We start from the raw sequence: 57,671 nt of genomic DNA on the forward strand, positions 1-57,671 counted from the left end.
ATGACGAAAGCAGGTATGCCTGAAAGTGTGCGTATTGCCTGAAAACACAACCCGCTACGGGGGAGACTTACCCGAAATCTGATTTATTCAACAAAGCCGCGTTATCGCGTAATTGCGCTCGATCTTGACGGTACCCTGCTCACGCCGGGGAAAACTATCCTGCCAGAATCCCTGGCGGCCCTGGCGCAAGCTCGCCAGGCGGGGTACCAGGTGCTGATCGTTACCGGTCGCCATCACGTCGCTATTCATCCTTTTTATCAGGCACTGGCGCTGGATACACCTGCAATTTGCTGTAATGGCACTTATTTGTATGATTATCACGCTAAAAAAGTGTTAGCCGCCGACCCGCTGGCGGCGGATCAGGCACTGCAACTGATTGACCTGCTGGACGATCACCATATCCACGGCCTGATGTACATTGATGACGCGATGGTTTATGAAACCAGTACCGGCCACGTAGAACGCACCCGGAAATGGGCCGAACAATTACCGCAAGCCCAGCGCCCGGTATTCCGCCAGGTGGACTCCCTGCGCCAGACGGCACGGGACGCCCAGGCCATCTGGAAATTCGCCCTTACCGACCCCAGCAATGACAAGCTCAACCACTTCACCAAGAACGTTGAAAGCCAGCTCGGGCTGGCCTGTGAATGGTCATGGCATGATCAGGTTGATATTGCCCGCCAGGGCAACAGCAAAGGCAACCGCCTGGCCCAGTGGGCCGCCGCAGAAGGGATAGGGATGGATGAGATTGTCGCCTTCGGTGATAACTACAACGACATCAGCATGCTGCAACATGTCGGCCTCGGGGTGGCAATGGGCAATGCGGACGACGCGGTCAAAGCCCATGCGCAAGTGGTGATCGACGATAATACCCAGCCCGGCATTGCCACCCTGCTGCGCCAGCGCCTGCTGTAATCAGGGCGCTATCGACACGCTTTTAATTTGGGCGTAAAGCGCCAGGCCCGGGGTGATATTCAGTTCATCCCGGGCCCAGGGCGTGATTCGTCCCCACAGGGCCACCCCGCCAATATCCAGGTTCACATCCACCTGGCCACCCTCCTCATAGCACGCCACCACCCGGGCCGGGAGCACATTACGGATACTGGTCTGGCGGGGCACCGTCAGCGCCAGTGAAACATCCGTAGACTGGATACGTATCCGCACGGTACTGCCCAGGGGCTTATCCAGGCGCGGCACCCACAACTGCAGCCCCCCCACCGCCAGCGCGGTCATGGCATAGCTGTCATGCTGGGCGGCCAGGGTGGTCTTCAGTACAGTACTTTGCTGCTCTTTGGGCAGCCACGGATGCATCACCCGGCTGCCCCAGACGGTTTCCAGCGGGCCAAACGCTTTCACCGCGCCGTTATCCAGCACCAGAACGTTATCCGCCAGGTGGAGGATCTCCTCCAGAGAATGGCTGACATACAGCATCGGGATATGGATCTCCCGGGCCAGGGTTTGCAGGTAAGGCAGTAGTTCACGCTTACGCGGCACATCAAGAGAGGCCAGCGGCTCATCCAGCAACAGCAACTCCGGGGCGGTCAGTAACGCCCGGCCAATGGCCACTCGCTGCTTCTCCCCCCCGGACAAACTCCAGGGGAAACGGCCAAGCAACGGCGCAATGCCCAGCAGCGCCACCAGCTTATCGAACTGTGCCGCCATCTGCGGCGCCATGCCGTAGCACAGGTTGCCCCGCACCCGGTAATGGGGAAACAGCCGGGCATCCTGGAAGACATAACCAATACGCCGCTGTTCCGGGGGGAGTATCACCCCGGCGGCGGTGTCGTTCAGCACCCGGCCATTCAGCCGGATGGTGCCCTGCTCGGGCCGGGTCAGCCCGCTGATGGCATTGATCAGCGAGGTTTTACCGGCACCGGATACCCCAAAAACCGCCGTGATCCCGGTGGCCGGCAGGGTTTCATTAACCCGCAGGCAGTGGTTGCCCAGGGTTTGGGTAAAATTCAGTTCCAGCATCAGGACACTCCGGTTATCCGTTTGCGGCTCAGCCGGGCCAGCCATTCAGAGACCAGCAGCGAGACCAGAGCGAGAATAATCGAGATAACACACAGCCGGGCGGCCGCGCTCTCCCCGCCGGGGATCTGAATCAAGGTATACATGGCGGAAGGAATGGTGCGGGTTTCTCCGGGAATATTCGAGACAAACGTAATGGTGGCGCCGAACTCCCCGAGGGAGCGGGCAAACCCCAGCACGGTACCGACAATAATCCCCGGCAGGGTCAGCGGTAAGGTGATGGTAAAAAAGACCCGCCAGCGCCCGGCCCCCAGGGTACGGGCCGCCTGTTCAAGACGGATGTCTACCCCCTCCAGCCCGAGCCGGATAGCCCGCACCATCAGGGGAAAAGACATCACCGCCGCCGCCAGCACCGCCCCGCGCCAGGAGAACGCAAAAGTTATCCCAAACCAGTCATACAGCCAGCTGCCGATAACCCCTCGCCGCCCCATCACCACCAGCAACAGATAGCCCACCACCACCGGCGGTAGCACCAGCGGCAGGTGAATAATGCTGTCCAGTAAAGATTTACCCGGGAACCGGCAGCGCACCAGTACCCAGGCAATCAGGATGCCGAAGGGCAAACTGGTGACCACCGCCAGAGAGGAGACTTTCAGGCTCAGCAGTACCGCCTGCCACTCCGGGTCCGTGAGTATCATTGCTGGGTGGTAAAGCCGTATTGTTTAAAAATCGCCGCCGCCTGTGGCCCTTTCAGATACTGATAAAACCCTTCCACCGTGGCATTGGCGTGATCTTTGGTGATAGCCATGGGGTATTCCACTTTCGGATGAGAATCTTCCGGGAAGGTCCCCACCACTTTGACACCTTTACTGGCTACCGCATCAGAACCGTACACCACGCCGAGGGGCGCTTCATTACGTTCCACCAGCGCCAGGGCACCACGAACATCTTCTGCCGGTGCCAGTGACGGCGCGACGCTGTTCCAGGCGCCCAGTTTTTCAAACGCCTGTTTAGCGTAGATCCCGGCGGGAACATGCTCAGGATCACCCACCGCCAGGCGGCCACCGTTAAGCAGTGATTGCCAGCGGGTAGAGGTATTAATCACGATATCATGCTGCTGGCTCGCTTTCGGCGCCACCAGTACCAGGCTGTTACCCAGCAGGGTTACCCGGGTATCGGTTTTGATAGCGTCTTTGCTGACCGCATAATCCATCCATTTTTGGTCCGCAGAGATAAACAGATCCGCCGGGGCACCGGCCTCAATCTGGCGGGCCAGGGTTGAAGATGAGGCAAACGACGAAACCACATCGACCTGTTTTTCTTTCTTATACTGTGCCGCAATATCCTGCATGGCATTGGTCAGCGACGCCGCCGCAAATACCGTTACCTTCCCCTGATCAGCCACTGCCTGGCCGGCGAAAAACACCGCGAGAACCATGCCTGATGCCATCAAGCCACGTGAACGTGCCATCCTAACCTCCTGTAATATCGTTATGTGCCGATAAATATAGCGGTATCCCACCAGCATGAAAAGCGACAAATTATCCCGCGAAACAATTACTCACCCGCAGCAGGCGTCTGGCCACTGTCGGTGCTAAATAGATTGATGTCGGTCAAAAAAAACGCTGGCGGCGGTGATGCTTTGTCGGCGGCACCCGGCGATAGCAGCGGTGATATTTTAGCCAAAATATGCTGGTAAAGATGCGTAAATCGTGAAATTATCGCGAATGATAACTAATAGCATTTACACCAAATAACCACTTGATTTGTATGACTATGATAACCGCCATCGTGTATCCAACAGCCAGCTCGGGCCTGATGGCCCCTGTCCACGTTGCTCGTCGTACATCGCCACCGGCCACCGCGCCGCGTCAATATACTTACCACCAGGGAAACCACGACCATGAACCAGCCAGTTAATACCCCACTGCCTGCTAAATACGCCCGGGATCTTGCCGCCGAACAAGGGATCAGCGAAGCCGAATACACCGCTGCCCGGCAGGGCAAGGACGCGGTAAGGCTGATCGGAGAGATCCCGGCGATCATCGCCGCCCTCGAAGCCGTGGGAGAAACAAAATGCATTTGCCGCAATGCCTATGCGGTCCACGAGCAGGTTGGGGCATTTACCAATCAGCATATCGGCAGCCGTGCCGGGCTGGTGCTCAACCCCCGGGCCCTGGATCTGCGCCTGTTTGTTACCCAGTGGGCCAGCATATTCGCCCTCCACGAACATACCCCGCGGGGTGAGCGGCGCAGTATTCAGTTTTTTGATAACCAGGGGGATGCGGTGCTGAAGGTTTATGCCACCGGGCAAACCAACCTCACCGCATGGGAGGAGGTAGTTACCCGCTTTACCGCCGCCACGCCACCGCCGTTATCCGTTACCCCGGCCCGGCCGGTGGAGTACGCCGCCTGCGCGGATAGTGCCGCCCTGGAAAGCGCCTGGCGCGCCATGACCGATGTACACCAGTTCTTCACCCTGCTGAAAAAACACAACCTGTCGCGCCAGCAAGCCTTTCGTCTGGTGCCGGACTATCTGGCCCGCCAGGTCAGCAATGATACCCTCCCCCGGCTACTGGACACGGTTTGGCAGGACGCCAATGAAATCATGATTTTCGTGGGCAATCGCGGCTGCGTACAAATCTTCAGTGGCCCGCTGGAAAAGCAGGTATCCGGGGAGGGCTGGCTGAATATCTTTAACCCGCAATTCACCCTGCACCTGCGGGAAACGGCGATTGCCGAAAGCTGGATCACCCGTAAACCCACCATTGACGGCCATGTCACCAGCCTGGAATTGTTTGCCGCCGACGGTACGCAAATTGCGCAGCTGTACGGCCAGCGCAGTGAGGGCATGCCGGAACAGGCCCAGTGGCGCCAGCAGATCGATGCGGTCCCCTCTGCGGGTAAAACCGCATGAAAAGGTGGTGGCTGTTGCTGGCAGCACTGCCCCTGTTCACCGCAGCCGCCAGTGACCGGGTGGTCTCACTGGGCGGGGATGTCACAGAGATTGTCTATGGCCTTGACGCCCAGAATACGCTGGTGGGGCGCGACACAACCAGTACCTGGCCTGAGGCGGCCAACAGCCTGCCGAATGTCGGCTACCTGCGCCAGCTAAACGCCGAGGGGATCCTTGCGCTGCGCCCGACGCTGGTGCTGGCCAGCGCCCAGGCCCAGCCCTCCCAGGTGCTCACTATTGTGGCCGACAATAACGTCAGGCTGGTGACCGTGCCCGGTGGCTATAGCCTGGCAGCTATTGGCCAGAAAATTGACGTGATTGCCGCCGCCCTGGGGAAAGCGGACCGGGGTGCGGCGCTGCACCGCCAGCTGGAGCGCGAGATAGCCGCGCTCCATGCCCCTGCGCTTAATAAACGGGTGATGTTCCTGCTCAGCCACGGCGGTATGGGGACCCTGGTCTCCGGCCAGCAGACCGCTGCGGATGCCGCCATTCGGGCCGCCGGCCTGCGTAATGCGATGCAGGGCTTTGACCACTACCGCCCCATGTCCCAGGAGGGGGTGATTGCCAGCCAGCCGGATCTGATTGTTATCTCTGCCGACGGGGTCAAGGCCCTTGGTGGTGAGGCGAATATCTGGCGGTTACCCGGCCTTGCCCAGACCCCCGCCGGGCGTAATAAACAGGTGATGATTGTTGATGACGTGGCCTTGTTGAGCTTTGGCCTGCGCACCCCTGGCGCTATCCAGGCACTGCGCCATTACGCGGAGCGCCTGCCCTGATGCCCTCCACCGTAACCCGTTACTTATGGGCCCTGCTGGCCGTATTGCTGGGGGCGACGGCCCTGGCCTCCACCCAGGGTGCCATACACCTGCCGCTAACCAGCCTGTGGCTGCCGGAAAATGACGCCCTGCGCCGTATCTGGCTGACTGTCCGCCTGCCCCGGGTGCTGCTGGCGTTGCTGGTGGGGGCTGCCCTGGCGCTGTCCGGCTGCGTGATGCAGGGGCTGTTCCGCAACCCGCTGGCGGACCCGGGGCTGCTGGGGATCAGTAGCGGTGCGGCCCTGGCGGTGGCCTGCTGGCTGGTGCTGCCGCTGTCGCTACCGGCCCTGGTGGCGCTGTACGCTCCGATGGTGGCGGCGTTTTTCGGCAGCCTGGTGGTGATGGTGGTGATATTTATCCTGAGCCGGGCCGGGAACAGCACCCTCACCCGGCTGTTATTGGTGGGGATCGCCATTAACGCGCTGTGTGGCGCCGCCATCGGGCTGTTGTCGTGGCTCAGCAGTGATACCCAGCTACGCCAGCTTTCGCTATGGGGAATGGGCAGCCTGGGCCAGGCCCAGTGGTCTACCCTGGCGGTAGGCGCCACCCTGATCCTGCCGGCAGCTGCGGCGATAGGACGGCTGGCCAGCCAGCTCAATGTGCTGCAACTGGGTGATGAAGAGGCCCACTACCTGGGGATCAATGTGCGTCGCCTTCAGCGCCTGCTTTTATTGTGCAGTGCGCTGCTGGTCGCCGTGGCCGTGGCCATTAGCGGCATTATCGGGTTTGTTGGCCTTGTGGTTCCCCACCTGATGCGCCTGTGGCTGGGGCCGGATCACCGGGGGGTTATCCCCGGCTCCCTGCTGGCGGGGGCGATACTGCTGTTGCTTGCCGATACAGTAGCCCGTACCGCCGTGGCCCCGGCAGAAATGCCGGTGGGATTGCTGACCAGCCTGCTGGGGGCCCCCTGGTTCCTGTGGCTGATTTTTCGCCAGGGGGATCGTTAATATGTCCGCCCTGAGCGCCACCCATTTACAGTTACAGCGAGGGGGCCGCCCGCTGATTGATGACGTCTCCCTCAACTTGCCGCCGGGGGAGTTACTGGCCCTGATTGGCCCCAATGGCGCAGGGAAATCCACCCTGTTACGGTTACTCAGCGGCTACCTGCCCCCGGACAGCGGCCGCTGTTTACTGGAGAACCGCCCGCTGGCCCAGTGGCCTGCGCAGGCGTTGGCCCGCCGCCGGGCGGTGATGCTGCAGCAAACCCGGCTGGCATTTGACTGGCCGGTGGCCGCGATTATTGCCATGGGCAGGGCCCCCTGGGGCAACCAGCAAAACCGCGATATTGTTGAGCATGTTAGCGCGCTGACCGGCTGCCAGGCGCTGCATCACCGCCGCTATATCACCCTCTCCGGGGGGGAACAACAGCGGGTACAATTGGCCCGTAGCCTGGCACAGCTCTGGCAGGATGACGGCCCCCGGGGCTGGTTGTTCCTCGATGAACCCACCTCCGCCCTTGATCTCTACCACCAGCAGCAGTTGTTACGGCTGCTGAAATCCCTGACCCTCCGGGGGCAGCTGCATGTTTGTGTGGTGTTGCATGATCTTAATCTGGCGTCGCGCTGGGCGGACCGTATTCTGCTGCTGCACAGCGGTAAACTGGTGGCCCAGGGAGCGCCACAGGCGGTGATTCGGGAAGACGTTATCCGGCGCTGGTACGGTGCGGAAGTGTCAATTACCCCCGGGCCCGATAACCGCCCGCAGGTATTTTTATGCGCCTGACGGCGCGGCTGGCTAACGACAGAGACAAAAATGCCCGGTATTCAGACCGGGCATTTCAGCGCATTAACGCTGCTGGCTGCTGGAATCACGGTGTCCGATTTTAGACAACACGTTAAACACTTCCCCCAGACCATAAATCAGCCCCAGGATAATCGCCATCACGATGGGCACCATGATGACAGCAGTAACCATACTTTTTAATAGTTCTAACATGGATGCCTCCGGCAACAATATACAAGGGCGTTATTTTAACGATTATAACAGGAAACGCACTCTCCTTTTGTGCGCCCCCTCCCGGCCCGCTGGACGCCCTGCACCGGTCAGGTAAAATAGCGTTTTTGCGTTACCGGGAACAACACCATGCAAGCCGAAATTCTTCTCACCCTGAAACTTCAGGATCGGCTGTTTGCCGATCCGCGCCGCATTGCGCTACTCAAACAGATAGACCATACCGGGTCCATCAGCCAGGGAGCGAAACTTGCCAGCATCAGCTATAAAAGCGCCTGGGACGCGATTAACGAGATGAACCAGCTGACCGAGCAGCCGATCGTTGATCGCGCCACCGGCGGTAAAGGCGGCGGCGGCGCCGTATTAACCCCTTACGGGCGACGCTTGATCCAGCTTTATGATCTGCTGGCCCAGATCCAGCAAAAAGCGTTTGACGTCTTACAAGACGACGCACTGCCGCTGGATAGCCTGCTGGCGGCGATTTCCCGGTTCTCATTACAGACCAGCGCCCGCAATCAGTTATTCGGTACCGTACTCGAACGGGATAACCAGCAGGTCCAGCAGCATGTTGAGATCCTGCTGGCGGACGGCGCCACCCACCTGAAAGCCGCCATTACCCAGCGCAGCGGTGAGCGACTGGGGCTGAATGCCGGTAAAGAGGTGCTGGTGCTTATCAAAGCCCCCTGGGTACAGGTCTGCCGGGATACGCACCAGGCCGTACTGGCGGATAATCAGCTCCCCGCGCTCATCACCAGCATTCAGGCCGGTGATGAGCAGTGTGAGGTCTTGCTCGCCCTGCCCGATGGCCAGACCCTGTGCGCTACGGTCCCGGCGAGCCGGGTAGAACAGGAGCAACTCGCCTGTGGCCAGCAGGTCACCGCCTATTTTAATGCCGACGAAGTGATTATCGCGACACTCTGCTAACGCCTGTGCCACCATTGACAAAGCGCCTGTGGTCACGTATCCCTGTCATTCTGTGATGCATAAAATGGGATACATAATGGCTACATTGCAAATTTCGCAAGGCACGTTGCGCATTAGCGACACCCGCGTGCTGACCATTGCCGACTTACAGATTCATCAAGGCGAAAGCTGGGCGTTTGTCGGCAGCAACGGCAGCGGGAAGTCCGCCCTGGCCTGCGCGCTGGCCGGTGAACTGCCGCTGCTGCGCGGGGAGCGCCAGTGCAGCTTCCAGCGTATTGCCCGCCTGTCCTTCGAACAGTTACAAAAGCTGGTGAATGATGAATGGCAGCGTAACAATACCGACCTGCTCAGCGCCGGGGAAGACGATACCGGCCGCACCGCCCGCGAAATTATTCAAGAGTACGCCGCCGATCCGGTGCGCTGCCAGCACCTGGCCGACCGTTTTGGTATTGCGCACCTGCTGGACCGCCGTTTTAAATACCTCTCTACCGGAGAAACCCGTAAAACCCTGCTGTGCCAGGCCCTGATGGCCCAGCCAGATTTGCTGGTGTTTGATGAACCTTTTGATGGCCTCGATGTGGGCTCCCGCCAGCAACTGGCCGCCCTGTTACAGGAACTGCATCAGCAGGGCTACACCCTGGCGCTGGTGCTGAACCGTTTTGATGATATCCCGGATTTTATTCAACACGCCGGTGTCCTGGCCGAGTGTACGCTGGTGGAGACCGGCAGCAAAACAGCCCTGCTGGACCAGGCGCTGATTGCCCAACTGGCCCACAGCGAAAAGCTGGCCGGGACAGCTATCCCGGCGGCCGACAACCCTCAGCAGGTCTACCGCCAGCAGCCAGATGAACCGCGCATTATCCTGCGCGACGGGGTGGTGTCTTACAACGACAGCCCGGTTCTGCATCACCTGAACTGGACGGTCAATCCCGGGGAGCACTGGCAAATTGTCGGCCCTAACGGCGCCGGGAAGTCCACCCTGCTAAGCCTGGTCACCGGCGATCATCCCCAGGGGTACAGTAATGATTTGACCCTGTTTGGCCGCCGCCGCGGCAGTGGCGAGACCATCTGGGACATTAAAAAACATATTGGCTACGTGAGCAGCAGCCTTCACCTCGACTACCGGGTGAGCAGCTCAGTGCTGAACGTGATAATCTCCGGTTTTTTTGACTCCATCGGGATTTACCAGGCCGTCTCGGAGCGCCAGCAACAGCTGGCCCGCCAGTGGCTGGCGCTGCTTGGCATAACGGACGCTAATCAGCCTTTTCAGCGCCTTTCCTGGGGGCAACAGCGGCTGGTGCTGATAGCCCGGGCGCTGGTAAAACACCCGACCTTGCTGATCCTCGATGAGCCATTACAGGGGCTGGACCCGCTCAACCGCCAGCTGGTGCGGCGCTTTGTGGATATCATGATTGGTGAGGGGGATACCCAGCTGCTTTTTGTCTCCCACCATGCGGAAGACGCCCCTGCCTGCATCACCCATCGGTTAACATTTGTACCGGATAACCAGTGTTACCGTTACCAGCAGGAAACCCTCATCCCCTGATAAACACGGGGTTCGCTGAACCCCATGATTTTCGGAAAAAACGCATCACGCCAGTAAATTATCCCGCTATACTAGGACGTTATCTGATTTTTTATCCTGATCACAGCTAGTGTAAACGATTTCACTAATATGCTGCATATCACACTTTTGCCCATTCTGTTATGCTATGGTTATTTCAACCCATAAGCCTAATGGAGCAAATATGAAAGTTCTGGTAACGGGTGGTAGCGGTTACATTGGTAGCCACACTTGTGTACAACTGCTGCAAAATAACCATGACGTTGTCATCCTCGATAACCTGTGCAACAGCAAGCACAGCGTTCTGCCAGTCATCGAACGCCTCGGCGGCAAAAAACCGCTGTTTGTGGAAGGTGATATCCGTGATGAAGCCCTGCTGGGCCGCGTCTTCAGCGAGCATAACATCGACGCAGTGATCCACTTCGCCGGCCTCAAGGCGGTGGGTGAGTCAGTCAGTAAGCCGCTGGAATACTACGACAACAACGTTAACGGTACCCTGCGCCTGGTGTCCGCCATGCGGGCCGCCAATGTCACCAACTTTATTTTCAGCTCCTCGGCCACGGTATACGGCGATCAGCCACAGATCCCGTATGTCGAAAGTTTCCCGACCGGTCAGCCTGCCAGCCCTTATGGCCGCAGCAAGCTGATGGTGGAACAGATCCTGACTGACCTGCAACACGCCTGCCCGGAATTCAGTATCGCCCTGCTGCGCTACTTTAACCCGGTTGGCGCGCATCCGTCAGGAGACATGGGGGAAGATCCGCAAGGTATCCCGAACAACCTGATGCCATATATCGCCCAGGTTGCCGTAGGGCGTCGCGAATCGCTGGCGGTGTTTGGTAACGATTACCCTACCGAAGACGGTACCGGTGTTCGTGACTATATCCACGTGATGGACCTGGCTGATGGCCATGTTGCTGCCATGCAGCAGTTAGCCAATAAAGCCGGTGTCCATATCTACAACCTTGGTGCCGGTATCGGCAGCAGTGTGCTGGATGTGGTGAATGCCTTCAGTAAAGCCTGTGGCAAACCGGTGGCCTACCACTTTGCCCCGCGTCGCGATGGCGACCTGCCGGCTTACTGGGCGGATGCCAGTAAAGCGGATCAGGAACTCAACTGGCGTGTTACCCGTTCGCTTCAGGAAATGGCTGATGACACCTGGCGCTGGCAATCACGTCACCCACAAGGTTATCCCGATTAAAGATTAAGGAACTACAATGGCGCGTTTTAATCCCGTCGATCACCCACATCGCCGTTACAACCCCCTCAAAGGGGAATGGATTTTAGTTTCACCCCACCGCGCCAAGCGCCCCTGGCAAGGGGCGCAAGAAGCCCCGGCCACACAATCCCTGCCGTCCCACGATCCGGACTGTTATCTGTGCCCGGGCAACCTGCGGGTCAGCGGGGACCGCAACCCGGATTACACCGGAACATATGTGTTCACCAATGATTTCGCCGCCTTAATGACCGATACCCCGGATGCGCCGGAAAGCGACGATCCGCTGATGCGCTGCCAAAGCGCCCGCGGAACCAGCCGGGTTATCTGCTTCTCTCCGGATCACAGCAAAACCCTGCCGCAGCTCTCTGTACCGGCCCTGGAAGAGGTGGTCACCACCTGGCAGCAACAGACGGCCGACCTCGGCCAGCACTATCCCTGGGTACAGGTATTCGAAAATAAAGGCGCGGCGATGGGGTGCTCAAACCCCCATCCCCACGGTCAGGTCTGGGCCAACAGCTTCCTGCCCAATGAGATAGCCCGGGAAGACCAGCACCAGCGCGACTATTACCGCCAGCACGGCGCCCCGCTGCTGATGGACTACGTACAGCGCGAACTGGCCGACGGTAGCCGTACCGTGGTGGAAACCGAATTCTGGCTGGCGGTGGTGCCTTATTGGGCTGCCTGGCCGTTCGAAACCCTGCTGTTACCGAAAATGCCGGTACTGCGTATTACTGATCTGACGGCGGCCCAGCGCCACGATCTCGCCATTGCGCTGAAGAAGCTGACCACCCGTTATGACAACCTGTTCCAGTGTTCCTTCCCTTACTCCATGGGATGGCACGGCGCCCCGTTTAACGGTGAGGACAACGCACACTGGCAGTTGCACGCCCACTTTTATCCGCCGCTGCTGCGCTCGGCAACGGTACGTAAATTTATGGTCGGGTATGAGATGCTGGCGGAAACCCAGCGCGATCTGACTGCAGAACAAGCCGCCGAACGCCTGCGCGCGGTCAGCGAGATCCATTATCGCGAATCCGGAGAACAATAATGACCCTGAAAGAGAACACCACTGCCCTGTTTGCCGACCATTTTGGTTACCCCACCACCCACACTATCCAGGCCCCTGGCCGGGTAAACCTTATCGGCGAACACACTGACTATAACGACGGTTTTGTCCTGCCCTGCGCCATTGATTACCAAACGGTGATCAGTTGTGCCGCCCGCGACGACCGCGAAGTGCGGGTTATTGCCGCCGATTATGATAATCAGTCAGATAGTTTTTCTCTGGATGCGCCTATCCTGAGCCACGACACCCAGCAGTGGTCGAACTATGTTCGCGGGGTGGTAAAACACCTGCAAAAACGTAACCCTGATTTTGGCGGTGCTGATCTGGTGATCAGCGGTAATGTCCCGCAAGGGGCCGGGCTAAGCTCTTCGGCCTCTCTGGAAGTGGCCGTAGGTAAAGTCTTCCAGACTCTGTATCACCTGCCCCTCGACGGCGCCCAGCTGGCTCTGAATGGCCAGGAAGCGGAAAACCAGTTCGTGGGCTGTAACTGTGGGATCATGGACCAGTTGATTTCCGCCCTGGGCAAAAAAGATCACGCCCTGCTGATCGACTGCCGCACCCTCGGCACCAAAGCCGTCCCGATGCCAAAAGGGGTCGCGGTGGTTATCATTAACAGTAACTTTAAACGCACCCTGGTGGGCAGCGAATACAATACCCGTCGTGAGCAGTGCGAAACCGGTGCCCGGTTCTTCGAGGCAGCCGCACTGCGTGATGTGACCCTCGAGCAATTTAACCGCGTGGCCCACGCGCTGGACCCGGTTGTGGCCAAACGCGTACGCCACGTACTAACCGAGAACGCCCGTACCGAGCAAGCAGCGGTTGCCCTGGCTAACGGCGATCTCAAACTGATGGGCCGCCTGATGGCCGAGTCCCACGCCTCTATGCGCGATGATTTTGAAATCACGGTTGAGCAAATTGATACCCTGGTGGACATTGTGAAGGCGACCATTGGGGATGAAGGCGGCGTGCGCATGACCGGGGGGGGTTTTGGGGGCTGTATTGTCGCCCTGGTGCCGGAAGAGAAAGTCGACAGCGTGCGTCAGGCCGTGGCTGAGCAGTATCACGCCAAGACCGGTATCAAAGAGACATTTTATGTCTGCACCGCATCAGAAGGAGCCGGACAGTGCTAAAAGAAACACCACAGCTCGCCCCGGATGGGCAGCCTTTCCGGCTGTCGACCCTGCGTAACCAGGCGGGTGCTGTTGTTACCATGATGGACTGGGGAGCGACCCTGCTCTCCTGCCGTATTCCGCTGCGCGACGGCAGCGTACGCGAGACGCTGCTCGGCTGCCCCAGCCCGGAACACTACCTGGCACAAAGTGCGTTTCTCGGCGCCAGCGTTGGCCGCTATGCCAACCGTATTGCCAACAGCCAGTACACCCACCAGGGGGAGACTGTGCATCTGGCCCCCAGCCAGGGCGATAACCAGCTACACGGTGGCCCCGAAGGTTTTGACAAACGGCGCTGGCGTATTCTGCGCCTCAACACCAGCGAAGTGCTCTATACCCTCGACTCGCCGGATGGCGACCAGGGCTTCCCGGGTAATTTCCGCGTCACGGCGCTGTATCAATTGACCGAAGATAACCGCATTCGCATTCAGTTTACTGCCTGGTGTGATAAAACCTGCCCGGTTAACCTGACCAACCACGCGTATTTCAATCTCGACGCAGAGCCTGGCGATGCCCGGGAGCACCAGCTCCAGTTACTGGCGGATCAGTATCTGCCGGTAGATGCTGGCGGTATTCCCCGGCGCGGGCTGGCAGACGTGGCCAACACCAGTTTTGATTTCCGGACGCCAAAAACCATCAGCAGCGCATTTTTATCGGATGCCGATCAGCAGGCGGTAAACGGCTATGATCACGCCTGGCTGTTGAATGCCCGGGGTGATGCCACACAGCCCGCGGCTCATCTGTGGTCCCGGGATCGCCGCCTGAAGTTAAGCGTCTACACCAGCGCCCCGGCGTTACAGTTTTACGCCGGGAACTTCCTCGCGGGGACCCCGGCCAGGGAACAGGGTCAATACCAGAACTGGCAAGGACTGGCGCTGGAAAGCGAATTTTTGCCGGACAGCCCGAACCACCCGGAATGGCCTCAACCAGACTGTTTCCTGGCGCCGCAGCAGGAATATGTCAGCATCACCGAGTATCAGTTTACTGAGCAGTGACCTTACCGGCCCCCCGCCCTCCGGGGGGCACAATGTGCGCAAATCGCTGGAAATAACGCCACCTGCCAGCAAAAATCTAACCATCGCTTCACATCGGCCTTACAGTTCGGCGCTATTTTCGCTATGTTAATGGTTTATCGTTGCCACCCGCCGTACCGCGGCAATGCAATGATAACAGTTATCATTCACAACGGGTTATGAAGGAGTAATACTATGGCTGTTACTAAGCTGGTTCTGGTTCGTCACGGTGAAAGCCAGTGGAACAATGAAAACCGCTTCACCGGTTGGTACGATGTGGACCTGTCTGAGAAAGGCGTTGGCGAAGCCAAAGCCGCCGGTAAGCTGCTGAAAGCTGAAGGCTACAGCTTCGATTTTGCTTATACATCTGTGCTGAAACGTGCCATCCACACCCTGTGGAATATTCTCGATGAACTGGATCAAGACTGGCTGCCGGTTGAAAAATCCTGGAAACTGAACGAACGTCACTACGGCGCATTGCAGGGCCTTAACAAGGCGGAAACCGCAGCGAAATACGGCGATGACCAGGTTAAACAGTGGCGCCGTGGCTTTGCCGTGACCCCACCGGCACTGACCAAAGACGATGAACGCTATCCTGGCCACGATCCGCGTTATGCGAAGCTGACCGCCGAAGAGCTGCCGGTTACCGAAAGCCTGGCGCTGACCATTGATCGCGTGGTGCCGTACTGGGAAGAAACCATTCTGCCGCGCCTGAAAAGCGGTGAGCGCGTGATTGTTGCCGCCCACGGTAACTCCCTGCGCGCACTGGTAAAATATCTGGATAACATGGGTGAGAAAGAGATTATCGATCTCAACATCCCGACCGGGGTACCGTTGGTTTACGAATTTGACGAAAACTTCAAACCGGTAAAACACTACTATCTGGGTAACGCCGACGAAATCGCGGCCAAGGCCGCAGCAGTGGCGAACCAGGGTAAAGCAAAATAATGGTTTTTACTGGCTAAACAATGGCGATAAAAAAAGCGTGGCCCAGGTGGCCACGCTTTTTATATGCCTGACAGGCAGTACCGGGCGGCCGTTAGCCGCGACGCGCCTTGATTGCCGCCGCCAGCTGGCGCAGGACCCGATCAGTATCGTCCCAGCCGATGCAGGCATCGGTCACGCTCTTGCCGTAGACCAGCGGCTCACCGCTTTCCAGGGACTGATTGCCCTCGACCAGGTTACTTTCAATCATCACGCCAATAATGCTTTTTTCACCACCGGCGATCTGCTGGCTGACATCCTGCGACACGTCAAGCTGCTTTTTAAATTGCTTACAAGAGTTCGCGTGGCTGAAGTCTATCATCACCTGGGCCGGTAACTGGGCTTTTTCCAGCCCCTGTTTAACCGCCGCCACATGGGAGGCGCTGTAGTTTGGTTCTTTACCGCCACGCAGAATAATATGGCAGTCGCCGTTACCGCTGGTGTTCACAATCGCCGAATGACCCCATTTGGTGACCGACAGGAAGCAATGCGCGGCCCCGGCGGCATTGATAGCATCAATGGCCACTTTGATGGTGCCGTCAGTACCGTTTTTAAAACCGACCGGGCAGGAGAGCCCGGATGCCAGCTCCCGGTGCACCTGAGATTCGGTGGTGCGCGCACCAATGGCGCCCCAGCTCATCAGATCCGCCAGGTACTGCGGGGTTATCATATCGAGGAATTCACCGGCAGTCGGCAGGCCGAGATCGTTAATATCCAGCAGCAGCTTACGCGCAATACGCAGGCCATCATTAATCTGGTAGCTGCTATCCAGGTGCGGATCGTTAATCAGCCCTTTCCAGCCCACGGTGGTGCGCGGCTTTTCAAAATAGACCCGCATGACGATTTCCAGCTCGCCGGCCAGCTCCTGGCGCAGGGCCATCAGCCGGGTAGCATACTCTTGCGCCGCTTTGGTGTCGTGAATCGAACACGGGCCGATAATCACCAGTAAACGGTCATCATTCCCTTTGAGGATATTGTGAATCGCTTTGCGGGCTTTAGAGACGGTCTGTGCAGCGTGTTCCGTAGCGGGGAATTTCTCTAGTAATGCGACAGGCGGTAACAGTTCGTTAATCTCTTTGATGCGTAAATCGTCGTTCTGATAATTCATGATAATTCCAGTGGCCATAATACTGTTCTCAGTGCAATCCCTTCAATCTATCTCGCAGCGGACAAACTGTAAATGTGAATTTACACTTGAACGAGCTTATTCACGAAAAACGCGAAAATTCGCCATAAAATAGCGAAAAGTGAGAGTCAAGACACAATTATCAACGATAAATTTTATTACTTGTTGATTTTGCAATATCTGACTCTAAATCATCGAAATTCAATAATATCTTTCGCTATCTTCCGGCCCTCTACGCGCGATATCCTGTGGTTTGTCCCCGCCGGGAGGCATCGCTGCTCTCTCCGGCCCGGGCATTTTTATGTTATAAAACAATCCACCTCCTGTTTATTGGCTACCGAGATCATGGCGCATTCACATTCTCACCGCCCGGATAACAGTAACGCGCAACGTTTACTGATCGCATTTCTGATCACCGCGCTGTTTATGGTTGCCGAAGTTATTGGCGGGCTGCTTTCCGGCTCACTGGCCCTGCTGGCCGATGCCGGCCATATGCTCACCGATACGGCAGCACTGCTGGTGGCGCTGATGGCGGTACGCTTCGCCCAGCGACCGGCCAGTGCACACCGTACCTTTGGCTGGTTACGGCTCACCACCCTGGCGGCCTTTGTCAACGCCCTGGCGCTGGTGGTCATTACGGTGATCATCGTCTGGGAGGCCATTAACCGCTTCCGACACCCGCAGCCGGTGGCCGGACTGGGGATGATGGTGATTGCCGTAGCGGGGCTACTGGCGAATATCGCCAGCTTCTGGATCCTGCATCGCGGCAGCGAAGAGAAAAACCTCAACGTCCGGGCCGCTGCGCTGCATGTCATGGGGGATTTACTGGGCTCTGTGGGGGCGATTATTGCCGCCGCGGTGATAATGACCACCGGCTGGACCCCGATAGATCCGCTGCTGTCGGTGGTGGTGTCTTGTCTGGTGCTGAATAGCGCCTGGCGATTGCTCAAAGAAAGCGTTAACGAATTACTGGAAGGCGCACCGGGGGCCATTGATATTAACCAGTTAACCCGGGAGATGACCCGCGCCATCCCGGAGGTTCGCAATGTCCATCATGTGCACCTCTGGCTGGTGGGTGAAAAACCGGTGTTGACGCTCCATGTCCAGGTGATCCCGCCCCATGATCACGATGCGCTACTCGGGCGCCTCCATGCCTTTCTGGCGCAGCGTTACAGTATTGCGCACGCCACGGTACAAATGGAGTACCAGACCTGTTGTGGGCCAGCCTGTGAGCTGACATCCACCGCCACCGCGCAGGCCCACCATCATGATCATCACCACTAAGCAACCGCGTGTGAGGTGCTCACACGCGTTATCCAACGCGCGCTCAGGCGTTGCCTTTTACCGCCATCTTTAAAGAGGCGGCAAAATCCAGCATCCGGTTAAGCGGCACCAGCGCCCCCGCACGCAGTGCGCTATCCACATGGATCTCGTGGCGCGCCCCGCCCTGCTCCAGCCCCTCAGCAATGGCCTGTAAGCCATTCATTGCCATCCACGGGCAGTGTGCACAGCTGCGACAGGTTGCCCCTTCACCGGCGGTGGGGGCTTCCAGCAGGATCTTGTCCGGGCACGCCTGCTGCATCTTGTAGAAGATCCCGCGATCGGTGGCCACAATCAAATGGCGGTTGGGTAAGGTTTTGGCGGCGGCAATCAGCTGGCTGGTGGAGCCAACCGCATCAGCCATATCCACCACCGCCTGGGGTGACTCTGGGTGCACCAGTACCGCGGCATCCGGGTAGAGCGCTTTCATCCGGGCCAGGGCCTGGGTTTTAAATTCATCATGCACAATACAGGCCCCTTGCCAGCACAGAACGTCTGCCCCGGTCTGTTTGCGGACGTAGTTACCTAAGTGGCGATCCGGTGCCCAGATGATTTTTTGCCCCAGACTGTCCAGATGTTCAATCAGCTCCACCGCAATGCTGGAGGTGACAACCCAATCCGCCCGGGCTTTAACGGCGGCGGAGGTATTGGCATAGACCACCACGGTGCGATCCGGGTGTGCATCACAGAAGGCGCTAAATTGGTCCACCGGGCAGCCAAGATCCAGCGAGCATTCCGCCGCGAGGGTTGGCATCAGAATGGTTTTTTCCGGGCTGAGAATTTTGGCAGTTTCCCCCATAAAACGTACCCCGGCCACCAGCAGCGTAGCGGCAGGATGGTTGGCACCAAAGCGCGCCATTTCCAGCGAGTCCGCCACACAGCCCCCGGTCTCTTCCGCCAGCGCCTGTATCTCCGGATCGGTATAATAATGGGCAACCATCACCGCATTCTTTTCCCGCAGCAGGCGTTTGATTTTTTCGCGGTACCGCTGTTTCTGGTCCGCATTCAGTGGGGCGGGTTTAGCAGGAAAGGGATAAATCGCCGCCTGGGGATCAAACATTACGCTCATGGTGCTTTCTCGTTTTACTCGCTTAACGATTGAAGCCGGAAAACACGCTAAAGGCGCGATGACCGACCACAGTTGTTTTCTATACTAAACAAGAGTAGCCGATTGTGAAAAAAATGTCGCCAGTTATTTCGCCACTGTGAAAACGCGAGAACGGCGGTAAGGTTGCGCAATGGGCGGTGTGGGGTGATGGGAGAACACGGGAAATGCAGACAGCAAAAAGGCGCCTTTAGGGCGCCTTTCTACATAATGGTGGGTCGTGCAGGATTCGAACCTGCGACCAATTGATTAAAAGTCAACTGCTCTACCAACTGAGCTAACGACCCGCACCAGAACAACATCAGCTAAATAATTTACGCTCTACAGCCACCACCGACATCCGACAAACAAAAGAGGAATAGTGAAAGTAATCTACTCTTTCACTGCATCACGAACCCGTTCGTTATCAGGAATGGTGGGTCGTGCAGGATTCGAACCTGCGACCAATTGATTAAAAGTCAACTGCTCTACCAACTGAGCTAACGACCCGAAGTGGTGGGTGATGACGGGATCGAACCGCCGACCCCCTCCTTGTAAGGGAGGTGCTCTCCCAGCTGAGCTAATCACCCACTTCGTACTGTTTTCAGAAACAAACCTTATCAGGAATGGTGGGTCGTGCAGGATGATTCGGCCAGGCCTCACCCTTACGGGCCGTTGCTAATGCAACGTTATCCTTCACTACATCACTAACCAGTCCGCAATCAGGAATGGTGGGTCGTGCAGGATTCGAACCTGCGACCAATTGATTAAAAGTCAACTGCTCTACCAACTGAGCTAACGACCCATTCTGATATCACCACCGGCCTACTCGGTATCCTGTGGCAACGGCGGCATATATTACTGATTTAAGCTGATGACGCAACAAAAATTTTCAGACAAACCGCTCGACTGTACAGGAATTACGCGGCCAGACCAGAAAGCCAACAAGATCTGATCAAGCCGCGTACATTACTGGGCATTCAGGCGTTTTTGCGCCTGCTTTGCGGCATCGGTTCCGGGATACTTTGTCACCACCTGCTGGTACACCGCTTTGGCTTTTGCAGTATCGCCTTTGTCCTGCATAATCACCCCCACCTTAAACATCGCATCCGCTGCTTTCGGTGACTTCGGGTAATTTTTCGCTACGCCGGCAAAATAATACAGCGCATCGTCTTTCTTCCCTTTGTTGTAATTCAACTGACCGAGCCAGTAATTTGCATTTGGCTGGTAAGTTGAATCCGGATAGCGCTTCACAAAGTTCTGGAAAGCCGTCATTGCGTCATCCTGGCGGGATTTATCCTGCACCAGGGCAACGGCTGCATTATAGTCGGTATTGGCATCACCAGGCTGCACAGGCGCAGCCGGGGCCGCAGCGGCACCGGCATTGCTCTGTGTTGCTGCCGCTGAAGCATCGCTGCTTCCCTGGGCTGCACCACTCTGGGCGCCGCTACTCAGGCTATCCATTTGCAGCAGGATCTGCTTCTGGCGCTCCACAACCTGATTCAGTTGGTACTGATTCTCCTGGATTTGACCACGCAGAGTATCAATATCATTCTGGTTTTCGTTAAGTTGCTGCTGGAGTTGGGTTAAAAGTTGACTATGAGCGTTAGAAATACGCTCGAGTTGCGTGACCCGATCTTCAACCGAGCCAGAGCCTACATCACTGATTGGCGCCTGGGCATTAGCGGCCCAGGGGGCCGCTACGCCAACCAGTAACGACAGACTCAACAGATGAGTTCTGAAGTTACTGATCATGACAGTCTCTTAGTAAACCAGTACGGCACGACGGTTTTTAGAATAGGCTGCTTCGTCATGGCCCAGAACCGCAGGTTTTTCTTTACCGTAAGAAACGATAGAGATCTGGTCAGCAGAAACGCCTTTACCCTGCAGGTACATTTTAACCGCGTTCGCACGGCGTTCGCCCAGTGCGATGTTGTATTCCGGCGTACCGCGTTCATCCGCATGACCTTCAACGGTCACTTTGTAAGACGGGTTGCTGCGCAGGAAGTTAGCATGAGCATCCAGCATAGTGGCGAAGTCAGAACGGATATCGTATTTATCCAGATCGAAGTAAACGATGTTGTTCTGCTGCAGCTGCTGCATCTGCAGACGAGCCTGTTCTTCAGAAGACAGGTTGCCACCGTTAGCACCGCTGTTAGCACCCATACCAGTGCCGGCGCCCAGCATGCCTTCACCACTCTGGTCATTGCTGGCGTTCTTATTAGAACTACACGCAGCGATTGCCATCACAGGCAGTGCCAGCATCAGCCCTTTCAGCACTTTGTTCAGTTGCATTTCTTAATCCTTACTCATCAATATTTTATTATTAAAGATACGGAGACCAGGCAGGGAATTTAACCTGTCCATCAGTCGCCGGAAGACGCGCTTTGAAACGTCCGTCAGTGGATACCAGGTTCAGCACGGATCCCATCCCCTGAGAAGAGCTGTAGATAACCATAGTGCCGTTAGGTGCCAGACTTGGCGTTTCATCCAGGAACGTTGACGACAACACTTGCACGCCACCCGCTGCCAGATCCTGTTTGGCGATATGCTGAGCGCCATTAGTGGAGCTTACCATCACCATAAATTTCCCGTCAGCGCTGACATCCGCATCCTGGTTCTGATTACCTTCCCAGGAAATACGCTGCGGTGCGCCGCCGTTTACATTCACTTTATACACCTGAGGACGGCCCGCCTGGTCAGAGGTAAATGCCAGGTTTTGGCTGTCCGGGAACCAGCTTGGCTCGGTGTTGTTGCTACGGCCATTGGTCACCTGACGGATCTGGCCAGAGCCGAGGTCCATCACATACAGATTCAGGCTACCGGTCTTCGACAGGGCAAAGGCCAGTTTGGTACCGTCCGGAGAGAACGCCGGTGCACCGTTATGCTGCGGGAAAGAGGCAATCTGGCGTACCGCACCGTTAGACAGGGTCTGCACGACCAGCGCAGAGCGACCGCTTTCGAAGGTAACATAAGCCAGTTTGCTGCCGTCCGGGGACCACGCCGGAGACATCAGCGGCTGCGGAGAACGGTGTACCACAAACTGATTGTAGCCATCATAGTCAGACACGCGCAGTTCGTACGGGAACTGGCCGCCTTTATTCTGGACAACATAAGCAATACGCGTGCGGAAAGCCCCTTTAATTCCGGTCAGTTTTTCGAACACTTCATCACTGGCGGTATGGGCGGCGTAACGCAGCCATTGTTTGTTAACTTTGTAGGAGTTCTGGGACAGAACCGTACCCGGTGCACCGCCGGTATCAACCAGCTGATACGCCACGGTATAGCTACCGTCACCGTTCGGGGTCACCTGGCCTACCACTACAGCATCGACACCCAGCGCTGCCCATGCGGCAGGCTGAACTTCCTGGGCGGAAGCGGGCTGTTGCGGCAAACGAGAACGATCCAGCGGGTTGAATTTACCACTGTTGCGCAAGTCAGCAGCGACAATGCCACCAAGATCTTCCGGTGCCGCACCTGGGCCAGCCCATTTAAACGGCGCCACACCAATCGGACGCGCTGAGTCTACCCCTTGGGTAATTTCAATGCGCACTTCTGCGTGCAGGACAGCGGCCCACAACATCAGAAAACTTAAAGCTACTTTAAATGCCTGCTTCATCATATCTCCCATACCCAGGCAAAACGCCCACGATAATTTAGCAGAATGTTAACAAACTGAAATAAACAAAACTACCAAAACCCGGGGACTCAACATACGTCGTTTCCTCCCCCACCACGGGGAAGGAAAACGTCATTATGGTTTAAAGTCCAGCGGTGCATTCTTAAAGGTTTCGTACAAAGCCTGGCTAGGCGGTTTCGGTATCCTCGCCTGACGCGCAGCAGCAATAGCAGCCTGGCAGAGTGCCGGATCGCCACCTTCTGATTTCACGTCAAGTAGCATGCCGTCCGGGGCCAGTCTGATACGCAACGTACAGGTCTTACCCGCATAAGAAGAAGCATCATAGAACTTGCTCTCAATAGCGGCCTTAATCTGCCCGGCGTAGCTGTCTATTTCACCTTTAGTCGCCCCGTTTTTACCCCCACCAGAACCTGCGGTGGCAGCGTTGGCGCCTTTAGCACCGCTACCGCTTTTCGGCGCATTTTTGCCGGAGCTCAGATCGCCAAGCAGATCGTCAACCCCTTCAGCCTGCGCTTTAGCAGCAGCGGCCTTTTCCGCAGCGGCTTTCTTCGCCGCGGCGGCTTTTTCAGCTTTCTCTGCGGCAGCGGCTTTCGCGGCGGCGGCTTTATCGGCAGCAGCCTTATCTGCGGCAGCCTTTTCCGCAGCCGCGGCTTTCTCTGCTTTTTCGGCGGCGGCTTTTTCAGCAGCGGCCGCTTTGGCAGCAGCGGCTTTCTCTGCTTTCTCGGCGGCGGCTTTTTCAGCGGCAGCCGCTTTGTCAGCAGCGGCCTTCTCTGCTTTCTCGGCGGCGGCTTTTTCAGCGGCAGCCGCTTTGTCGGCGGCGGCTTTTTCGGCAGCAGCCGCTTTATCAGCAGCGGCCTTCGCGGCTTTATCGGCGGCGGCTTTTTCAGCAGCAGCCGCTTTGTCAGCAGCGGCTTTCTGAGCCTGCTTTTCAGCGTCCTGTTGTGCTTTCTTCTGCGCATCCGCGGCTTTAGCGGCCGCTTCTTCCTGGGCTTTCTTCAGCGCCAGCGCGTCGGCTGCGGCTTTCTTCGCCGCCTCCTGAGCCGCTTTTGCTGCGTCAGCCTGCGCTTTGGTCGCGGCCTGTTTTGCTGCCTCTTCAGCCTGTTTTTGCTGCTCAGCAGCCTTCGCGGCAGCGGCTTTCGCGGCCTGCTCAGCTTGCTTCGCGGCGTCGGCAGCCTGCTGTTGTGCTTTTTCCTGGGCCTGCAGACGCTCTTTTTCGAGCTGTTTCAGGCGCGCCTGCTCGGCAGCCTGTTTTTCCTGCAGTTCTTTTGCCTGCTGTTCAGCCTGTTTTTCCCGTTGCTCCGCAGCACGCTTGCTGCTTGACTGCTGATGTTGCTGTCGATTGTACTGTTGTACAACGGCACCGGGATCCACCATGACCGCATCAATGGAAGAGCCACCTCCCCCACCGGCGCCAGCGTCAATGTGCTCGTCGAACGAACTCCAGACCAGCACTGCAATCAGAATCAAGTGCAGTACGCCTGAAATAATTATCGCCCGTTTGAGCTTATCGTTTTCTTCGGTTGCCTTTGACACTCTTGGTTCCCAAAAACAGTTAACCCTTCACCTGCAATTAAATAGGCTGTGTCATCAAACCTACTGATTTCACACCCGCCTTATGCAACAGGTTCAGCGCTTTAATAATTTCATCGTAAGGTACTTCTTTGGCGCCACCGATCAGGAAAACCGTCTTCGGGTTAGCCTGCAGACGGCGTTGCGCCTCAGCAATAACCTGTTCCGCAGGAAGCTGGCTCATACGGTCATGATCCACCACGACGCTGTATTGCCCAACCCCGGACACTTCGATAATCACCGGCGGCTCATCATTGCTGGCAACCGTCTTCGACTCGGTAGCATCCGGTAAGTCAACTTCCACGCTCTGGGTGATGATCGGTGCGGTAGCCATAAAAATCAGTACCAGCACCAGCAAAACGTCCAGTAGCGGAACGATGTTGATTTCGGACTTAACCTCACGCCGGCTCCGCCCACGCACTCTGGCCATGACTTACCCCTTGTTACTGTCGCTGGAGCTAAAAGCCTGACGGTGCAAAATAGCCGTGAACTCTTCCATAAAGTTGTCGTAGTTAAGTTCCAGCTTATTCACCCGCTGGCTCAGACGGTTGTATGCCATGACCGCCGGAATCGCGGCGAACAGACCAATCGCGGTGGCGATCAGCGCTTCGGCAATCCCCGGCGCAACCATCTGCAGGGTGGCCTGTTTTACCGCACCCAGGCCGATAAAGGCGTGCATAATCCCCCAGACAGTACCAAACAGGCCGATATACGGGCTGATGGAACCAACAGTACCGAGGAACGGAATATGGTTTTCAAGATTTTCCAGCTCACGGTTCATTGAAATGCGCATCGCACGGGATGCCCCTTCAACGATGGCTTCCGGGGCGTGGCTGTTCGCTTTATGCAACCGGGCAAACTCTTTAAAACCGGAGTAGAAGATCTGCTCAGTGCCCGCAAGACTGTCACGGCGGCCCTGGCTCTCCTGATACAGGCGTGACAGTTCAATACCGGACCAGAACTTGTCTTCAAACGCTTCAGCATCACGAGAGGCAGCGCTTAAGATGCGCGTTCGCTGGATGATGATGGCCCAGGATGCAATGGAAAAACCAATCAAAATAAACATGATGAGTTTGACCAGGAGGCTTGCCTCGAGGAACAAATCAATAATATTCATGTTAGTCACTGCTTAAACTCCGCGACAATAGACTTGGGAAGCGCTCTGGGCTTCATGACATGTGGATCAACACAGACAATGGTCACCTCGGCTACATTGAGGATTCGATTTTCGGCGTTGACGATTCGCTGCGTAAAGATCATTGAGGTCCCACGCATTGATGTGATTTCCGTCTGGATTTCGAGCAAATCGTCGAGTCTGGCAGGCGCAAGATACTCTAGGGTCATTTTGCGGACTACAAATGCAACTCGCTCCGCCATCAGCGCCTGCTGGCTGAACTGATGATGGCGTAACATCTCAGTACGTGCCCGTTCATAAAAGGCCACATAACTGGCGTGGTAAACCACACCACCGGCGTCGGTATCTTCGTAATAGACACGAACCGGCCATCTGAAAATATTTGTACTCACTCTACATCCCGGTAATGCAAATAAACGTTGCTACTATACGCAAGCTGATGGGGGTTGGGAATGGGAAGGAACGAGCTTCAGATAAATATTTATGGGCGTAGGTCAGCCCATAAATATATGAGTAAGGTAATTGTCAGGAAAAGAAAAAAATCAGCCCCGCGAGCAGGACAATATCCGCCAGCAGCGGACAAAATATTCCCTGCCAGTGCAGCGCTTTCGGACGAAACCCCACACCGTGGATCACGCCTGCGCACACCGCCCACATGATGAACAATCCGTGCCAGATTGACAGTGTACTGGTCCGGGCGGCGAACCGCGCCGGATCCCAGAACATGCAACCGGCCAGTACCAGAGCCATAAGCAGCGAAAGGGCCCGCAATGGGCCCTTGTCCATTACCGCATACAGCGTTGCGATAATATTCTTCATTAATGCTCTTCTTTAGCGGCGTTGGTGGCTTCCGCCTGTTCCAGCGCCAGCGCGGTAATGATCCCGAAAGCACAAGCCAGCAAAGTGCCCAGAATCCATGCAAAGTACCACATTGTTAACTCCTTACTTAGTACAGAGAGTGGGTGTTGCTTTCGATATGCTCTTTGGTGATGCGCCCGAACATTTTCCAGTAGCACCAGGTGGTGTAGCACAGAATAAGCGGCACAAACACAATGGCAACGTAGGTCATCACGCTCAGCGTCAGCGGGCTGGACGTTGCATCCCACATGGTCAGACCGGCATTCAGCATCGTGCTGGACGGCATCACAAACGGGAACATACTGATACCGGCAGTCAGGATCACGCAGGCCAGCGTCAGTGATGAGAACAGAAACGCCCACGCGCCTTTATTCACACGGGACATCAGCACCGTCAGCAGCGGCAGCACCACCCCCAGCACCGGGATCGCCCACAGCGCAGGAATATGGTTAAAGTTTGCCATCCATGCCCCGGCTTCCCGGGCGACTTCTTTGGTCAGCGGATTAGACGCCGCATGATGATCCATCGCAGAGGTCACCACATAGCCATCAATACCGTAGACCACCCATACCCCGGCCAGCGCGAAGCACACCATCATCACCAGCGCCGAAATCTGCGCCGTCGTGCGGGTACGCAGATGCAACTCACCAGTAGTACGCATTTGCAGATAGGTCGCCCCCTGGGTAATGATCATCGCCACGCTCACCACCCCGGCCAGCAGACCAAACGGGTTGAGCAACTGGAAGAAGTTGCCGGTGTAGTAAAGGCGCAGATACTCATCAATATGGAACGGCACGCCCTGCAGCAGGTTACCGAAGGCCACACCTATCACCAGCGGCGGTACAAAGCTGCCGATGAAAATGCCCCAGTCCCACATATTGCGCCAGCGCCTGTCTTCAATCTTCGAGCGGTAGTCAAAGCCTACCGGGCGGAAGAACAACGATGCCAGCACCAGGATCATGGCCACGTAGAAGCCGGAAAACGCCGCAGCGTACACCATCGGCCAGGCGGCAAACAGCGCACCACCGGCGGTGATTAACCAGACCTGGTTACCGTCCCAGTGCGGGGCAATGGCGTTAATCATGATCCGGCGTTCAGTATCCGTACGGCCAAGAATACGGGTCAGCATGCCGACCCCCATATCAAAGCCATCCGCCACGGCAAAGCCAATCAGCAACACGCCAATCAGCAGCCACCAGATAAAACGTAATACTTCATAATCAATCATTTCTGGACTCCTGTCTTAACGTGCCGGCTGAGAAGCCACACTGGACTGCTCAAAGTGATAACGGCCAGTTTTCAGGCTGCTCGGCCCCAGACGGGCAAACTTGAACATCAGGAACATTTCAGCAACCAGGAACAAGGTATAGAGGCCACAGATCAGTACGATTGAGAAAATCAAGTCCCCGGTGGTCAGCGATGAGTTAGCCACCGCGGTTGGTAACACCTCACCAATTGCCCAGGGCTGGCGGCCATATTCGGCCACGAACCACCCGGCCTCCACCGCAATCCACGGCAGCGGGATACCGAAAAACGCCGCGCGCAGCAGCCACTTTTTCTGGCCAACGCGGTTACGAATTACCGACCAGAATGACAGTGCGATAATCGCCAGCAGCAGGAAGCCACAGGCCACCATGATGCGGAACGCGAAATAGAGCGGCGCAACCCGCGGGATGGAGTCTTTTGTCGCCTGCTGGATTTGTGCTTCTGTCGCGTCAGTCACGTTTGACGTGTAGCGTTTTAGCAACAACCCGTAGCCGAGATCTTTCTTCACATTATTGAAGTCCGCCCGGATAGCCGGATCGGTGGCGCCATTACGCAGTTCTTCCAGCAATTTATAGGCCGTCATCCCGTTACGGATCCGCGCCTCATGCTGCGCCAGCAGATCTTTCAGGCCGGTCACTTGTTTATCCACCGAACGGGTGGCAATCAGGCCCAGCGCGTAAGGGATCTGGATAGCAAAGTGGTTTTCCTGGGCATCCTGATCCGGCAAGCCAAACAGCGTAAACGCCGCCGGGGCCGGCTGGGTATCCCATTCCGCTTCAATGGCTGCCAGTTTGGTTTTCTGTACGTCACCCATTTCGTAGCCGGATTCATCACCCAGCACGATAACGGAGAGCACCGCCGCCATGCCGAAGCTGGCCGCAATAGCAAAAGAGCGCTTCGCAAAAGCAAAGTCGCGCCCTTTCAGCATGTACCAGGCACTGATCCCCAGTACAAACATCGCGCCGGTCACATAACCCGAGGCCACGGTGTGAACAAATTTCACCTGGGCTACCGGGTTAAGGACCAGTTCGGAGAAGCTCACCATCTCCATTCGCATGGTTTCGAAATTAAAATCAGAAGCGATGGGGTTCTGCATCCAGCCGTTGGCCACCAGGATCCACAGCGCGGACAGGTTGGAGCCCAGCGCCACCAGCCAGGTAACCGCCATGTGCTGAACTTTGCCCAAACGATCCCAGCCGAAGAAGAACAGACCCACGAAGGTGGATTCAAGGAAGAATGCCATCAGACCTTCGATTGCCAGAGGGGCACCGAAGATATCGCCGACGTAATGTGAATAGTAAGACCAGTTAGTCCCGAACTGAAACTCCATCGTCAGGCCAGTGGCGACACCCAGCGCAAAGTTGATCCCAAACAACTTGCCCCAGAACTTAGTCATATCTTTATATATTTGCTTGCCAGACAGGACGTACACCGTTTCCATAATTGCCAGCAAGAACGCCATACCCAGCGTCAGCGGCACAAATAGAAAGTGGTACATCGCAGTCAAGGCAAACTGTAAACGCGACAGTTCGACAATATCTAACATCTTGACTCCTTGCTCCTCGCTCGTGGGTTGTCACCTTTTTTACTCCGTGGGTGACGCCCGATGATACATGCCCCAATACCAAATATTTACATGAAGCCTGGCAATCTTTGAAAATCACGCTCTTAAAGGTAATAGCTCAAAGATTGACGGTTGCAAATACGTTAATGAAATTACAAAAGACTCCGCAATATATTACGCCGCAATGACCTTACAATAAATAGGTTTTTGCTTACCTTAATTTGCGTTTCTGAATGCGCGTCAATTTATAGCTAATTTAGCACCTCAGCGCTAGTTTGATCTGAGACAAAATTCCAATTTACAGCATTTAAATCCCATAGTTAGATATTGATCTAAATCAATTTTTTACTGCATTGTTAAATAACGTGGCATTAAAAATCAATTAGTGATTAATTTGTTATTAATATGTATTAAAAATAACATAAAAAGAACAAAAGGGACGCACTAATATAGTCCGGTGATATAATTCAAATTATGATGAATTTGCGTCATTATCCCTGTCCGGAAATGCGATCCGGGCGTTTGCATTACTGTTGCTGCATTTTTTGATCAATGTCTAAAATAATACCTGGCCGTAATAACGGCTAAATAAGACATATAATACATAAGGTTAGTTATTCTTATTCTCTGGCGATATATAAGGCGAAATAACAAACGGTAATGGCATTTCTCCCTGCGCAGAAAAAACACACGAAATGTGATCCCCTCCCCTACTATCCCCCGGTACAGCCCCCCGAAAACAGGCAAAAAAAGGCCACCCATAAGGGTGGCCAACCATGTCGAACCGTTATTATCTTTTGATTATTACTGCGGCAGCACCGTTTTCAGCGCTTCGCCAATGTCTGCCAGGCTGCGGACGGTTTTCACGCCTGCGGCTTCCAGGGCGGCAAATTTCTCATCAGCCGTCCCTTTACCACCGGCGATAATCGCCCCCGCGTGGCCCATACGTTTGCCTTTCGGCGCGGTCACACCCGCGATATAGCCCACTACCGGTTTGGTCACGTGCGCTTTGATGTAAGCCGCGGCTTCTTCTTCTGCGCTGCCGCCGATTTCACCGATCATCACGATGGCTTCCGTCTTCGGGTCTTCCTCGAACATTTTCAAGATATCGATGAAGTTAGAGCCCGGGATCGGGTCACCGCCGATGCCCACACAAGTGGACTGGCCGAGGCCGATATCGGTAGTCTGTTTAACCGCTTCATAGGTCAGGGTACCAGAACGGGAGACAATCCCGACTTTACCCGGCAGGTGAATGTGGCCCGGCTGGATGCCGATTTTGCACTCGCCCGGGGTGATAACGCCCGGGCAGTTTGGCCCTATCATGCGCACACCGGCTTCGTCCAGTTTCACTTTCACAGTCAGCATATCCAGGGTCGGAATGCCTTCGGTGATGGTGATAATCAGTTTAATACCCGCATCGATAGCTTCCAGGATCGAGTCTTTGCAGAACGGCGCCGGAACATAAATAACCGAGGCGGTCGCGCCTGTGGCTTCTACCGCTTCACGCACGGTATTAAAGACCGGCAGGCCCAGATGCGTGGTGCCGCCTTTACCTGGCGTAACACCGCCGACCATCTGCGTGCCATAAGCAATCGCCTGCTCAGAGTGGAAGGAGCCCTGGCTGCCGGTGAAACCCTGGCAGATAACTTTGGTGTTTTTGTCGATCAGAATGGACATTATTTACCCTCCACAGCGGCTACAACTTGCTGAGCTGCATCCGTCAGACTTTTCGCTGCAATAATATTCAGGCCGCTTTCTGCCAGTTTGCTGGCGCCCAGCTCGGCGTTGTTACCTTCCAGACGCACCACCACCGGTACGCTAACGCCCACTTCGGCAACGGCACCAATGATACCGTCAGCAATCAGATCGCAACGTACGATGCCGCCAAAGATGTTCACCAGAACGGCTTTAACGTTTTCATCGGAGAGGATAATTTTAAAGGCTTCCGTTACACGCTCTTTGGTTGCGCCGCCGCCAACATCCAGGAAGTTAGCCGGTGCACCGCCGTGCAGTTTAACGATATCCATGGTGCCCATTGCCAGACCGGCGCCGTTAACCATGCAGCCGATGTTGCCATCAAGGGCAACGTAGTTCAGTTCCCACTGCGCCGCATGGGCTTCACGCGGGTCATCCTGGCTGGCGTCGTTCATTTCACGCAGTTCCGGCTGGCGGAACAGGGCGTTACTGTCGATGGTGATTTTACCATCCAGGCAAACCAGATCGCCCTGGCCGGTGATAACCAGCGGGTTGATCTCAACCAGTGCCAGGTCACGCTCGAGGAACATGGTCGCCAGGCCCATAAAGATTTTAGCGAACTGCTGAACCTGTTTACCTTCCAGACCCAGTTTGAACGCCAGCTCACGCCCCTGATACGGCATCGGACCGGTTAGCGGGTCCAGCGCAACTTTGTGGATCAAGTGCGGGGTTTCTTCCGCTACTTTTTCGATCTCTACCCCACCCTCGGTGGAGGCCATAAACACCACGCGACGGGAAGCGCGATCAACAACCGCCCCCAGATACAGCTCTTTGGCGATATCAGTGGCGCTTTCAACCAGCACCTGGTTTACCGGCTGGCCGTTAGCGTCTGTTTGGTAGGTGACCAGGCGTTTGCCCAGCCAGGCTTCGGCAAATGCGCGAATATCTTCTTTCTTGCTGACAACTTTAACGCCGCCCGCTTTACCACGACCACCAGCATGAACCTGGCATTTTACCACCCACGGGCCTGCGCCAATTTTGGATGCCGCTTCTTCTGCTTCGCGGGGAGTAGTACAGGCATAACCCACCGGTGCCGGCAGACCATACCGGGCAAACAGTTGTTTAGCCTGATATTCATGTAAGTTCATATGTTCTTTCCATTAAGGCAGGGAGCGCACGGCTCAACACTTAACTGGCCGCTCCGTTACAGAGCGGCATGGGTCTTTAGGGGGAGAGGCTTGCGCCTCTCCGGCCCACTATACGTCCAGTAACAGACGAGTCGGATCTTCAAGCATCTCTTTGATGGCCACCAGGAACCCAACGGATTCGCGGCCATCAATCAGGCGGTGGTCATAAGAGAGCGCCAGGTACATCATCGGCAGGATCTCTACTTTACCGTTTACCGCCATTGGACGATCTTTAATCGCGTGCATCCCGAGGATGGCGCTCTGCGGCGGGTTGATGATTGGCGTAGACATCAGGGAGCCAAACACCCCACCGTTCGTGATAGTGAAGTTACCACCGGTCAGCTCTTCAACGGTCAGCTTACCGTCGCGGCCTTTGATGGCCAGCTCTTTGATGCGTTTTTCAACATCGGCCATGCCCAGCAGATCCACATCTTTCAGCACCGGGGTCACCAGGCCACGGGGGGTGGATACCGCCATGCTGACGTCGAAATAGTTGTGGTAAACCACATCTTCGCCATCAATAGACGCGTTCACTTCCGGGAAGCGTTTCAGGGCTTCCACCACGGCTTTGACGTAGAAAGACATAAAGCCCAGACGGATACCGTGGCGTTTTTCGAACGCATCACCGTACTGCTTACGCAGATCCATGATCGGCTTCATGTTGACTTCGTTAAAGGTGGTCAGCATGGCGGTGGAGTTTTTCGCTTCCAGCAGACGCTCAGCCACGCGTTTGCGCAGTCGGGTCATCGGAACACGTTTTTCTGAGCGCGCAGCCAGCGCCGGCTGTGCTGCCGGGGCAGCGGCTTGCGCCGCCGGTTTCACGGCTTTCGCCAGATGTTTTTCGATATCTTCGCGGGTAATACGGCCACCTACACCCGTGCCTTTCACCGCGCTGGCGTCGAGGTTATGCTCTGCCAGCAGCCGGCGGATTGCCGGGCCCTGCGCGTCGCTGGACTGCTCTTCCAGATCCGCGGTGTGGCGCTGCGCCGGGGTAGATTCTTTCTCATCGGCTTTCGCGCTGGTGGCTTTACCGGCGCTGTTGCCTTCACGCAGGCGGCCGAGGATCTGGCGAGAGGTCACGGTAGTGCCTTCATCTTCCAGCACTGCATCCAGAATGCCATCCGTCGATGCCGGTACTTCCAGTACCACTTTATCGGTCTCGATCTCGACCAGCACTTCGTCACGCTGGACAGCATCGCCCGGTTTTTTGTGCCAGGTTGCTACTGTGGCGTCAGCCACTGACTCAGGCAGGTCAGGAACCAGAATATCTACGCTACTCATTATTTATCCTTTTCTTCTTAATCGACGTTCAGCGCGTCATTAACCAGATCTTGCTGCTGTTTCTGGTGGACAGACATATAACCCACAGCCGGAGAAGCCGAGGCCGGACGGCCCGCATAACGCAGTGCGGAGCCAAACGGAATCACTTCGCGAAGGTGGTGCTGGCTACAGTACCAGGCGCCCTGGTTGAGCGGCTCTTCCTGGCACCATACAAAATCGTGGACATGGGCATAAGGTTTTAACGCCTCTTGTACCGACTGGTGCGGGAACGGATACAGCTGTTCAATACGCACAATCGCCACGTCCTGCTGTTCATTTTTACGGCGCTGCTCGAGTAAGTCGTAATAGACCTTACCGGAGCACAGCACCACGCGTTTCACCGCTTTCGGGTCCAGCGTGTCAATCTCACCAATGGCCGGCAGGAATGTCCCGTTCGCCAGGTCGTCGAGGCTGGAAATCGCCAGCGGATGACGCAGCAGTGATTTCGGTGACATCACCACCAGCGGGCGGCGCATACCGCGCAGCGCCTGACGGCGCAGCATATGGTAGACCTGGGCCGGGGTAGACGGCACACAAACCTGAATATTCTGCTCAGCGCATAATTGCAGGTAACGCTCCAGACGGGCGGAGGAGTGCTCCGGACCCTGGCCTTCGTAACCGTGCGGCAGCAGCATCACCAGGCCACACATCCGGCCCCATTTCTGCTCACCGGAGCTAATAAACTGGTCAATCACCACCTGCGCGCCGTTAGCGAAGTCACCAAACTGCGCTTCCCAGATTGTCAGGGTGCGCGGCTCTGCGGTGGCATAGCCGTATTCAAAGGCCAGTACCGCTTCTTCAGACAGCACCGAATCCCAGACTTTGAAATCACCCTGGCCATTATGTACATGGGCCAGTGGGGTATAGGTAGAGCCGTTACGCTGGTTATGGATCACCGCATGGCGATGGAAGAAGGTACCGCGGCCGGAGTCTTCCCCGGAAATACGTACCGGAACCCCTTCATCCACCAGGGTAGCATAGGCCAGGTTCTCTGCCCCACCCCAGTCAAAGGCCTTCTCACCGCTGGCCATCAGCTGACGGTCACCGTAGATTTTCGCCACCCGGGACTGCATCTCGACGGATTCCGGCGCGGTGCTGATGCGCTTAGCCAGCTCCTGGAGACGTTTCATTTCTACCTTGTTAGGGTAGCTTTCGTCCCATTCGTGGTTCAGATACGGGGACCAGGTAAAGGAGTGCATGTTCATCGGGCGCCACTCTTTCACCACACATTCACCGGCATCCAGCGCGTCGCGGTACAGGTTAACCAGTTCAGTGGCATCTTCCAGGGTGGACACCTTGTCCTGCTCCAGCTTATCGGCATACAGCTTGCGCGGGGTCGGGTGTTTTTTGATTTTCTGGTACATCAGCGGCTGGGTAGCACTTGGCTCATCCGCTTCGTTATGGCCGTGACGGCGATAACAGACCAGATCGATAAACACATCGCGTTTAAAGGTATTGCGGAAGTCCAGCGCCAGGCGGGTAACAAACGCCACCGCTTCCGGATCGTCAGCATTGACGTGGAAAATCGGCGCCTGCACCATCTTACCAATATCAGTACAGTACGGCGTCGAGCGGGCATCCAGCGGGTTAGACGTGGTAAAGCCCACCTGGTTGTTGATAACAATACGTACCGTCCCGCCCACTTCATAACCCCGGGCTTTGGACATGTTCAGGGTTTCCTGTACCACGCCCTGGCCTGCTACGGCGGCATCACCGTGGATAGTGATCGGCAACACCTGATTACTACTGCCGGGTTGATCCAGACGATCGAGGCGCGCACGTACCGATCCCATCACCACCGGGCTAACAATTTCAAGGTGCGACGGGTTAAACGCCAGCGCCAGGTGTACCAGGCCGCCTTCGGTTTCGACATCAGACGAGAAACCCATATGGTATTTCACGTCACCGGTGCCAAGGTGCTCTTTGTGCTTACCGGCAAACTCGTCAAACAGCTCCTGGGGTTTTTTACCCAGTACGTTAATCAGCACGTTCAGACGACCGCGGTGCGCCATACCCAGCACCACTTCGCGGGTACCGTTTTTGCCACCGTGACGGATCATCTCTTTAAGCATCGGGACCAGCGCATCCCCCCCCTCCAGGGAGAAGCGTTTGGCACCCGGGAATTTCGCCCCCAGGTAACGCTCCAGACCTTCTGCAGCTGTCAGCTCGCTGAGAAACCGTTGCTTCTCTTCGCTGCTAAAACTGGCTTTCCCCACCACCGATTCGATACGCTGCTGAATCCAGCGTTTCTCTTCCGTGTTGGTAATGTGCATGTATTCCGCGCCAATCGAGCCACAGTAAGTCTGTTTGAGGGCCTCAATCAGATCGCCGAGCTTCATGGTCTCTTTGCCGATAGCAAAAGAACCCACGTTGAAACTTTCCTGGAAATCGGCTTCCGTCAAATGGTGGAAGTCAGGATCCAGATCCGGTACCGCATCCTGTTTCCAGAGCCCCAGCGGATCAAGATTTGCCTGCTGGTGGCCGCGGAAACGGTAGGCGTTGATGAGCTGCAGGACTTTAACCTGCTTAACATCGGTGTCAGGGTCGGTAATCGAAGAAGTATAACGTGAGGCATCCTTCGCCAGACGACGGAAATAATCACGTGTTTTGGAATGGAATTGATCCGATCTTGCTCCCGTACCAGGCAACTGCTGGAACAAAGAACGCCAGTGAGCATCCACTGAGTCAGGATCGGTTAAGAAGTCTTCATAGAGCTGCTCTATGTAGGACTGGTTTGCGCCCGCCAGCCAGGAAGAGTCCAGCCAGGGCTTCATCGCGCCGTTCTGCATCGTGATCCCTTAAGCATCTGTATGCTTATTTCGCCGTAGAAACTACCACGCACACCGGGGTGTACGTACCGGGGTTCACTTTTGTCGGGCTATTATTGTTATGGCCCGCAAAGGAACCTTTAAAAACTGCCACTCACCTGCTGCAACCGGCATCTGCTGGTTGGGTCCATGCCCGCGCCCTGAAGGGCTATTGCGGGGCGTTCCGCCATCTGTTATGGCATAAAGAACGCGCGGTGATTGATCCTGATTGGCGGTTTTTAGAGGTTTCCTGCTACTTTCTGCGATGTATCACACTCCCGCCCTGAAGCCAGAGCGGAAGCGCATTACATCAGCGATTTACCGTCAGGCACTGCGCTGCAACAACATTGATTTAATATGACCAATGGCGCGCGTCGGGTTTAACCCCTTCGGGCACACACTGACACAGTTCATAATGCCGTGGCAGCGGAATACGCTGAACGCATCGCTCAACCCATCAAGGCGGCTCGCGGTTTCCGTATCGCGGCTGTCAATCAGGAAACGCCATGCTGCCAGTAACCCGGCAGGCCCGATAAATTTATCCGGGTTCCACCAGAAGGACGGGCATGATGTTGAACAGCACGCGCACAGGATGCACTCGTATAATCCATCCAGTTTTTCCCGTTGTTCCGGGGATTGTAAAAACTCACGCGCTGGCGGATTTGTTCCATTATTCAACAAGTAAGGCTTAATCTTTTCATATTGAGCGTAGAACTGGCCCATGTCTACAATCAGATCGCGGATGACCGGTAATCCGGGCAGCGGGCGAATGACAATTTTCTTGCTGCCATCGCTCAATGCAGAAATCGGCGTAATACAGGCCAGGCCGTTTTTACCGTTCATATTGAGACCGTCGGAGCCACATACCCCTTCACGGCAGGAGCGGCGGAACGCCAGTGTAGGATCTTTTTCTTTCAGCAGGATTAACGCATCCAGCAGCATCATATCCCGGCCTTCCTGCGCCTCCAGGGTGTAATCCTGCATCCGCGGGGCATCGTCCACATCGGGATTGTAACGATAGACAGAAAATTCAAGTTTCATTACCAGACTCCGCGAATTAGTAAGAACGCACTTTCGGCGGGAACGCCGGACGCAGTTTCGGTTCCATGTTCACGCTGCGGCGTGTCATCGAGTCGCTCTGCGGCAGATACAGGGAGTGGCACAGCCAGTTCGCATCATCACGATCCGGATAGTCGAAACGGCTGTGGGCACCACGGCTTTCGGTACGGAAGTTAGCGGATACCGCAGTGGCGTAAGCCGTTGCCATCAGGTTATCCAGCTCCAGGCACTCCATACGCTGGGTGTTGAACTCGCTGGACGTGTCATCCAGGCGGGCGTTATTCAGGCGCTCGCGGATCTCTTTCAGCTGTTCCAGCCCTTTCGCCATGGCATCACCTTCACGGAATACCGAGAAGTTATGCTGCATACACTCCTGCAGTGCTTTGCGGATCTGCACCGGATCTTCACCCTTACGGGTATTGTTCCAGCGGTTGAGGCGCTCCAGCGAACCTTCAATGTCAGACTCACTGGCATCACGCAGCGCGCCCTGCTCGGCAATGGACTCTTGCAGATGCAGGCCCGCCGCCCGGCCAAATACCACCAGGTCGAGCAGTGAGTTACCGCCCAGACGGTTGGCGCCGTGTACCGATACGCAGGCAATCTCACCCACGGCAAACAGCCCCGGGATCACCACGTCTTCGCCTTTCTCATTCACGGTCAGGGCCTGGCCGGTTACTTTGGTCGGAATGCCGCCCATCATATAGTGGCAGGTCGGGATAACCGGGATAGGCTCTTTCACCGGGTCCACGTGCGCAAAAGTACGGGACAATTCGAGGATACCCGGCAGGCGGGATTCGAGCACTTCCTTGCCGAGGTGGTCCAGTTTCAGTTTGGCGTGCGGGCCCCACGGACCGTCGCAGCCGCGACCTTCACGGATTTCAATCATAATCGACCGGGCAACCACATCGCGGCCGGCCAGATCTTTGGCATTCGGTGCGTAACGCTCCATAAAGCGCTCGCCGTGCTTGTTAAGCAGATAACCGCCTTCACCACGGCAACCTTCCGTCACCAGCACCCCTGCCCCGGCAATACCGGTGGGGTGGAACTGCCACATTTCCATATCCTGCAGCGGCACACCGGCGCGCAGCGCCATACCGACACCGTCACCGGTGTTGATGTGGGCGTTAGTGGTGGACTGATAAATACGGCCAGCACCGCCGGTAGCCAGTACCGTTGCCCGGGCTTTAAAGTAGACCACTTCGCCAGTTTCAAGGCACAGTGCCGTACAACCCACCACGGCGCCATCCTGGTTTTTCACCAGATCCAGGGCATACCATTCGGAGAAGATAGTGGTGTGGTTTTTCAGGTTTTGCTGATACAGGGTGTGCAGCAGCGCGTGGCCGGTACGGTCAGCGGCGGCAGCGGTACGTGCAGCCTGCTCGCCACCGAAGTTTTTCGACTGGCCACCAAACGGACGCTGATAAATACGGCCATCATCCAGGCGGGAGAACGGCAGCCCCATATGTTCCAGCTCGAGGATCGCCTCCGGGCCGGTCTTACACATATATTCAATGGCGTCCTGGTCCCCGATATAGTCGGAGCCTTTCACCGTATCGTACATGTGCCATTGCCAGTCATCTTCGTGGGTATTCCCCAGCGCCACGGTAATACCGCCCTGGGCAGATACCGTATGAGAACGGGTCGGGAACACTTTGGAGAGCAGCGCACAGGTCTGGCCGCTCTGGGAAATTTGCAGTGCAGCGCGCATACCTGCGCCACCGGCACCAATAACAACAGCATCAAACTCTCTGACTGGAAGATTCATTACACACCCCATACCACGACAAATCCATAAATCACATAAACCAGCAACGCCGCGACAATCGCCAGCTGTAATACCAGGCGGATAGCGAGCGGTTTAATGTAGTCCGTTAACACCTGCCACATGCCAATCCAGGCATGAATCAAGACGCTGAACAGCGCCAACAGGGTGAATACTTTGGTAAAAGAGGAGGAGAAAAAGCCGGTCCATATTTCCCAGGTCAGCTCGCCGCTGGTAGCGAAAAAGCCGATCAGGTAAACGATATACAGGGCCAGGATGATGGCAGAAGCACGGACCAGCAAATAGTCATGTACGCCATTACGACCCAGTGCAGATGCGTTGCTTACCATACGAGAACTCCTGCAAGAAGCGAAAGCACGACAGTTACCCCAAAGGAGATCACTGCGGAGCGTTTACCCGCTTCCAGGGTCTCTTCGAGATAGCCAAAGTCCATCAGCATGTGGCGAACACCGACCACCACGTGATACGCCAGGGCGGTCAAAATGCCCCAGATGATGAACTTAACAATGAAACTTCCCATAATAGAGGATGCCACCTGGAACCCTTCCGGGGAGGAAAGGGATGTCCCCAACAACCATAACAAGATCCCGATCGCCACGAAGGTGATCACGCCGGATACACGATGGAGGATGGAGGCAATAGCGGTGACGGGAAACCTGATTGTCTTCAAATCAAGATTCACAGGTCTTTGTTTCTTCACGTCTTTTATCATGAATAGCGCCCACATGCTGTTCTTATTATTCCTTCCTCCGGGTTTGCAGGCGGGTCAGACAGCGTTTTTCTATAACTCTGCGTCATGTAAAACAAACTGCTTCCAGATGTCCAAAATGGCAGGTTATTACGCTGGTGGCTCGCGGTTGCAAGGTATTCCGGAGACCTGGCGGCAGTATAGGCCGTTCACAAAATTATTACAATTAACACACAATTAGTTTGGCGCCTTTTGATCCGAACAGTGATCCGCGTCGCAAAAATAACTATTTATTAAACTTTAATCATTTGATTTGACAAATATTAAACATTTTTATTACATACATCACTTAAAAGACCGTATAATTCGCAAAAGTTATAGGGTCACCCTTTTACCTGAAGATTAGTTATGTAACAGTGTGACGCTATTGACCTGAGTAGTCTGGACAGTTAATAGTGATATACCGTACTGAAATAATGGACTGCTAACATCCTGATTTGCTGCTGTTTCGCTATGGTTCGGGTAGTTATTTATACTCTGCCCATCGCTCTGTACCCTGTTGCTTTCTGTCAAACAGAGCTGTGCGCCATATAACATTCTGGTAACTACACCCAGACACCAATGCAAATCCGGACGCCGCAGTCCCCAGCGAAAATGGCGCTAAGGAGATAGTAAATGGCTGATAAGAAAGCAACCATCACCTGCCCGGGTGAAACTGCTGTCGAACTGGACGTGCTACAAGGCACGCTAGGTCAGGATGTCATCGACATCCGCAGTCTTGGATCTAAGGGGGTATTTACTTTTGACCCTGGTTTTACCTCTACGGCATCGTGCGAATCGAAAATCACCTTTATCGACGGTGATGAAGGCATTCTGCTCCACCGCGGTTATCCCATTGACCAGTTAGCCACCAGCTCTTCTTACCTCGAAGTCAGCTACATTCTGCTGTATGGCGAAAAACCGACCCAGAAAGAGTTCGAGGAATTTAAAACCACCGTCACCCGCCATACCATGATCCATGAGCAGATAACCCGTCTGTTCCACGGCTTCCGTCGCGACTCTCATCCGATGGCGGTGCTGTGTGGGGTAACCGGTGCGCTGGCGGCGTTCTACCACGACTCCCTGGACGTCAATAACCCGCGCCACCGGGAAATTGCCGCATTCCGTCTGCTGTCTAAAATGCCGACAGTGGCCGCAATGTGCTACAAATACGCCCTGGGTCAGCCGTTTATCTACCCGCGTAATGACCTCTCCTATGCGGGTAACTTCCTGCATATGATGTTCGCCACCCCCTGTGAAGAGTACGTGGTTAACCCGGTACTGGAACGCGCGATGGACCGTATTCTGATCCTCCACGCGGATCACGAGCAGAACGCGTCAACCTCAACCGTGCGTACCGCTGGCTCTTCCGGCGCTAACCCGTTTGCCTGTATCGCGGCGGGGATAGCCTCCCTGTGGGGACCGGCCCACGGTGGCGCTAACGAAGCCTGCCTGAAGATGCTGGAAGAGATTAACCACAAAGAGCATATCCCTGAGTTCCTGCGCCGGGCGAAAGACAAAAACGACTCTTTCCGCCTGATGGGCTTTGGCCACCGGGTCTACAAAAATTACGACCCGCGCGCCACGGTAATGCGCGAAACCTGCCATGAAGTGTTACAGGAACTGGGCATGAAGGATGACCTGCTGGAAGTGGCCATGGAGCTGGAGCACATTGCGCTGCACGACCCGTACTTCATCGAGCGCAAACTGTATCCAAACGTGGATTTCTACTCCGGTATTATCCTGAAAGCGATGGGGATCCCGTCCTCGATGTTCACGGTCATTTTTGCCATGGCCCGTACCGTCGGCTGGATTGCCCACTGGAACGAAATGCACGACGACGGCATTAAAATTGCCCGTCCGCGCCAGCTGTATACCGGCTACGCCCAGCGCGATTTCACATCAGACCTGGCAAAATAATCCCCCAGGAATGACAACACGGCCAGCCATCGCGCTGGCCGTTTTTTTATCTGCCGCTCAGCCAGAGCGCGATGACAAGGCCCCCACCGGGGGCTGGCACTGGGGGCAAAACCAGAACGGCCTGCCGGACAACGTGGTTTTGATAATCGCACTGCCGCAGCGTTCACAGGCCTCCCCTTCCCGCTGGAACACCCGAAAATGAAACAGCGCCCCGTGATGGTGATTTTCATTCACCTGGCCCCGGGTCTGGTACGACAACCGCGCCACGCTGAGGCAAGCATCGGCCAGGGCGCTAATCGCCGCGGGCGCCAAATTCTGCACGGCATCCAGCCCACTCACCCGGGCCTGCCAGAGAATTTCCGCCCGCAGATAGTTACCCAGCCCGGCGAGGAATCGCTGGTCCAGCAGTACGCTGCCCAACTGGCGGCGCCGGAAACGGGCTGAAACCAGTCGCTCCCGCACGGTTTCTGGGGTCAGGGCATTGTCCAGCACATCCGGGCCAATCCGGCTCAGAAAGGGATGGTCCGCCACGCTGTCACGATTAAGCATCTCGATATCCGAAGCGCTGTACAACAAGATGGCGCTGTCGGCGGTTTCCAGCCGCACCCGCAAGCTGCGCGCGCTGTCGGCGGCGACCCCCGGGACGGCAACCCGCCAGACCCCATACAGCTGGTTATGGCTGTAGAGGATCAACCCGCCGGAGAAACAGGTCAACAACGCTTTACCGTGGGTTTCAAAACGCACAATAGTCTGCCCCACCAGCTGTGGGGCATAGTGCGCCAGTTCAGGAAAAGCAAACCAGACGTGGGTTAATGGCTTATCCTGCACCGCACGCGCCAGCATATCGGCGGCGCGGCGTATTTCCGGTCCTTCTGGCATATCCGTCGCTACTTAGCCTTCACCGGCTCCTGTAAATGCCAGGCAATCTGGCTGATAAATAACTGCTGTTCATGGCGGGCTTTGAGTGCCTCTTCATGGGTGCACTGCACGAAATGAATCGGCTCCCCGAGGCGCACCTGGGCGAGGTGGTATAAATCGGCCTCGATAACCACCGCGATACGGGGATACCCCCCGGTGGTCTGGGCATCGTTCAGCAACACAATCGGCTGGCCGTTATGGGGCACCTGCACCACGCCGGGTAACAGACCGTGGGAATAAAGCTCCCGCGGGTTTTCACGCACCAGCCCCGATCCCTGCAAACGGTAGCCCATGCGGTTACTCTGGGGGCTAATATGCCAGGGCAGGCGCCAGAAGTTCTCCTGGGACACCCGGGTAAACTCGTGGTATTCCGGCCCCGGCAACGCCCGGATACGGTTACCCCACAATAACTGCCTGACCCCACGGGACTCAATAAAGCGCTGGCCGCCGGCCTGCACCGGGACCTGGTCACCATCCTTCAGCAGGCGACCAAAGTACCCCCCAAAGTGTGCTTTCAGATCTGTACTGGCAGAGCCCATCACCCCGGGGACATCAATGCCGCCCGCCACGGCAAGGTAGCTGCGCATCCCGTGACGGGGCGCTTTTAACACCAGCTGCTGGCCACGCTTATAGGGCAGCCGCCAGCCGGTCCAGACGGCCCGGCCATCAATATGCGCATCACACCCGGCGCCGGTAAGGGCAAACCAGCCATCAGAGGCGAACTCAATCACCACCTGGCCGAGGGTTATCTCCAGCGCGGGGGCATTCTCATCATTGCCCACCAGTAAATTGGCAATTCGCAGGGCCGGTAAATCCAGCGCACCGCTGCGGCTGACCCCAATATCGCGAAACCCGTTGCGCCCGGCATCCTGTACCGAAGTGTGCACCCCGGCACGAATAATATTTAACACACGCCCTCCTTCTGGGGCACAAAACGCACCCTGTCTCCCGGTTGCAATAAACCCGCCGGGGTATTGTTAATATCAAATAAACGCACGGAGGTGCGGCCAATCAGCTGCCAGCCACCGGGGGTATCCAGCGGATAAATACCGGTCTGGCTACCGCCAATACCGACACTGCCGGCGGGCACCACCAGGCGCGGTTCTGCACGCCGCGGGGTTTCAAGGCGGTGTGACATCCCGCCGAGGTACGGGAACCCGGGCTGAAAACCGATAAAACAGACAAAATAATCCCCGCTGGCGTGCAGCGCTACCACATCCCGGGGTAATAAGCCGGTATGCCGGGAGACAGTATCCAGATCCGGCCCGGCGGCACCGCCATAAATCACCGGGATCTCTACCAGTCGGGAGGGGATATCCAGGGCATCGCTCTCTTCCCACCAGCGCTGAATACGCTCTATGGCATCCAGGGCACGGCTTTGCGGGTCCGCCAGTACCACGGTGACGTTGTTCATCCCGGGGATCACATCAAGGATCCCCGGCACCTCTGCCAGGCGTGCCTTGAGCCCCCAAATTTTTTGCTGGCTGGATAACGTAACCGGCGGTTCAAGCTCCAGGACAACCGCGCTCTCGCCTAATAAATAGCAGCGTGCTCGTTGCAAGACGTCTCTCCTTTAGGTGTCAGGCAGGATTAGGAATATCAATAAAAGTCACATCCAGGTCAGTATGTTGGCTCAGCCACTCTCCCAGAGCGCGAACCCCGCCGCGTTCAGTGGCGTGATGCCCGGCGGCGAAAAAGTGGATCCCCTGCTCCCGGGCTGAATGGATAGTCTGTTCTGAGACTTCGCCAGTAATAAATGCATCCACGCCGTAGCGCGCCGCACTGTCGATAAATCCCTGACCGCCGCCGCTGCACCAGGCCACCCGGCGAATAGCTGCCGGGCCGGTATCACCGCACCACAACGGCTTGCGCCCGAGGCGGGTTTCTATCCATGAGGCCAGCTCCGCGCCAGGTACCGCCATCGACAGCTCCCCCCAGGGCACCAGCGGCTCAATCTCGCCTTTTACCTCAATCCCCAGCAACTGGGCCAGTTGGGCGTTATTACCCAGTTGCGGGTGGGCATCGAGGGGTAAGTGCCAGCCATAAAGGTTAATGTCATTGGCCAGCAGCGCTTTCAGGCGGTTACGTTTCATGCCGCGGATCAGCGGTGATTCGTTCTTCCAGAAATATCCATGATGCACAATGATAGCATCGGCATTACGGCTCACCGCTTCGTCAATCAGTGCCTGGCAGGCGGTGACGCCGGTAATGATGGTGGTGACGGACGCGCGGCCTTCCACCTGTAACCCATTCGGCGCGTAATCGCTAAACGCCGCGCTGTTCAGTTGGTCATTGATCAGGGTTTCCAGTTCGGTGTTTTTCATTGTGCCTCTCCCGTTGGCTGACGCGCGGCCTGGTATGCTTCCAGGGTAGCGGCGCGGGCCAGTTTATGTTCAACAATCGGCGGAGGGTAATCCAGTGTCACCCCCTGTTGCTGTGCCCAGCGCCAGGGCTGGTGAACCTCACTCCCCGGCACATGGGCCAGCTCCGGTAGCCAGCGGCGAATAAACACCCCCTCAGGATCAAAACGCGCCCCCTGAGTGGTCGGATTAAAAATCCGAAAGTACGGTGCCGCATCGGTACCGGTCGAGGCGGACCACTGCCAGCCGCCATTATTCGCCGCCAGATCGCCATCGACTAACGTTGAGATAAAATAACGCTCTCCGGCCCGCCAGTCGATAAGTAAGTCTTTGACTAAAAAGCTTGCGCTGATCATCCGCAACCGGTTATGCATCCAGCCGGTGTGGTTTAACTGGCGCATGGCGGCATCCACAATCGGGTAACCGGTGTGGCCAGATTGCCATGCTTTCAGACGTGTCTGATCGCGGCTCCAGACAATGTTATCCGTCCAGGGAATAAACGGCCGGTGGCGGCACAAATCAGGCCAGGCCACCAGCAAATGGCGGTAGAACTCCCGCCACAGCAATTCAGTGACCCACACCAGCCCCGGCCCGCCGCTCAGGGCATCCGGCTGGGCGAGCAATGCCTGATGCAAACACTGGCGCGGCGACAGCGCCCCAATCGCCAGCCAGGGGGATAAACCACTGACACCATCAAGGGCCGGGTAGTCACGCGCCCCGGGATAATCCGCCAGCCGCTGCTGGCAGAATACCGTCAGCCGCTCGCGGGCCGCCGCTTCCCCTGGCGCAAATAGCTGGCCATCAACCGGTTGAGAGGGGGCGCTAAAAGGTAGCGGTGGCGCAACGGGCTGTGGCAGGTGGCCCTGGCGACCCCCGGGCGCGGCCACGGGATAAGGCACATCAACCCGTAAGCGCTGTAAACAGGCCCGGCTAAACGGGGTGAACACTTTATACATCCCGCCACTGCCAGTCGTGATACTGCCCGGGGCCAGCAACACGCTGTCGTCAAAGCCCTGGCAGACCACCTGCCCGGCCAGCAGGTGTTCTAGTTGCGCATCCCGGTCGCGTTCATTTACTTCATACTGGTAGTTGTAAAACAGCCGGTCAACGCGGTGCTGGCGGCAAAATGCCACCAGCCGGTGGGTACCATCCCGGTAATCACTGGCGGTGATGCAGTGTAACGGGATCTGGCGCGCCGCCAGCGCCTGGTGTAACCCGCGCACATGCTGTTCAATCCACCAGTGCTGGCGGGGGGCCATATGGTGTTGCTGCCACTGCCGGGGGGTGACAATAAAAACCGCCATCACCCGGGCATCCGGGTCCCGGCAGGCCGCCGCCAGGGCAAGGTTATCTTCAATCCGTAAATCCAGCCGGAACCAGACCAAATGGGTGGCCATAATACTCCCTGAAGTTAATAGCCGTAACGCAGCCGCAGCGCGGCGGGGTATGGGTCAAAATAGCGCTGCTGCGCCAGATAATCGTTGGGGTATTCCGCCATGTAGTGGCGCAGTAATGCCAGGGGCGCCAGCAGTGGCTGGAGCCCCTGGCGGTAGTGATCAATCAGGGTCGCCAGCTCCTGGCGCTGGCGGCTGGTAAGCTGGGGGCGAAAATAGCCCTGAACGTGCATCAGCACATTGGTATGGTTACGCCGGGTGGCATGATGGGCCAGCAGCGCCATCACCCGCAGCCGGTACTCAGCAAAAAAGAGGGCCATATCCGGCCACTGGTGCATCTGCGCCACAAAACGCCCCAGCGCCCGGTAGTCAGGCTGGGAGTGTGCCAGCAATAACAGCTTGTAACGGCTGTGAAACGCCATCATGGCCCCCCGGCTGACGCGGCCTGCGGCATCCGGGACCTGGTTCAACTCATACAGTGCGCAGATTCGCTCAACAAAGTTTTCCCGAATCGCCGGGTCGGTTAACCGCCCGTCCTCTTCGATAGGCAGCCAGGGTAACGCCTGTTGCAGTTCGGCGGTAAAAATCCCGGTGCCGGCTTTGCGATTATTTTTCCCGTCGGGATCATAAATCCGTACCCGCTCCAGCCCGCAACTGGGGGATTTGGCACACACAATATAGCCACACAGATGGTGGAGTTTACGGGTCTGCTGGCGGGCAAAATGCTGCATTTGCTGGGTGAGATCCCCGGGGCTGCGGTTACTGTATACCAGCCGTATCGCGCTATCTTGTTCAATCAACCGCAGCGCAGGACGCGGCACCGGCAGGCCAATCGCCATCTCCGGGCACACCGGTTCAAAATGCACCCAGGGTGCTAAGGCGTCCCGGGCAAAAGAGAGGCTCTTATGGCCACCGTCAAAACGCACCGCCTGCCCCAGCAAACAGGCACTGATACCAACAGGAATCGGCCCGGACATAACATACCTCACTGATATCGTCGTCATCCGTTAAGTGTAGTCAGCCTGAGGCGGGGATCGGTAGCCATAAAAAAACTGCCGCGTGGTTGTTGGTATCCAACATTCAGGCAGGCAGTTCAGAAACGCGGTGGGTGACGGCTGATCAGTAGAAATCGCAGGTAACTTGTTCCGCCTGTTCCATCCATACCGGTTTATCCCCGGTTTTCGCCCATACCCGGTGCAGGTAGCTGTAAAAACGGGCGCGATCTTTCCAGAACAACATCACCGGCAGCGCCACAATCCCGAGGGTGAGCGCAACGGTGCGGCGTAAAAAGATATGCAATGCGGAATAGTGTTTATAGGTGGTCATCATCTTCTCCCTCTTTTACCCGCATGATCCTGAAGGCGAGCAGCCTGGGTCGAATCTGACGGGTCGTACATAGCGGCAAATGGTGCCGTAAAAGTAACCGTATTATCTGGTCAAAATATTACCGCTTTTGTTGAAATTTTACTACTCATCCGACCACTAAAACGCACTTTTTTGCGCCATTTTTCCTCCTGACGGCCCCGTTACGGTAACTTTGTTACATCTTAGTTAAATTAATACTAATCAATAGTTAATTTATGGCCTTTCGTTTTTATACTTTTTTTATATTCCCCGCGGCTATTTTTGCAACTTCTTTGCACGCCAGTTGAGAGGATCGGTTATCCCAAAACTGTCACCTGAGGTGGACTGTGAATACTGGCGTCATAATCGGCGTGATCCTGCTTTTTCTGCTGCTGGGCTACCTGCTGTATGCCCTGCTAAAGGCGGAGGATTTCTGATGATCACTTCAGCCTTACTGTTACTTTCCTGCTATCTGGCCGTGCTCATGGCCCTGGCAAAACCGCTGGGTAGCCTGCTGGCGCGCCAGATAGATGGCCTGCCGCTGCCGGTGTTGAGCACCCTCGAACGCCCGCTGCTGCGCATGGCCGGTATCCACGGGGAAGAGATGACGTGGTACCAGTACCTGATGGCCATTCTGCTGTTTAACCTGCTGGGGCTGGTGCTATTGCTGGCTATCCTGCGCTGCCAGGGCAGCCTGCCCTTTAACCCGCAGCATTTCCCCGGCCTGCCCTGGGATCTGGCGCTGAACACCGCCGTTAGCTTTGTCACTAATACCAACTGGCAGGCCTATGCCGGGGAAAGCACCCTGAGCTACTTCAGCCAGATGGTGGGATTAACGGTGCAAAACTTTCTCTCCGCCGCCACCGGCATTGCCGTCGCCTACGCGCTGATCCGCGCCTTTACCCGCCAGTCCGCCACCACGCTGGGCAATGCCTGGGTCGACCTGTTGCGCATAACCCTGTGGATCCTGCTGCCGGTTTCACTGGTGATTGCGCTGTTTTTTATCCAGCAAGGCGCTATCCAGAATGTTCAGCATTACACCCCGGCCCTGAGCCTTGAAGGGGTAAAAATGCTGCTGCCCGGTGGGCCGGTGGCCTCCCAGGAGGCTATCAAAATGCTCGGGACTAACGGCGGCGGTTTCTTTAACGCCAACTCCGCCCATCCGTTTGAAAACCCCACCGCCCTGACCAACGCCATCCAGATGCTGGCGATCTTTTTACTCCCCGCCGCCCTGTGCTTCGCCTTTGGTGAGGTGAGTAATGACCGCCGCCAGGGCCGGGCGCTGCTGTGGTGTATGGCGATTATTTTTAGCGTCAGCGTATTACTGGTGATGTGGGCAGAGTGGCGCGGTAACCCGCACCTGCTGGCACTGGGTGCCGACAGCAGCGCCAATATGGAAGGCAAAGAAACCCGGTTTGGCATCCTCGCCAGTAGCCTGTTTGCCGTGGTGACTACGGCGGCCTCTTGCGGTGCAGTGAATGCGATGCACGACGCATTCACCGCCCTGGGCGGCATGATACCGCTATGGCTGATGCAAATTGGCGAAGTGGTGTTCGGCGGTGTCGGATCCGGGCTGTATGGCATGATGCTGTTTGTGATGCTGGCGGTATTTATTGCCGGCCTGATGATTGGCCGTACCCCGGAATATCTGGGTAAGAAAATTGATGTCCGGGAAATGAAAATGACCGCCCTGGCGATCCTGGTCACCCCGAGCCTGGTGTTGCTGGGCACCGCCCTGGCCATGATGACGGACGCCGGGCGCAGCGCCATGCTCAACCCCGGTTCCCACGGCTTTACCGAGGTGTTGTACGCGGTTTCATCGGCGGCCAACAACAACGGCAGTGCTTTTGCCGGGTTAACGGCCACCACCCCGTTCTGGAATCTGCTGCTGGCGCTGTGCATGTTGCTGGGCCGCTTTGCGGTTATCGCCCCGGTGATGGCGATTGCCGGTAGCCTGGTGGGGAAACGCGCCCAGCCAGCGTCTGCCGGAACATTGCCCACCCACGGCCCGCTGTTTATCGGCCTGCTGATCGGCACCATTCTGCTGGTGGGCGCCCTGACATTTATCCCGGCCCTCGCCCTCGGCCCTGTGGCCGACTATCTGGTTCACCGCTAACGATCCCCGAGGATGTTATGAGTCGCAAATCCGTTAATTTATTTGCCCCGGCCCTGGTGAAACAGGCGCTGCTCAACGCACTGAAAAAACTCAACCCTGCGGTGCAGTGGCGTAACCCGGTGATGTTTATTGTCTGGTGTGGCAGCCTGCTCACCACCCTGCTGGCCCTGGCCATGGCCCTGGGGCTGATGCCCGGCAGTGCCGGGTTCACCGGGGTTATCAGCCTGTGGCTGTGGTTTACCGTGCTGTTTGCTAACTACGCCGAAGCCCTGGCAGAAGGCCGCAGTAAGGCCCAGGCCAACAGCCTGAAAGGGGTACAGAAAACCAGCTGGGCCCGTAAACTGCGCGCCCCTCAGCATGATTCCCCCATGGACCATGTTCCGGCGGCGGATTTGCGCAAGGGCGACGTGGTGCTGGTGGAAGCCGGGGATATTATCCCCTGTGATGGCGAGGTTATCGAGGGCGGCGCATCGGTGGACGAGAGCGCCATTACCGGGGAGTCCGCCCCGGTTATCCGCGAGTCCGGCGGGGATTTTGCCTCAGTCACCGGCGGTACCCGTATCCTCTCTGACTGGCTGGTGATCCGCTGTAGCGCCGATCCCGGGGATACCTTTCTCGACCGGATGATAGCCATGGTGGAAGGGGCCAAACGCCGGAAGACCCCCAATGAAATAGCCCTGACCATCTTACTGATCGCCCTGACAATTGTCTTTCTGCTGGCCACCGCCACCCTGTGGCCATTTACTGCCTGGACCGGCCATCCGGTAAGCATCACCGTACTGGTGGCGCTGCTGGTGTGCCTGATCCCCACCACCATCGGCGGGCTGTTATCCGCCATCGGGGTTGCCGGGATGAGCCGGATGCTGGGGGCCAATGTGATTGCCACCAGCGGCCGCGCGGTGGAGGCCGCCGGGGACGTCGATGTCCTGCTGCTGGATAAAACCGGGACTATCACGCTGGGCAATCGCCAGGCATCGCGCTTTCTGCCCGCGCCGGGGGTGAGTGAGCAGGCGCTGGCGGATGCGGCGCAACTGGCATCGCTGGCCGATGAAACCCCGGAAGGGCGCAGTATTGTGGTGCTGGCAAAGCAGCAATTCGCCCTGCGTGAACGGGATGTTCAGCGCCTGAACGCCACCTTTGTGCCCTTCACCGTCAACACCCGGATGAGCGGGATTAACCTCGGCAACCGGATGATCCGTAAAGGTTCTGTTGACGCTATCCGCCGCCATATTGAGGCCAACGGGGGGAATTTTCCCCCGGAGGTCGACACGGAGGTTAATGCCGTAGCCCGTAAAGGCGGCACCCCGCTGGTGGTGGCCGAGGGCAAACAGGTGCTGGGGACCATTGCCCTGAAAGATATCGTTAAAGGCGGTATCAAAGAGCGCTTTGTTCACCTGCGCCAGATGGGGATCAAAACCGTGATGATCACCGGGGATAACCGGCTTACCGCCGCCGCCATCGCCGCCGAAGCCGGGGTCGATGATTTCCTGTCCGAGGCCACCCCGGAAGCCAAGCTGGCTCTAATCCGCCAATACCAGTCCGAGGGCCGCCTGGTGGCGATGACCGGCGACGGTACTAACGATGCCCCCGCCCTCGCCCAGGCCGACGTGGCGCTGGCCATGAACTCCGGCACCCAGGCCGCCAAAGAGGCGGGCAATATGGTGGATCTCGACTCTAACCCAACCAAGCTCATCGAAGTGGTGCATATTGGCAAACAAATGCTGATGACCCGCGGCTCGCTAACCACCTTCAGCATTGCCAATGATGTGGCGAAATATTTTGCCATTATCCCGGCGGCGTTTGCGGCCACCTTCCCGCAACTTAACGCCCTGAACATTATGCACCTTCACTCACCGGCCTCGGCCATCCTCAGCGCGGTTATCTTTAATGCGCTGATCATTATTGCCCTGATCCCGCTGGCCCTCAAAGGCGTGAGCTATAAACCACTCAGCGCCGCGGCCATGTTGCGCCGCAACCTGTGGATCTACGGCCTGGGTGGGCTGATTGTCCCCTTCCCCGGCATCAAAATTATCGACCTGGTGCTCAGCGCTACCGGACTGGTTTAGGAGTGTTATCAAATGGCTATGTTACGTCCCGCTGTACTATTATTGCTGATACTGGCCCTGCTCACCGGCGGTGCTTACCCGCTGGTGACCTCGCTACTGGGCCAGTGGTGGTTCCCGGCCCAGGCGGCGGGTTCGCTGATCGATCAACAAGGGCAGGTGCGCGGCTCGCGGTTACTCGGCCAGGCCTTTACCCGGGCGGACTATTTTCATGGCCGCCCCCCGGTCAACGAAAAGACGCCTTATGATCCACTGGCCTCCGGGGGGAGTAACCTCGCAGGCAGCAACCCGCAGCTGGATCTGCGGGTTGCCGGGGAGATTGCCCGGCTGCGCCGGGAAAACCCACAGGCCACCCCCCGGGTGCCGGTAGAGCTGGTTACCACCTCTGCCAGCGGGCTGGATGCCGATATCTCGCCGCGGGCTGCCCGCTGGCAGGCGCCCCGGGTCGCCCAGGCCCGCGGGCTGCCACTGGCCACGGTCAATACCGTGATCAGCCGGCTAACCCGTACCCCACTGCCGGCGTTTATCGGCCAGCCGGTGGTCAATGTGGTACAACTCAATATGGCGCTGGATGCCCTCCGGCACCCTGAATAACAAGGGAAAGCACATGACAGGGGAACCCACCCGTCCGGACCCGGACCACTTACTGCACCAGATGAGCCGCCCCTCACGGGGTAAGCTGAAGATCTTTTTTGGCGCCTGTGCCGGGGTGGGAAAAACCTATGCCATGCTCCAGGAGGCCCAGCGCCTGCATCAGCAGGGGCTGAACATTCTGGTGGGGGTGGTAGAAACCCACGGCCGCCAGGAGACCGCCGGATTACTGGCGGGGTTGCCTCTGTTGCCCCCCCGGCGCATTTATCACCGGGGCCGCAGCGTACAGGAGTTTGATCTCGACGCCGCCCTGGCCGGCAACCCGGCACTGGTGCTGGTGGATGAGCTGGCCCACAGTAATGCCCCTGGCTCCCGGCACCCCAAGCGCTGGCAGGATGTGGAAGAGCTGCTGGCGGCGGGGATCGATGTTTTTACCACGGTGAATGTTCAGCATCTGGAAAGCCTCAATGACGTGGTGGGCAGCGTCACCGGTGTCCAGGTGCGGGAAACCATTCCGGACCCCATTTTTGACGCGGCCGACGAGGTGGTGCTGGTGGACTTGCCCCCGGACGATCTGCGCCAGCGGCTCCACGAGGGCAAAGTGTATATCGCAGGCCAGGCGGAGCGGGCCATTGATCACTTCTTCCGCAAGGGGAATTTGATTGCCCTGCGTGAACTGGCATTACGCCGCACCGCGGACCGGGTAGACGATCAGATGCGCGCCTGGCGGGCCGAACGCGGGCGGGAGAAGGTCTGGCACACCCGGGATGCGATACTGCTGTGCATTGGTCATAGCGGCAACAATGACAAACTGGTGCGCACGGCTGCCCGGCTGGCGGCCAAACTGGGCAGCGCCTGGCACGCGGTGTATGTCGAAACCCCGCGATTGCATCAGCTCCCGCCAGCGCAGCGGCGGCACATCCTCAGTGCCCTGAGGCTGGCCCAGGAACTGGGAGCAGAAACCGCCACCCTGTCCGATCCCGACCAGGAGAAAGCCCTGGTGCGCTACGCCCGGGACCATAACCTCGGCAAGATTATTACCGGCCGCCGCACCACACTGCGCCGCTGGTGGCCACGCGCGCCCTTTGCCGATCGCCTGGCGCGGCTGGCGCCGGAGCTGGATATCATGGTGATCGCCGTGGAAGACCGGCCCCCGGAGGTTAACCTCAAATCCCCGGATACCCGCCCGTTTACCGAGAAATGGCGGGTACAACTGCAGGGGATGGTCATGGCGGTGGTGCTGTGTGCCCTGATAACCCTGATAGCCCGGCAATTCCTGATGGCCTTTGATGCCGCCAACCTGGTGATGGTCTATTTACTGGGGGTGGTGATAATCGCCCTGTTTTACGGGCGCTGGCCCTCGGTGCTCGCCACGGTCATTAATGTGCTCAGTTTCGATCTGTTCTTTATTGCCCCCCACGGAACCCTGGCCGTGTCCGATGTGCAGTATTTGCTGACATTCAGTGTGATGCTGGTGGTGGGGCTGACCATCGGTAATTTGACTGCCGGGGTTCGCTATCAGGCGCGTATCGCCCGCTACCGGGAGCAGCGCACCCGCCATCTGTATGAGATGTCCCGGGCGCTGGCCACCACCCGCTCGGTGCGGGATATCGCCGCCACCAGTGAACATTTCCTCAGTAACAGCTTCCAGGCCCGTTGCCAAGTGCTTACCCCGAATGAACAGGGCCAGCTGGTGGCCCTAACCGCCCCGGACAGCGAGCCGTTCTGGGACGATGCCATCGCCCGCTGGAGTGTAGACAAAGGTTTACCCGCCGGGGCCGGCACCGATACCCTCCCCGGCATGCCCTGGCAACTGGTGCCGCTGCGCACCGCCAGCCAGACCCTCGGCCTGGTGGTGATCGAACCGCAAAATCTGCGCCAGTTGATGGTGCCGGAACAGCAGCGCCTGCTGGAGACGCTTACCCTGCTCTGCGCCACCGCGCTGGAGCGCCAGCTGCTGGCCACCAGCGAAGAACAGGCGCGGATCGCCAGTGAGCGTGAACAGATCCGTAATGCGCTGCTGGCGGCGCTGTCCCACGATCTGCGCACCCCATTAACCGTGCTGTTTGGCCAGGCCGAGATCCTGACCCTTGACCTGGCCAGTGCCGGATCGCCCCATGCCCATCAGGCCAGCGAGATCCGCGAATACATTCTCAACACCACCCGGCTGGTGAATAACTTGCTCGATATGGCGCGGATCCAGTCCGGGGGCTTTAACCTGCGCAAAGAATGGCTTACTCTCGAAGAAGTGGTCGGCAGCGCCCTGAAAACCCTTGAACCGCTCACCGGTACGCACCCGGTAGCGCTGGATATGGTCGATCCGCTGGCGCTTATCCAGGTGGACGGTTCGCTGTTTGAGCGGGTGCTGATCAACCTGCTGGAAAACGCCATGAAATACGCCGGGCCGGGGGCGCGAATTGGCCTTCACGCCCGCCGCCAGCAGGCTATGCTGGAAGTGGATATCTGGGATAACGGCCCCGGTATTCCCCCCGGGCAGGAGCAGACCATTTTTGATAAATTCGCCCGGGGCAGTAAAGAATCCGCCATCCCCGGTGTCGGGCTGGGGCTGGCCATTTGCCGGGCGATAATTGACGTCCACGGCGGCACTATTACGGCAGATAACCGCCGGGAGGGTGGCGCGGTATTTCATCTCCGGCTCCCCCAACCGCCCGCCCCCGAACTGGATGACAATGAGGTAACGTGACCAGCGTATTGATAGTCGAAGATGAAAAAGCCATTTTGCGCTTTCTGCGTACCGCGCTGGAAAGCGACGGCCTGCGGGTGCATGAAGCTGAGACTCTGCAACGGGGGCTAATTGAAGCGGCCACCCGCAAACCGGAACTCACCATTCTGGATCTCGGTTTGCCGGACGGCGACGGCCTTGATTTTATCCGCGAGGTGCGCCAGTGGTCGACGATGCCTATCATTGTATTATCCGCCCGCAGTGACGAGCAGGACAAAATTGCCGCCCTGGATGCCGGGGCGGACGACTACCTCAGCAAACCTTTTGGCATCGGTGAATTACAGGCCCGGCTGCGGGTGGCGCTGCGCCGCCACACAACCCCGGACGGCAATGAGGGGCAATTCCAGTTTGCCGACACCTATGTCTCTCTGGCGGCCCACCGCGTCACCCGGAGCGGGAATGAAATCCACCTGACCCCCATCGAGTTTCGCCTGCTGGCGGTACTGCTGAACAACGCCGGTAAGGTCATGACCCAGCGCCAGTTGCTCAATCACGTATGGGGGCCTAACGCCGTGGAGCACAGCCACTATTTGCGAATCTATATGGGCCACCTGCGCCAGAAGCTGGAGCACGATCCGGCCCGCCCCCGCCATTTGCTCACCGAAACCGGCATCGGCTATCGTTTTATGCTCTGACCGCCCGGCGATTGACCTGCGGTTTATTGCTACATCCCGGGCATCAGGGGGTAGAATTATTCTCTTTAATATTATTAACGGACAATGTTTATGAGCGCCTGGCTTCTCTATGCGCTGCTCTCTGCCGCCAGCGCGGCACTGGTGGCTATCTGCGGCAAGATAGGATTGCAACATCTGGATGCCAATACCGCGACGGCAGTACGCGCGGTGGTGATGGCCCTGTTTCTGGTGGGGGTGGTGGTGGTCCAGGGAAAAGTCAGCCTGGTGAGCCAGGTACTGGCGGATCGCAAAGCCCTGTTGTGGATTGTCTGTAGCGGGATAGCCGGAGCGCTCTCCTGGCTGTTCTACTTTATGGCCATTAAAACCGGCCCGGTGTCCCGGGTGGCCCCCATCGACAAGCTGAGTGTGGTGTTTTCCGTGGTGCTGGCGGTTATCTTGTTTGGGGAAAAACTGTCCCTGGTGGCCGGGGTGGGCGTGGCGCTGATTGCCGGTGGTGCGCTGATGGTGGCGCTGGGCTGATTCGCGATTCCCGGTGGGCAGACCTGACAATACCAGACGATAAAAAAGGAACGCCGGGGCGTTCCTTTTCGTTATCTGTCAGTAAGCGGGCGCTTATTTGGCGTTCTTCAGCACTTCGCTGACAATTTCTACCGCTTCTTTTTCGATCTGCTTGCGGTGTTCATCACCGAGGAAGCTTTCACAGTAGATTTTGTAGGCGTCTTCGGTGCCTGACGGACGGGCAGCAAACCAGCCGTTGTCGGTCATCACTTTCAGGCCACCAATAGAGGCACCGTTACCCGGCGCCGCCGTCAGGCGTGCGGTGATCGGGTCACCGGCCAGGGTGCTGGCGCTAACCATTTCCGGGGAAAGCTTAGACAGCGCCGCTTTCTGTGCCGAGGAGGCCGACGCCTGTAAACGGTTATAGCTCGGCGCGCCGAAACGGGCGGCCAGCTCATCGTAATGCTGTTGCGGGTTTTTACCGGTGACCGCCGTGATTTCCGCCGCCAGCAGGCACATGATGATACCGTCTTTGTCGGTAGACCACGGGGTGCCGTTAAAGCGCAGGAAAGAGGCCCCGGCGCTTTCTTCACCGCCAAAACCAAAGCTGCCATCGAACAGGCCATCAACAAACCATTTAAAGCCAACCGGAACTTCAACCAGTTTACGGCCCAGGTCGTTTACCACCCGGTCAATCATGGCTGAGGAGACCAGAGTCTTCCCTACCGCCACGTCGCTGCCCCACTGCGGACGATGCTGGAACAGATAATTGATCGCCACCGCCAGATAGTGGTTCGGGTTCATTAGCCCTGCCGGGGTAACGATACCGTGGCGGTCATAATCCGGGTCATTGGCGAAGGCCAGATCGAACTTGTCACGCAGCGCCAGCAGGCCCGCCATCGCACATTCAGAGGAGCAGTCCATGCGGATAGCGCCGTCTTTATCGAGGTGCATAAAGCGGAACGTCTGATCAACCTGATCGTTAACAATGGTCAGATCCAGTTTGTAGAACTCGGCAATACGCTTCCAGTATTCAATACCGGAGCCGCCCAGAGGATCAACACCCAGTTTCAGGCCGGCGTTCTGGATGGCTTTCATATCAACGATATCAGCCAGTCCTTCAATATACGGCTGCACCAGATCCACTTCTTTTACGTGACCACTGGCCAGGGCTTGCGCCAGCGGTATACGTTTCACGCCGTTGAGGCCATTGGCCAGCAGCGCATTGGCGCGTTCTTCAATCACTTTGGTGACGTTAGTATCAGCCGGGCCACCGTTCGGCGGATTGTATTTGATACCGCCATCTTCTGGCGGGTTA

The 57,671-nt window shown here is 57.1% G+C and carries 54 protein-coding genes and 4 tRNA genes (1 of these 58 running past the window's edge); 21 read left to right on the forward strand and 37 right to left on the reverse strand.

Features of this window, described 5'->3' with window-relative positions; genetic code table 11:
- The first annotated feature begins 81 nt into the window (after nt 1–81).
- Nucleotides 82–915: a pyridoxal phosphatase gene (locus tag F9C28_RS05780; protein WP_199014397.1), complete on the forward strand. Its 834-nt coding sequence runs from the start codon at nt 82–84 to the stop codon at nt 913–915.
- On the opposite strand, the gene modC is transcribed toward F9C28_RS05780, so the two are convergent.
- The 3 genes from modC to modA are packed head-to-tail and all read right to left on the reverse strand — an operon-like array spanning nt 916 to nt 3,442.
- Nucleotides 916–1,974 (reverse strand): molybdenum ABC transporter ATP-binding protein ModC, encoded by a 1,059-nt coding sequence (modC, locus tag F9C28_RS05785; protein WP_199014291.1) that lies wholly within the window; start codon nt 1,972–1,974, stop codon nt 916–918.
- Nucleotides 1,974–2,669: a molybdate ABC transporter permease subunit gene (gene modB / locus F9C28_RS05790; RefSeq protein ID WP_199014292.1), complete on the reverse strand. Its 696-nt coding sequence runs from the start codon at nt 2,667–2,669 to the stop codon at nt 1,974–1,976. Before modB ends, modC begins: the two co-directional genes overlap by 1 nt.
- Nucleotides 2,666–3,442: a molybdate ABC transporter substrate-binding protein gene (modA, locus tag F9C28_RS05795; protein ID WP_199014293.1), complete on the reverse strand. Its 777-nt coding sequence runs from the start codon at nt 3,440–3,442 to the stop codon at nt 2,666–2,668. Before modA ends, modB begins: the two co-directional genes overlap by 4 nt.
- Nucleotides 3,443–3,874: 432 nt before the next feature.
- On the opposite strand from modA, the gene F9C28_RS05800 reads away from it, so the two are divergent.
- The 4 genes from F9C28_RS05800 to F9C28_RS05815 are packed head-to-tail and all read left to right on the forward strand — an operon-like array spanning nt 3,875 to nt 7,464.
- On the forward strand, nt 3,875–4,888 hold the full coding sequence (locus F9C28_RS05800) for a hemin-degrading factor (protein ID WP_199014294.1): 1,014 nt from the start codon (nt 3,875–3,877) through the stop codon (nt 4,886–4,888).
- The gene (locus tag F9C28_RS05805) at nt 4,885–5,703 is read left to right on the forward strand and encodes a heme/hemin ABC transporter substrate-binding protein (protein ID WP_199014295.1); all 819 of its coding nucleotides are present in this window, start codon (nt 4,885–4,887) and stop codon (nt 5,701–5,703) included. The genes F9C28_RS05800 and F9C28_RS05805 overlap by 4 nt, the downstream gene beginning before the upstream one ends.
- Nucleotides 5,703–6,689, forward strand: a complete 987-nt coding sequence (locus tag F9C28_RS05810) for a FecCD family ABC transporter permease (protein WP_199014296.1) — start codon at nt 5,703–5,705, stop codon at nt 6,687–6,689. Before F9C28_RS05805 ends, F9C28_RS05810 begins: the two co-directional genes overlap by 1 nt.
- A gap of 1 nt (nt 6,690) precedes the next feature.
- Entirely contained in the window at nt 6,691–7,464 is a 774-nt protein-coding gene (locus F9C28_RS05815) for a heme ABC transporter ATP-binding protein (protein ID WP_199014297.1), read from the forward strand.
- 63 nt (nt 7,465–7,527) lie between these two features.
- Here the strand turns inward: F9C28_RS05815 and F9C28_RS05820 are convergent, their stop codons facing one another.
- Nucleotides 7,528–7,677: an AcrZ family multidrug efflux pump-associated protein gene (locus tag F9C28_RS05820; protein ID WP_199014298.1), complete on the reverse strand. Its 150-nt coding sequence runs from the start codon at nt 7,675–7,677 to the stop codon at nt 7,528–7,530.
- Between the two features lie 147 nt (nt 7,678–7,824).
- Here F9C28_RS05820 and modE point away from each other — a divergent pair, with 147 nt between their 5' ends.
- The 7 genes from modE (at nt 7,825) to gpmA (ending at nt 15,595) form a co-directional block, all read left to right on the forward strand.
- Nucleotides 7,825–8,616, forward strand: coding sequence for a molybdenum-dependent transcriptional regulator (gene modE / locus F9C28_RS05825; protein WP_199014299.1), 792 nt, complete (start codon nt 7,825–7,827; stop codon nt 8,614–8,616).
- A gap of 76 nt (nt 8,617–8,692) precedes the next feature.
- Nucleotides 8,693–10,162: a molybdate ABC transporter ATP-binding protein ModF gene (modF, locus tag F9C28_RS05830; RefSeq protein WP_199014300.1), complete on the forward strand. Its 1,470-nt coding sequence runs from the start codon at nt 8,693–8,695 to the stop codon at nt 10,160–10,162.
- Between the two features lie 202 nt (nt 10,163–10,364).
- Entirely contained in the window at nt 10,365–11,381 is a 1,017-nt protein-coding gene (galE, locus tag F9C28_RS05835; RefSeq protein ID WP_199014301.1) for a UDP-glucose 4-epimerase GalE, read from the forward strand.
- Nucleotides 11,382–11,397: 16 nt separating this feature from the next.
- Nucleotides 11,398–12,447 (forward strand): galactose-1-phosphate uridylyltransferase, encoded by a 1,050-nt coding sequence (galT, locus tag F9C28_RS05840; RefSeq protein WP_199014302.1) that lies wholly within the window; start codon nt 11,398–11,400, stop codon nt 12,445–12,447.
- Nucleotides 12,447–13,595: a galactokinase gene (galK, locus tag F9C28_RS05845; protein WP_199014303.1), complete on the forward strand. Its 1,149-nt coding sequence runs from the start codon at nt 12,447–12,449 to the stop codon at nt 13,593–13,595. The genes galT and galK overlap by 1 nt, the downstream gene beginning before the upstream one ends.
- Nucleotides 13,589–14,629 carry a galactose-1-epimerase gene (galM, locus tag F9C28_RS05850; protein ID WP_199014304.1) on the forward strand — a complete coding sequence of 347 codons (1,041 nt, stop codon included), beginning with the start codon at nt 13,589–13,591 and terminating at the stop codon, nt 14,627–14,629. The genes galK and galM overlap by 7 nt, the downstream gene beginning before the upstream one ends.
- Before the next feature lie 213 nt (nt 14,630–14,842).
- Nucleotides 14,843–15,595, forward strand: a complete 753-nt coding sequence (gene gpmA, locus F9C28_RS05855; RefSeq protein ID WP_199014305.1) for a 2,3-diphosphoglycerate-dependent phosphoglycerate mutase — start codon at nt 14,843–14,845, stop codon at nt 15,593–15,595.
- 91 nt (nt 15,596–15,686) lie between these two features.
- On the opposite strand, the gene aroG is transcribed toward gpmA, so the two are convergent.
- A complete protein-coding gene (aroG, locus tag F9C28_RS05860; RefSeq protein WP_199014306.1) occupies nt 15,687–16,739 on the reverse strand; it encodes a 3-deoxy-7-phosphoheptulonate synthase AroG in 1,053 nt (350 codons plus the stop codon).
- Nucleotides 16,740–17,102: 363 nt separating this feature from the next.
- Between aroG and zitB the strand changes: the two genes are divergently transcribed.
- Entirely contained in the window at nt 17,103–18,041 is a 939-nt protein-coding gene (gene zitB / locus F9C28_RS05865) for a CDF family zinc transporter ZitB (RefSeq protein ID WP_199014307.1), read from the forward strand.
- 43 nt (nt 18,042–18,084) lie between these two features.
- On the opposite strand, the gene nadA is transcribed toward zitB, so the two are convergent.
- The 24 genes from nadA to sdhC form a co-directional block, all read right to left on the reverse strand.
- Nucleotides 18,085–19,146, reverse strand: a complete 1,062-nt coding sequence (nadA, locus tag F9C28_RS05870) for a quinolinate synthase NadA (protein ID WP_199014308.1) — start codon at nt 19,144–19,146, stop codon at nt 18,085–18,087.
- 247 nt (nt 19,147–19,393) lie between these two features.
- Nucleotides 19,394–19,469 (reverse strand) — tRNA-Lys (locus tag F9C28_RS05875).
- Nucleotides 19,470–19,595: 126 nt separating this feature from the next.
- Nucleotides 19,596–19,671, reverse strand: a tRNA-Lys gene (locus tag F9C28_RS05880).
- A gap of 4 nt (nt 19,672–19,675) precedes the next feature.
- Nucleotides 19,676–19,751: transfer RNA gene (locus F9C28_RS05885), tRNA-Val, on the reverse strand.
- 139 nt (nt 19,752–19,890) lie between these two features.
- Nucleotides 19,891–19,966: transfer RNA gene (locus F9C28_RS05890), tRNA-Lys, on the reverse strand.
- Between the two features lie 164 nt (nt 19,967–20,130).
- Nucleotides 20,131–20,916, reverse strand: a complete 786-nt coding sequence (gene cpoB, locus F9C28_RS05895) for a cell division protein CpoB (RefSeq protein ID WP_199014309.1) — start codon at nt 20,914–20,916, stop codon at nt 20,131–20,133.
- A 9-nt stretch (nt 20,917–20,925) separates the two neighbouring features.
- On the reverse strand, nt 20,926–21,456 hold the full coding sequence (gene pal / locus F9C28_RS05900; RefSeq protein ID WP_199014310.1) for a peptidoglycan-associated lipoprotein Pal: 531 nt from the start codon (nt 21,454–21,456) through the stop codon (nt 20,926–20,928).
- Between the two features lie 31 nt (nt 21,457–21,487).
- Entirely contained in the window at nt 21,488–22,780 is a 1,293-nt protein-coding gene (tolB, locus tag F9C28_RS05905; RefSeq protein ID WP_199014398.1) for a Tol-Pal system beta propeller repeat protein TolB, read from the reverse strand.
- Between the two features lie 135 nt (nt 22,781–22,915).
- Entirely contained in the window at nt 22,916–24,334 is a 1,419-nt protein-coding gene (tolA, locus tag F9C28_RS05910) for a cell envelope integrity protein TolA (RefSeq protein WP_199014311.1), read from the reverse strand.
- A gap of 37 nt (nt 24,335–24,371) precedes the next feature.
- Complete coding sequence (gene tolR / locus F9C28_RS05915; RefSeq protein WP_199014312.1) at nt 24,372–24,800, reverse strand: colicin uptake protein TolR; 429 nt, start codon at nt 24,798–24,800, stop codon at nt 24,372–24,374.
- 3 nt (nt 24,801–24,803) lie between these two features.
- Nucleotides 24,804–25,496, reverse strand: a complete 693-nt coding sequence (tolQ, locus tag F9C28_RS05920; RefSeq protein WP_199014313.1) for a Tol-Pal system protein TolQ — start codon at nt 25,494–25,496, stop codon at nt 24,804–24,806.
- Complete coding sequence (ybgC, locus tag F9C28_RS05925) at nt 25,493–25,897, reverse strand: tol-pal system-associated acyl-CoA thioesterase (RefSeq protein WP_199014314.1); 405 nt, start codon at nt 25,895–25,897, stop codon at nt 25,493–25,495. Before ybgC ends, tolQ begins: the two co-directional genes overlap by 4 nt.
- Before the next feature lie 133 nt (nt 25,898–26,030).
- Nucleotides 26,031–26,324, reverse strand: a complete 294-nt coding sequence (ybgE, locus tag F9C28_RS05930) for a cyd operon protein YbgE (RefSeq protein ID WP_199014315.1) — start codon at nt 26,322–26,324, stop codon at nt 26,031–26,033.
- A complete protein-coding gene (gene cydX, locus F9C28_RS05935; protein WP_199014316.1) occupies nt 26,324–26,437 on the reverse strand; it encodes a cytochrome bd-I oxidase subunit CydX in 114 nt (37 codons plus the stop codon). Before cydX ends, ybgE begins: the two co-directional genes overlap by 1 nt.
- Before the next feature lie 14 nt (nt 26,438–26,451).
- A complete protein-coding gene (cydB, locus tag F9C28_RS05940) occupies nt 26,452–27,591 on the reverse strand; it encodes a cytochrome d ubiquinol oxidase subunit II (RefSeq protein WP_199014317.1) in 1,140 nt (379 codons plus the stop codon).
- 15 nt (nt 27,592–27,606) lie between these two features.
- Nucleotides 27,607–29,175 (reverse strand): cytochrome ubiquinol oxidase subunit I, encoded by a 1,569-nt coding sequence (cydA, locus tag F9C28_RS05945; protein ID WP_199014318.1) that lies wholly within the window; start codon nt 29,173–29,175, stop codon nt 27,607–27,609.
- Nucleotides 29,176–29,997: 822 nt separating this feature from the next.
- Nucleotides 29,998–30,870, reverse strand: coding sequence for a succinate--CoA ligase subunit alpha (gene sucD, locus F9C28_RS05950; RefSeq protein WP_199014319.1), 873 nt, complete (start codon nt 30,868–30,870; stop codon nt 29,998–30,000).
- Nucleotides 30,870–32,036 carry an ADP-forming succinate--CoA ligase subunit beta gene (gene sucC, locus F9C28_RS05955; RefSeq protein ID WP_199014320.1) on the reverse strand — a complete coding sequence of 389 codons (1,167 nt, stop codon included), beginning with the start codon at nt 32,034–32,036 and terminating at the stop codon, nt 30,870–30,872. Before sucC ends, sucD begins: the two co-directional genes overlap by 1 nt.
- Nucleotides 32,037–32,144: 108 nt before the next feature.
- Nucleotides 32,145–33,356: a 2-oxoglutarate dehydrogenase complex dihydrolipoyllysine-residue succinyltransferase gene (gene odhB / locus F9C28_RS05960; RefSeq protein ID WP_199014321.1), complete on the reverse strand. Its 1,212-nt coding sequence runs from the start codon at nt 33,354–33,356 to the stop codon at nt 32,145–32,147.
- A gap of 17 nt (nt 33,357–33,373) precedes the next feature.
- The gene (sucA, locus tag F9C28_RS05965; protein WP_199014322.1) at nt 33,374–36,184 is read right to left on the reverse strand and encodes a 2-oxoglutarate dehydrogenase E1 component; all 2,811 of its coding nucleotides are present in this window, start codon (nt 36,182–36,184) and stop codon (nt 33,374–33,376) included.
- Between the two features lie 342 nt (nt 36,185–36,526).
- A complete protein-coding gene (locus F9C28_RS05970) occupies nt 36,527–37,243 on the reverse strand; it encodes a succinate dehydrogenase iron-sulfur subunit (RefSeq protein ID WP_199014323.1) in 717 nt (238 codons plus the stop codon).
- A 16-nt stretch (nt 37,244–37,259) separates the two neighbouring features.
- Nucleotides 37,260–39,026 (reverse strand): succinate dehydrogenase flavoprotein subunit, encoded by a 1,767-nt coding sequence (gene sdhA / locus F9C28_RS05975; RefSeq protein WP_199014324.1) that lies wholly within the window; start codon nt 39,024–39,026, stop codon nt 37,260–37,262.
- Complete coding sequence (sdhD, locus tag F9C28_RS05980) at nt 39,026–39,373, reverse strand: succinate dehydrogenase membrane anchor subunit (RefSeq protein ID WP_199014325.1); 348 nt, start codon at nt 39,371–39,373, stop codon at nt 39,026–39,028. Before sdhD ends, sdhA begins: the two co-directional genes overlap by 1 nt.
- Complete coding sequence (gene sdhC / locus F9C28_RS05985) at nt 39,367–39,771, reverse strand: succinate dehydrogenase cytochrome b556 subunit (RefSeq protein WP_199014326.1); 405 nt, start codon at nt 39,769–39,771, stop codon at nt 39,367–39,369. Before sdhC ends, sdhD begins: the two co-directional genes overlap by 7 nt.
- A gap of 636 nt (nt 39,772–40,407) precedes the next feature.
- Here sdhC and F9C28_RS05990 point away from each other — a divergent pair.
- Nucleotides 40,408–41,691, forward strand: a complete 1,284-nt coding sequence (locus tag F9C28_RS05990; RefSeq protein WP_199014327.1) for a citrate synthase — start codon at nt 40,408–40,410, stop codon at nt 41,689–41,691.
- Nucleotides 41,692–41,748: 57 nt separating this feature from the next.
- On the opposite strand, the gene nei is transcribed toward F9C28_RS05990, so the two are convergent.
- From nei to F9C28_RS06025, 7 genes are all read right to left on the reverse strand, one after another.
- The gene (nei, locus tag F9C28_RS05995) at nt 41,749–42,570 is read right to left on the reverse strand and encodes an endonuclease VIII (protein ID WP_199014328.1); all 822 of its coding nucleotides are present in this window, start codon (nt 42,568–42,570) and stop codon (nt 41,749–41,751) included.
- Nucleotides 42,571–42,578: 8 nt separating this feature from the next.
- Complete coding sequence (gene pxpC / locus F9C28_RS06000; RefSeq protein ID WP_199014329.1) at nt 42,579–43,520, reverse strand: 5-oxoprolinase subunit PxpC; 942 nt, start codon at nt 43,518–43,520, stop codon at nt 42,579–42,581.
- Nucleotides 43,514–44,170 carry a 5-oxoprolinase subunit PxpB gene (pxpB, locus tag F9C28_RS06005; protein WP_199014330.1) on the reverse strand — a complete coding sequence of 219 codons (657 nt, stop codon included), beginning with the start codon at nt 44,168–44,170 and terminating at the stop codon, nt 43,514–43,516. Before pxpB ends, pxpC begins: the two co-directional genes overlap by 7 nt.
- Nucleotides 44,171–44,189: 19 nt before the next feature.
- Nucleotides 44,190–44,933, reverse strand: coding sequence for a type 2 GTP cyclohydrolase I (locus F9C28_RS06010; RefSeq protein ID WP_199014331.1), 744 nt, complete (start codon nt 44,931–44,933; stop codon nt 44,190–44,192).
- Nucleotides 44,930–46,366: a deoxyribodipyrimidine photo-lyase gene (gene phrB / locus F9C28_RS06015; protein ID WP_199014332.1), complete on the reverse strand. Its 1,437-nt coding sequence runs from the start codon at nt 46,364–46,366 to the stop codon at nt 44,930–44,932. Before phrB ends, F9C28_RS06010 begins: the two co-directional genes overlap by 4 nt.
- Before the next feature lie 14 nt (nt 46,367–46,380).
- The gene (locus F9C28_RS06020) at nt 46,381–47,340 is read right to left on the reverse strand and encodes a YbgA family protein (protein WP_199014333.1); all 960 of its coding nucleotides are present in this window, start codon (nt 47,338–47,340) and stop codon (nt 46,381–46,383) included.
- 142 nt (nt 47,341–47,482) lie between these two features.
- The gene (locus tag F9C28_RS06025; protein ID WP_199014399.1) at nt 47,483–47,689 is read right to left on the reverse strand and encodes a YbfA family protein; all 207 of its coding nucleotides are present in this window, start codon (nt 47,687–47,689) and stop codon (nt 47,483–47,485) included.
- Nucleotides 47,690–48,054: 365 nt separating this feature from the next.
- On the opposite strand from F9C28_RS06025, the gene kdpF reads away from it, so the two are divergent.
- The 7 genes from kdpF to F9C28_RS06060 all read left to right on the forward strand — a co-directional run bounded on the left by kdpF (nt 48,055) and on the right by F9C28_RS06060 (nt 56,374).
- Nucleotides 48,055–48,144, forward strand: a complete 90-nt coding sequence (gene kdpF, locus F9C28_RS06030; RefSeq protein WP_199014334.1) for a K(+)-transporting ATPase subunit F — start codon at nt 48,055–48,057, stop codon at nt 48,142–48,144.
- Nucleotides 48,144–49,823, forward strand: a complete 1,680-nt coding sequence (gene kdpA, locus F9C28_RS06035; protein ID WP_199014335.1) for a potassium-transporting ATPase subunit KdpA — start codon at nt 48,144–48,146, stop codon at nt 49,821–49,823. Before kdpF ends, kdpA begins: the two co-directional genes overlap by 1 nt.
- A 17-nt stretch (nt 49,824–49,840) precedes the next feature.
- Nucleotides 49,841–51,889 carry a potassium-transporting ATPase subunit KdpB gene (kdpB, locus tag F9C28_RS06040; RefSeq protein WP_199014336.1) on the forward strand — a complete coding sequence of 683 codons (2,049 nt, stop codon included), beginning with the start codon at nt 49,841–49,843 and terminating at the stop codon, nt 51,887–51,889.
- A gap of 12 nt (nt 51,890–51,901) precedes the next feature.
- Nucleotides 51,902–52,480, forward strand: coding sequence for a potassium-transporting ATPase subunit KdpC (kdpC, locus tag F9C28_RS06045; RefSeq protein ID WP_199014337.1), 579 nt, complete (start codon nt 51,902–51,904; stop codon nt 52,478–52,480).
- A 13-nt stretch (nt 52,481–52,493) separates the two neighbouring features.
- Entirely contained in the window at nt 52,494–55,181 is a 2,688-nt protein-coding gene (gene kdpD / locus F9C28_RS06050; protein WP_199014338.1) for a two-component system sensor histidine kinase KdpD, read from the forward strand.
- Nucleotides 55,178–55,855, forward strand: a complete 678-nt coding sequence (gene kdpE / locus F9C28_RS06055) for a two-component system response regulator KdpE (protein ID WP_199014339.1) — start codon at nt 55,178–55,180, stop codon at nt 55,853–55,855. The genes kdpD and kdpE overlap by 4 nt, the downstream gene beginning before the upstream one ends.
- A gap of 90 nt (nt 55,856–55,945) precedes the next feature.
- Complete coding sequence (locus F9C28_RS06060; RefSeq protein WP_199014340.1) at nt 55,946–56,374, forward strand: EamA family transporter; 429 nt, start codon at nt 55,946–55,948, stop codon at nt 56,372–56,374.
- Nucleotides 56,375–56,467: 93 nt separating this feature from the next.
- Here F9C28_RS06060 and pgm read toward each other — a convergent pair whose 3' ends face one another.
- A protein-coding gene (gene pgm, locus F9C28_RS06065; RefSeq protein WP_199014341.1) for a phosphoglucomutase (alpha-D-glucose-1,6-bisphosphate-dependent) crosses the window boundary here: on the reverse strand, nt 56,468–57,671 show its 3' portion. It continues 440 nt past the right edge of the window; the window shows 1,204 of its 1,644 coding nt (coding positions 441–1,644); its start codon lies beyond the right edge, outside the window — the gene reads right to left on this strand; its stop codon occupies nt 56,468–56,470.

It is taken from the genome of Shimwellia pseudoproteus (genome assembly GCF_016415625.1).
In the GTDB taxonomy this organism is placed as follows: Bacteria; Pseudomonadota; Gammaproteobacteria; order Enterobacterales; family Enterobacteriaceae; genus Shimwellia; species Shimwellia pseudoproteus.

What these genes read in the sequence shown, in the direction of transcription:
- kdpB (WP_199014336.1), top strand. Translation starts at nt 49,841, where the DNA reads ATGAGTCGCAAATCCGTTAATTTATTTGCCCCGGCCCTGGTGAAACAG.
- galK (WP_199014303.1), top strand. Translation starts at nt 12,447, where the DNA reads ATGACCCTGAAAGAGAACACCACTGCCCTGTTTGCCGACCATTTTGGT.
- F9C28_RS05810 (WP_199014296.1), top strand. Translation starts at nt 5,703, where the DNA reads ATGCCCTCCACCGTAACCCGTTACTTATGGGCCCTGCTGGCCGTATTG.
- F9C28_RS06025 (WP_199014399.1), bottom strand. Translation starts at nt 47,689, where the DNA reads ATGACCACCTATAAACACTATTCCGCATTGCATATCTTTTTACGCCGC.
- pal (WP_199014310.1), bottom strand. Translation starts at nt 21,456, where the DNA reads ATGCAACTGAACAAAGTGCTGAAAGGGCTGATGCTGGCACTGCCTGTG.
- cydB (WP_199014317.1), bottom strand. Translation starts at nt 27,591, where the DNA reads ATGATTGATTATGAAGTATTACGTTTTATCTGGTGGCTGCTGATTGGC.
- F9C28_RS05970 (WP_199014323.1), bottom strand. Translation starts at nt 37,243, where the DNA reads ATGAAACTTGAATTTTCTGTCTATCGTTACAATCCCGATGTGGACGAT.
- F9C28_RS06010 (WP_199014331.1), bottom strand. Translation starts at nt 44,933, where the DNA reads ATGAAAAACACCGAACTGGAAACCCTGATCAATGACCAACTGAACAGC.
- F9C28_RS06020 (WP_199014333.1), bottom strand. Translation starts at nt 47,340, where the DNA reads ATGTCCGGGCCGATTCCTGTTGGTATCAGTGCCTGTTTGCTGGGGCAG.
- gpmA (WP_199014305.1), top strand. Translation starts at nt 14,843, where the DNA reads ATGGCTGTTACTAAGCTGGTTCTGGTTCGTCACGGTGAAAGCCAGTGG.
- cydX (WP_199014316.1), bottom strand. Translation starts at nt 26,437, where the DNA reads ATGTGGTACTTTGCATGGATTCTGGGCACTTTGCTGGCTTGTGCTTTC.
- modC (WP_199014291.1), bottom strand. Translation starts at nt 1,974, where the DNA reads ATGCTGGAACTGAATTTTACCCAAACCCTGGGCAACCACTGCCTGCGG.
- modA (WP_199014293.1), bottom strand. Translation starts at nt 3,442, where the DNA reads ATGGCACGTTCACGTGGCTTGATGGCATCAGGCATGGTTCTCGCGGTG.
- tolR (WP_199014312.1), bottom strand. Translation starts at nt 24,800, where the DNA reads ATGGCCAGAGTGCGTGGGCGGAGCCGGCGTGAGGTTAAGTCCGAAATC.
- phrB (WP_199014332.1), bottom strand. Translation starts at nt 46,366, where the DNA reads ATGGCCACCCATTTGGTCTGGTTCCGGCTGGATTTACGGATTGAAGAT.
- aroG (WP_199014306.1), bottom strand. Translation starts at nt 16,739, where the DNA reads ATGAATTATCAGAACGACGATTTACGCATCAAAGAGATTAACGAACTG.
- sdhA (WP_199014324.1), bottom strand. Translation starts at nt 39,026, where the DNA reads ATGAATCTTCCAGTCAGAGAGTTTGATGCTGTTGTTATTGGTGCCGGT.
- modB (WP_199014292.1), bottom strand. Translation starts at nt 2,669, where the DNA reads ATGATACTCACGGACCCGGAGTGGCAGGCGGTACTGCTGAGCCTGAAA.
- sucC (WP_199014320.1), bottom strand. Translation starts at nt 32,036, where the DNA reads ATGAACTTACATGAATATCAGGCTAAACAACTGTTTGCCCGGTATGGT.
- nadA (WP_199014308.1), bottom strand. Translation starts at nt 19,146, where the DNA reads ATGAGCGTAATGTTTGATCCCCAGGCGGCGATTTATCCCTTTCCTGCT.
- odhB (WP_199014321.1), bottom strand. Translation starts at nt 33,356, where the DNA reads ATGAGTAGCGTAGATATTCTGGTTCCTGACCTGCCTGAGTCAGTGGCT.
- F9C28_RS05820 (WP_199014298.1), bottom strand. Translation starts at nt 7,677, where the DNA reads ATGTTAGAACTATTAAAAAGTATGGTTACTGCTGTCATCATGGTGCCC.
- kdpA (WP_199014335.1), top strand. Translation starts at nt 48,144, where the DNA reads ATGATCACTTCAGCCTTACTGTTACTTTCCTGCTATCTGGCCGTGCTC.
- cydA (WP_199014318.1), bottom strand. Translation starts at nt 29,175, where the DNA reads ATGTTAGATATTGTCGAACTGTCGCGTTTACAGTTTGCCTTGACTGCG.
- sucA (WP_199014322.1), bottom strand. Translation starts at nt 36,184, where the DNA reads ATGCAGAACGGCGCGATGAAGCCCTGGCTGGACTCTTCCTGGCTGGCG.
- nei (WP_199014328.1), bottom strand. Translation starts at nt 42,570, where the DNA reads ATGCCAGAAGGACCGGAAATACGCCGCGCCGCCGATATGCTGGCGCGT.
- zitB (WP_199014307.1), top strand. Translation starts at nt 17,103, where the DNA reads ATGGCGCATTCACATTCTCACCGCCCGGATAACAGTAACGCGCAACGT.
- kdpC (WP_199014337.1), top strand. Translation starts at nt 51,902, where the DNA reads ATGGCTATGTTACGTCCCGCTGTACTATTATTGCTGATACTGGCCCTG.
- tolB (WP_199014398.1), bottom strand. Translation starts at nt 22,780, where the DNA reads ATGAAGCAGGCATTTAAAGTAGCTTTAAGTTTTCTGATGTTGTGGGCC.
- kdpD (WP_199014338.1), top strand. Translation starts at nt 52,494, where the DNA reads ATGACAGGGGAACCCACCCGTCCGGACCCGGACCACTTACTGCACCAG.
- F9C28_RS06060 (WP_199014340.1), top strand. Translation starts at nt 55,946, where the DNA reads ATGAGCGCCTGGCTTCTCTATGCGCTGCTCTCTGCCGCCAGCGCGGCA.
- F9C28_RS05990 (WP_199014327.1), top strand. Translation starts at nt 40,408, where the DNA reads ATGGCTGATAAGAAAGCAACCATCACCTGCCCGGGTGAAACTGCTGTC.
- sdhD (WP_199014325.1), bottom strand. Translation starts at nt 39,373, where the DNA reads ATGGTAAGCAACGCATCTGCACTGGGTCGTAATGGCGTACATGACTAT.
- cpoB (WP_199014309.1), bottom strand. Translation starts at nt 20,916, where the DNA reads ATGATCAGTAACTTCAGAACTCATCTGTTGAGTCTGTCGTTACTGGTT.
- F9C28_RS05805 (WP_199014295.1), top strand. Translation starts at nt 4,885, where the DNA reads ATGAAAAGGTGGTGGCTGTTGCTGGCAGCACTGCCCCTGTTCACCGCA.
- galT (WP_199014302.1), top strand. Translation starts at nt 11,398, where the DNA reads ATGGCGCGTTTTAATCCCGTCGATCACCCACATCGCCGTTACAACCCC.
- F9C28_RS05800 (WP_199014294.1), top strand. Translation starts at nt 3,875, where the DNA reads ATGAACCAGCCAGTTAATACCCCACTGCCTGCTAAATACGCCCGGGAT.
- sdhC (WP_199014326.1), bottom strand. Translation starts at nt 39,771, where the DNA reads ATGTGGGCGCTATTCATGATAAAAGACGTGAAGAAACAAAGACCTGTG.
- ybgE (WP_199014315.1), bottom strand. Translation starts at nt 26,324, where the DNA reads ATGAAGAATATTATCGCAACGCTGTATGCGGTAATGGACAAGGGCCCA.
- F9C28_RS05815 (WP_199014297.1), top strand. Translation starts at nt 6,691, where the DNA reads ATGTCCGCCCTGAGCGCCACCCATTTACAGTTACAGCGAGGGGGCCGC.
- modF (WP_199014300.1), top strand. Translation starts at nt 8,693, where the DNA reads ATGGCTACATTGCAAATTTCGCAAGGCACGTTGCGCATTAGCGACACC.
- galE (WP_199014301.1), top strand. Translation starts at nt 10,365, where the DNA reads ATGAAAGTTCTGGTAACGGGTGGTAGCGGTTACATTGGTAGCCACACT.
- modE (WP_199014299.1), top strand. Translation starts at nt 7,825, where the DNA reads ATGCAAGCCGAAATTCTTCTCACCCTGAAACTTCAGGATCGGCTGTTT.
- sucD (WP_199014319.1), bottom strand. Translation starts at nt 30,870, where the DNA reads ATGTCCATTCTGATCGACAAAAACACCAAAGTTATCTGCCAGGGTTTC.